This window comes from Micromonospora sp. NPDC005367 (genome assembly GCF_040606825.1).
In the GTDB taxonomy this organism is placed as follows: Bacteria; Actinomycetota; Actinomycetes; order Mycobacteriales; family Micromonosporaceae; genus Micromonospora.
Window position 1 is genome coordinate 1 of the sequence record NZ_JBEXFP010000017.1, and the last position, 57,671, is coordinate 57,671.

The window sequence follows — 57,671 nt, forward strand, 5'->3', positions numbered from 1 at the left end:
TCGACAAAGATCGGCAAACCGAGCCGGTCCGAGCTAGCGCTCACCGGCATGTGCGTATGCCGGCCGAGTCGGCACTTCATGACGCCGCGTAGCGCAGGGATCGCGGCATGTGCGGATGCCTCCGACGGGCAGGCTGCGGTAGCTGCATCAGCGGCTGAGGCGAAGGCGCGATGGTCGTTGGGTGAGTCGCCGAGCGGTGACTCTTCAGAAGCTATTGCCGAGCTCAATTTCCGCACGGATCGCGAACTCTGCACGGTTACGTTCACCAACAAACCTGGGCAACTCGCTGACGGCCGACCTCGACCTGTCCGGATGTCCTCCCACCTAGGCGTGCCAGCTGGGGGACCACCGGGGGGTGACGGACGCTCCGGCGCAGGCGCGCATGATCGGCGGCAGATCCGGACGTGCGCGGCGGCCAGTCCGGCGAGGCGACCAGTAGCATCCCGGACATGTCCGATCTTGCTGCGCGGTTCGCCCAGCTCGCTAGCGAGTACGACTGTCGAAAGAGAGCGGCGACCGCGCTCGTCGGGCGCTGGGACTGGTACAAGTGGCCGGGCCTTGATCTTCGTCCGTTGCACTTCGAACGGGACCTGCTCAAGGCTGGCCGCCGGTTGGACGCCAGGCCGCCGGTGGATCGGGATGTTCTGCGCATCGGGTTCGACGCCGAGGGCCGCGCGGTGGTGATCGAGGAGTACAGCGGCTTTCTTCACGGCCGCCTGTACTACGAGACGTTCGTCGGCCACGACGGCGACGTGGTCGAGGCGGCGCACTTCGATACGGACGGGCCCATCTACCTGCACGAGTACCGCTTCGTGGACGGGTTGATGCGCTCGGCCGACACGGTCGCGCGGGGTGGCTCGGGGCGGGAGTCGTACGCATACACCGATGGGCGGATCAGCCGCGTCGAGATCGAGCACGATGGCCGGGCGCCTTCGGTGCTGACGGCGGAGCACGACGACCGCGGCCTGGTCTGCGTCGTCGAGGTCATGGGCCGTCGGTCCGAGGTGCGCTATGAGCGGCCGCCGGCCGGGTTCGACCTCGAAACGGCGTGCCGGACCATCGAGGACGCATTCCTCACGCTGATCCCGGACGCCGTGGCGCGCCTGGCGATCGACGGCCCCGCCGCCTGCGTCGCGCTGAGCTACGACCGATCGGACGCGCTGTCCTTCGAGCTCAACGGGGCCACTGAGGACGAGCGCGCCGCCCTAGCGACGATCGACGCCCAGGCAGCATGGTCGCCGGCCGACTTCGGGGCCAGTACCGACGTCGACCTCGACGACGCAAGATCGGTGCGGCTGGTACGACAGGAGCTCGCCCTACTCGACGCCGACGACTTCGATGCCGCCGCCGGATCCGAGGTGGGCCGGCGATTGTTGTGCGCGGTGGCGGCTCGGCTCAACCTCCGCGACTGGTCGGACACGCTGCCAGTCACCGACGACTTCGTGGTGTACCCGGTCGACCTTGAGCTGGTCGACCTGGAACGGAACCTGGCCGACTGCCTGCCGCCGGACCGGCTCGCCCGGCTACGCGAACGCGGCCTGCTGTGACTGACCCCGGCCACGCCCGACCTCCGCATCCGCACATCGGCTACGACCGGATGCCGGCGCCACCAGTGCCGGTGAAGGCGTTGGAGGAGGGTCCGCACTTTCGGTATCGACTCGATCTGTGGCAGTGCGCGGATGTAAGCGGCGTCGCGGTCATCCGGCAAGGGAGAGGTTTCTGAGCAAGGACGGTCCGCCGAGGTTCTTCAGCACCGACATCCGTACGGAACGTGACGCACGCTCGGCGGCAGATCCGCGCACCTGACCTTGGTTCAGACGGTGACAGTCTCAAGGGCGGATCTCTGCCGAGGGCCCTCGACCGGGCTCGGGCTGCTTCGCGCAGTGAGCGGTCAGGGTGTGGACGCCCGCCGAACCTGCTCGAAGTGGAACTCGCGAATGAAACAGTCTCGTGGTTGGCCGACCGCGAAAAGCACGCAGTCGATGACCGATCGCGCGGTGAGGTCGCTGTCTACCTGTCGGGGCCCGTCCTGAACGAAGTCCGGCGGAAACAGTGAGATTACCCGGATCCCTTCTGGCCGGAGCCGGTGCGAGAGGATCTCAGCGAGTCCGGCGTGGGCATGCTTAGCCGCGTAGAACGCGGGATGTGCACCGGAGCGGCGGTGCCCCACCTCGCCGCATGCGGAGATCATGTTGACGATGTCGGGCCGCGACGATGCCCGTAGCAGCGGCAGTAGATTTTTGGTCAACAGCATGGTGCCGGTCCCGCCCGCAGCCATCACGCTTTCGATCTTGTCGTCCGAGACGTCTCCCAGGTCGTCACCTTCGATGTATGGGGCACCATTGTTGATCAGCACGTCGAGGTGCTTCGTCCGTTCGGTTACGGCAGCGGCGAACGCGCGCACCGACTCCGGGACGGCGAGGTCGCAGTGAAATGCATCAGCTCGACCTGGCCCCCGCTGGCTGATCGCATCCGCAACATGCTCGGCCGCAGCCAGGTCGCGGGCCGAGAGGAAGATCTGTGCACCGCGCTCGGCGAAGGCTTCGGCCAGTAGTCGTCCGGTGTCACGTGCGGCGCCGGTGATGGCGACGCGTAGGCCGTCAAGATTCATGGCCGAAGTGAAGCATCTGAACTCTGGTTGAGGTCAACAGGAACTTGCCAAGATCGGACATCCGCTCTTCGGCATGTCCGGACGGCAACCGGGCCAGCTGGGCGTGACTCTGCGTAGCGCGGGGATCGCGGCCAGACCAGTGTGCCGCGGGAGGCTTAGGATCCCGAAGATCGCAGTTGGCGGGAGAGGCGGCTCACGTGACAGAAGCCCTGGTCGCTCTCATCCGGTCCAGTGCATGGATGCTGCGTGTACTCGCAACGGTGCGCGATGAGCACATTCCCGATGCTTGGATAGGTGCCGGGGTCCTGCGTGACCTCGTCTGGGGTGAGCGCTATGGAGCCGGCTTCAACCCCGACTTGGTCCGCGATGTGGATGTGGCCTTCTTCGATTTGAACGACCTGAGCCGCACCAACGACGATCGGGTGACCGAACGGCTCCACAGGCGTTTGCCGGAAGTGCCGTGGGAAGCACGTAATCAAGCAGCGGTGCACACCTGGTACGCCGGCAAGTTCGGCGGCAGCCCGGTCGAACCGCTGACATCGATACATGACGTGGTGGCGACGTGGCCGGAGACCGCTACGGCCGTTGCGGTGCGCCTTTGCGTAAACGATGCCATCGAGGTCTGCGCCCCGCTCGGCCTGAGCGATCTACTCGAAGGCGTCTGGCGGCGTAATCCGCGGCGCGTGAGCATCCCATGGTCCTTCACCAGACTTGAGCGTCACCAGCCAGCGGTGCGATGGTCCGGTGTCACGGTCATTCGGCCGAAGTAGGCGCTCCTTGCCTGGGCGGCGCTCAAAGGTTCGCGATCAACGGCTCCTCTCGCGCGTGTGGCCGAGTAGGTGCGCGAGTTTTTCCGTCGCGGACGAGCAGTCCATCCCAACAACGGGGGCGTCGTACATGACACCCCGTAACCGGTCGGGGATGATGGCAGCGGCGTAGGCGAGGCACCGGTCCGCGATGCCGCCGGGGGCGTCGCTTGGTTGTCCGATCGCGACGGCCAGGTCCCATCCATGTGTAATGGTTTCAACGGTGAAGCCCCGTGCTGCGTCCAACGCCGTACAGAGCCCCCACGGTGGCCTGACCTGGTCAGCCTCGGCCAGCGGCGACCAAGCCTCCCGGATTGAGGCCGCCAGGGCCGCGTACGTCGAGGCGAGCTCGCTGTCCGACACGTCAGTGATCACGTGTGGGATGTCCCGCGTCGGGACGCCTTGCCCCGTGGCGAGTCCGCGGTGCGCGGTGCCGATGAGGTGCCCGAGCAGGCTACGGACGTCGAAGTCCTCGCAGGGTGTACGGGCGTCGAGCTGCCGGGGTTGGATTGCTGCCATCAGCTGGGTCACCCAGTCGAGAGCGTCGAAGTAATCCTGTCGTTGCTGCGGGAAGATCACAGCCATGACGATAGGAGCAATGGCGCCGCGTGCGTGTCGGCGAGGCACCTGCCACTCCTCGCCACCCTGACCTCAAACCTCCTGAGACCAGCGAGCCTCCCCGGAGCATCCGCTATTCGGCAAAGCAGGGCGTTCCCATCAGCGCGGGCCGGAGACAGGCGGTGACGCGTTGCCCACGGTCGGCGCGCACGACCGGCGGCAGATGCGTGCACCCGATCTGGGTCAAGGTAGAGCGTCGCGATGATCTGAGCGGTTTGCAACGGACTCTGATCCGCGGGACCGAATCTGGCCTGCCGCACCCGCGCTCAGGAACCGATCGCTGCGGCGCCCAGCAACGCCTTGAGGTCGCCGTAGAGCGCCGGGCCTGATGTTACCCGGCAGGCCTTCAGATCCAGCAGGGTCGTACGCCCGCTGGCGCACGCCAGCCGTACGTGCACCGGCACACTGCCGTGGTGGCGGGTCAGGATCTGCTTGAGCTCGCCGACGAGCCGCGGCGTTACCTGGGTGTCCCGCAGCGCCAGCACGATCGGCGCGTCCTCGCCCGTCATGTCGACCGGCGTCACCTCTTCCACGTGGATGCTCATCGTCTCGTCGCGGACGGTGATCCTTCCCCGGACGCCCACCACTCGGTCTTGCGCAAGTGTCGCTTCGCAGCGTTCGTACGTCTTGGGGAAGGCCAGGCATTCCACGGCCGCGTCCTGGTCCTCCAGGGTGTGCACCGCCCACGCGTGTCCCTGCTTGGTGATCTTGCGTTGCAGGCCTGCGATGATGCCGCTCACCCGGATCGGGCCGTCTGTACGACCCGATGCCAACAGGTCGGCCAGGCCCATGTCGCGGTGCTGCCGGAGCACGTGCTCGGCGCCGTCGAGGGGGTGACCGGAGACGAAGAGGCCGAGCATCTCTCGCTCGTATGCGAGCAGGGTGGACCGGTCCCACTCACCTTCCGGAACGGTGACTGCGACTCCGGCGCCGCCCAGGTCGCCGAAGAGGGAGTCCTGGCCGAGTGCCTGGTTTCGCTTCACGCCGATGACCGCATCGACGGCCTGCTCGTGGACGGCGACGAGGCCCTTGCGGTGATGGCCGAGCCCGTCGAACGCGCCGGCCTTGGCGAGCGACTCGATCGCCCGCTTCTGGCACACCACCGGCGGCACCTTGGCGAGGAAATCAGCGAAGTCGTTGAACTTGCCGCGGGACTTGCGTGCGTCGATGATCGCCTCGACCACGCTGGCACCGACGTTGCGGACCGCGCCCATACCGAAGCGGATACCGGTGCCGACCGCGGCGAAGTCGAGGCCGCTCTCGTTGACGTCCGGTGGCATCACCACGATGCCGAGACGGCGGCAGTCGGCAAGATAGATGGCGAGCTTGTCCTTGTCGTCGCCGACCGAGGTGAGCAGTGCGGCGAGGTATTCGCTGGGGTGGTTGGTCTTGAGATACGCGGTCCAGTACGACACCAGGCCGTACCCTGCGGTGTGTGACTTGTTGAATCCGTAGCCGCTGAACGGGACCAGCACGTCCCAGATCGCTTGGGTCGCCGCCGGTGAGAAGCCGCGCTCGCACATGCCTGCGGCGAACCGGTCCCACTCGGCGTCCAGTATTTCCTTCTTTTTCTTGCCCATCGCCCGGCGCAGGTTGTCGGCGGCGCCCAGCGAGTAGCCGGCTAGCTGCTGCGCGATCGCCATCACCTGCTCTTGGAAGACGACCAGGTGGTACGTGTCGCCGAGGATCGGCTCCAGCGCCTCGGCGAGCTCAGGGTGGATCGGCTCGACCGGTTGCTTGCCGGTCTTGCGCAGCGCGTAGTTGGTGTGCGCGTTCATCTCCATCGGGCCGGGCCGGTAGAGCGCGTTGACCGCGGCGATGTCGGTGAACGTGGTGGGCTGCATCATCCGCAGCAGGACGCGCATACCGCCGCTGTCGAGCTGGAAGACGCCGAGCGTGTCGCCGCGGGCCAGCAGCTCGTACGTCTTCGCGTCGTCCAGCGGCACCTGCAGGATGTCAATCTCGACGCCCTGGTTGGCTCGTACGTTGGCGATGGCGTCGCCGATCACGGTGAGGTTCCGAAGGCCCAGGAAGTCCATTTTGAGCAGGCCCATCTCCTCGGCCTGCGTGAACGGGAACCCGGTGATCACCGGGCCTGCGGCTTTGGGACGGACCAGCGGGATCACGTCCAGCAGCGGCTCCGCCGAGAGGATCACCCCGGCCGCGTGGATACCGGTGCCGCGGGTGAGCCCTTCCAGGCCCGCGGCGTTGTCCAGCACCAGGCGTACGTCCGGCTCCTGCTCGTACATGCGCCGCAGTTCGGCGGCCTCGCCGTGGCGAGGATGGCCGCCGTCGTGGATCGCCGCGAGCGGGATCTCCTTGCCGCCGTCCGCCGGCGGGAACGTCTTGGTGATGCGGTCGCCCAGCGCGTACGGCAGACCCAGCACCCGACACGCGTCCTTCACCGCCGCCTTGGCCTTGATCGTGCCGAACGTGACGATCTGGCAGACCCGGTCGTCGCCGTAGCGCCGGGTGACATACTCAATCATCTCGTCGCGTCGGCGGTCGTCGAAGTCCAGGTCGACGTCGGGCATGGAGATCCGCTCGGGGTTGAGGAACCGCTCGAAGAGCAGCTTGTGCTCGATCGGGTCGAGCTGGGTGATCCCGGTGCAGTAGGCGACGATCGAGCCGGTCGCCGAGCCTCGGCCGGGTCCCAGCCCGATGCCCTGCTTCCGGGCGTACTCGCAGATGTCGGCCACCACCAGGAAGTAGCCGGGAAAGCCCATGGTGTCGATCACTGACAGCTCGTGGTCGATCCGGGCGAGTACCTCGGGCGGCGGCGTCTCGCCGTATCGTTGCCGGGCCCCGCGCAGGGTCTCGGCGCGCAGCCAGCTGGACTCGGTCTCGCCCTCGGGCACGGCGAAGCGGGGCGTCAGGTCGCGGTGGGCGAAGACTTCGTCGTAGGCTTCGATCCGCTCGGCCACCAGCAGCGTGTTGTCGCACGCGCCCGGGACCTCGTCGTCCCAGAGTGCGCGCATCTGCTCGGCGGATTTCAGGTAGTAGCCGCTGCCGCCGAACCGGAACCGGTCGGTGTCGGCCAGCCGCTTGCCGGTGCCGACGCAGAGCAGCGCGTCGTGCGCGGCCGCCTGGTCCTCGGTGACGTAATGCGAGTCGTTGGTGGCCAGCGGTGGAAGACCCAGATGACGGCCGAGGCGGAGCAGGTCGGCACGGACCCGGCGCTCGATCGGTAGCCCATGATCCATCAGCTCGAGGAAGTAGTTGTCCACACCGAGGATGTCTCGGTAGCGCGCCGCCGCCTCGACCGCCCGGTCGTACTGGCCGAGCCGGAGCCGTGTCTGCACCTCACCCGACGGGCACCCGGTGGTGGCGATCAGCCCGGCCCCATGTTCGGTGAGCAGCTCGTCGTCCATCCGCGGGTACTTCTGGACGTGGCCCTCCAGCCAGGCCCGCGATTGCAACCGGAACAGGTTGGCAAGGCCGCGGGCGTCGGCCGCCCACATGGTCAGATGCGTGTAAAGGCCGCGGCCGGAAACGTCACCGCCCGCGCCGGTCGCGTCGTCGGACTTCCGCAACGCCACATTGTCACTGAAGAACACCGGACGACGGTCATGACGGTTGCCGGGTGCAAGGTACGCCTCGATGCCGATGATCGGCTTGACGCCGACCTTGCGGGCGGCGCGGAAGAACTCGTACGCCCCGTGCACGTTGCCGTGGTCGCTCATCGCCACCGCCGGCATCCCCAGCCGCGCCACCTCGGCAGTCAGCGGCACGACTTTGGCGGCGCCGTCCAGCATGCTGTAGTCGGTGTGCACATGGAGATGAACGAAGGAGTCCACCACACCCTCCGGTTGTAGGCTTCCCGAGAGCAGGCATTCGAACAGGTCAGGAGCCAGAGTGTCCAACAACCGACACGCGGACGATCCACAACCAGAGGTTGTCGAAGGTCTCGACTTAGGCTCGGTTCGGGCGTTCCTGGCGGTCACCGACGACCGCTACTTCGGCGAGGCGGCGGCCCGGCTCGGCATCAGCCAACAGGCCGTGTCCAAGCGCGTCGCGACGCTGGAACACGTCCTCGGAGCGCGCCTGTTCACGCGTACGCCGCGGGGCGCCGCACTCACCATCGACGGGCAGGCATTCCTCCCACACGCGCGCGCAATGATTCAGCTGGCCGAGCGCGCGGTGAGCTCCGTCCGGCCGGGCCGCCGGGCGCTGCGCGTGGACGTACTGAACCGCAGGATAGGTCCGGCCGGCCTGTTGCGCGACTTCCACCAGGCGCACCCGGACACCGAGCTCGACGTGGTGACCCTGGTCGAGTCGGACGCGGCCGCCGCGATCGCCGCCGTCGAAGCCGGGATGATCGACGCCACCTTCCGGGCGGTCACCGTGCCGGTGCGGGAACTGCCGGCGGGCATCCGGGCGGCCCGGGTGCTGGATGATCCACACCAACTGCTGACCGGACCAGGGCACCCGCTCGCCGGCGCCAGCCACATCACCATGGCCGACCTGACTGGCCAACGGATCTGGATCCCCGGCATCGCCCCCGGCACCGAATGGGCCGCCTACTACGACGACCTGGGCGCCGAATTCGGACTCACGATCGAGCGAATCGGCCCCAACTTCGGCACCGACCACCTGCTGGACGTACTGGCCGAATCGCCGACGCTGGCCTCCCTGGTCGGCGAGCTCACCCGGATGCTGTGGCCGGCGAACTACGACCTGCGCCGCACCCCTATCCTCAACCCGACCCCGGTCTACCCGCACTTCCTCATCTGGCACCGCGACAACCCACACCCGGGCCTGGCCATGCTGCGCAGCTACATTCGCTCGGTACCGCACCGCCACCGCCCCGATGACGCCTGGGTCCCGAGCTGGGCAGCCCGCCCGTCCACACCATGACGCAGCCCAGAGTCGGCCGGACAGCGGCACCCGGCAACCGCAGCACGTACCGACGCGGGACGAGTCACTGAGACCGCCATGCCAACACACTCATCTCGACAGAAGCGGATACGCCATACGGTCGATGCCGGCTCGCTGGTAACGGGACGTCACGATGGCCGCCCGTGCGTTCCTGTGGGCCTCGCTGAATCCGCTGGCCAGCTCGTGGGCGATTGAAGGCTCGGACGTGCCTCCGCCATCTGCACGACGCTGTGCACGTTCAGCAGTACCTGGCTGTACACGTTGACCCTTACGCATGCACCTCATGACCGCCGAGCAGCGCGCGGCCCACTACGAGGCGTTGTGGATGCTTCCGCCAGCGTGACCGGCGCCGCGATCGGGGGCGGTCGAGGTGATTCGAGCGCTCTGCTGGTAAAGGCGGTGCCGGTGAAGACGCACTGGCCTGGTCTTCGTCGGCCGCTGACTCCGCCAACCGGGCTCCCTCGCGGCGCGCTGATCATGCCGGTTGCGCAGCCGACTTCCACATGAGTTGGTCGACCGAGACCTGCCGGCCACGACGCTCGACGCCGATGTTCGAACAGTCAAGTGGTGCGCATCCTGCTCGGCGCGGCGGCCCTGCGTCTTGTCGGCCGCCGACTCCGCAAGCCGCAGAGATGCGCGAGCAGCTGACCGGACCAAGAGCCCAACCCGCACCGGCATTGACAGCACAAGCTGTCACCGCCGGCGGCTGCTTTGCGCTCAGGACGGCAAACAGCCCGGCAGATGTGCGTACTGAACGATTGAGCGGCCGAAATCCCGCGAAGCAGGCCGACCAAAAGGTTTCACTGCCCAGGTCAGAGGCACCGGACACTGAAAAGCTCAGAGGGAACCGACAGTGGCCAAGACCGTGTCCGGCGCAGCCCTCCGCCCTCGTGGCGTGACCGACGTAACGCCACGCCATGGCCGCCGAGTCGCCCGCCCGAACTGCGGCATCCTGTCGGCGTGAGCACCACGGACGCAGAGTTGACCACCGCGATGGCCGAGGCGGCCGAGGCGGACTTCATGTACGCGTACGAGACGGCGACGCCGCCGGTCGACCGGGAGCGGCTCGGGATCACCACCAGCCGGATCGGTGGCGGCGTGGTGCTGTCGATGCGCAACGACCCGGTCTCCTATTGGAGCAAGGCCCTCGGCTTCGGTTTCGCCGAACCTGTCACTCGTGAGCTGGTGGATCGGATCGTCGCCTTCTACCGCGCCCAGGGCACGCCGGAGGCGGTGATCCAGATCGCCCCGTCGGTGCTGCCGGCCGAGTGGGACGACATCCGCGCCGGGTACGGGATCGAGCCGACGACGTCGTGGGTGAAGCTGGCGGCCCCGATCGCGGAGGTCACACCCGGGGCCGGTACCCGGCTGCGGGTCGGCCCGGTGGGCGAGAGCGACACCGAGGAGTGGGCGGAGGTGCTCCTGCGGGCTTTCGGCATGCCGACCGAGGGGCTCGCCGGGATGGTGGCGGCGAGCGTCGCACATCCCCAGTTCCATCCGTACGGTGTCTGGGACGGCGCCGACCTGGTCGGCGGCGCGAACCTCTTCGTGCGTGGCCCGGTCGGCGCGCTCAATTCCGGGGCGACGCTGCCCAGCCACCGTAACCTCGGGGTGCAGTCGGCTCTGATCGCGGCTCGTGCCGAGGCGGCCCGGGCGGCCGGCTGCCGGTGGCTGATCGCGGAGACGGGACAACCGGCGGAGGGTACGAAGAACCAGTCCCTGGCCAACCTGGAGCGTGCCGGCCTGCGGGTCCGGTACGTCCGGCGGAACTGGCGGTGGCGGGCCGACGCCGACACTCCGCCCGATGCATAACGGTTGTGCTATTTCTCCTTTTCGCCCCGCCACCCCCGGTCGGCCGCGCTCGTTGCAGTCTCCGTAGGACGGGACCAGCCGGTCCCATGCTCGAGGGGGCGCAGCTGAACCGGATCGCAGGAATGATCATCGCCGCGGGCGGCGGCCGCCGGATCGGTGGCCCTGAGGCCCTGCTGCACCAGGGAGAGAAACCTCTGGTCAACCGGATGATCGACACGATGACCGAGGCGGGCTGCGAGCGGATCGTGGTGGTGCTCGGCGCTGCCGCAGACCAGGTACGCGAGACGGCCGACCTGACCGGGGCAACGGTGGTGGTCAACCGGGCGTGGGGGACCGGAGTCGGTTCGTCGATCCGCGCCGGACTCGCCGCGATAGACGACGAGCTGGTCGAGGCGGTGGTGGTCGTACCCGTCGACATGCCGGGGCTGACCCCGGCCGCGGTGCGGCGGGTGGCCGCGCTGCCGTACCCGGACGTGCTGGTCTGCGCCACCTACGACGGGCTGCGCGGCTACCCGATGCTCTTCGGCCGTCGACACTGGGCCGGTATAGCCACCCTGGCCAGCGCGGACGTCGGCGCGCGGCCGTACCTGCTGGCACACAAGGACCAGATCGTCGACATCGCCTGCGACACGGTGGCCGACGGCAGCCGGGTGGACACGCCCGAGTTGATGGCCCTCTACGGGCTTACCGTCCCACCCCAGCGGGTCGGCGTCTGATCCCCCGGTACGTGCCCCCACGGTCACGGGCCGTTGCGATAGCGTCTGTCCACTGACGTGACCGGACGCGTCAGGGGCACGGGGGTGCGCTGTGGGAACGATCGCTCGACACGTCGCCGGTGCGGTGGTCGCCTGGCTCGTCGTCACGTTCGAGGGACTGGTGGGCTACCTCGGTCTGCTCGGATACGCCGTGATCACGGGCACCGATCCGGGCGGGCCGCTCGCGGGGCCGGTCTTCGTGCTGGTCGCCGCGCTGGTGGGCTTCGTCGTGGTGCCGCTGCTGGTGGTCCCGGCCGTCCTGGTCGGTGAGGTGACGGGGCGGCGCCGGGGCCGCTTCATGGGCGCCCTGATCGGCGGGGGAGGGGCGATGCTGCTCGCCGCGCTCGGCGCGGCGGCGGTGGCGCTGGCCACCGACGTGTCCGGGGGAGGGTCCGTCCTGGCCGGTCTGGTCGCCGCGCTCGCCGCCGTCGGGCCGGTTGCGGCGCACGCCGCCACGGCCGAGGCGGTACGCCGTACGGCCCGGCGGATCCGTCGGCGCAAGCCCGCCACGGTCGGCGAGGAACGCTTCGCCGGTCTGTCGTCCCAGGGTCTGTGACCCCGCCACCGCCAGGGAGTTCCCTCGTCAGCTCCTCGCTCGGCGCAGCCAATCCTGGGTCAGTGACCGCAACAGCGCGGGTTGTTCGAACGGCAGGTAGTGCCCGGCCGCGTCAACCGCAGTGAAGGTGCCCCGGGGATAGTGGCGCATGGAGCGGAACTGGTCGGCATAGCCGACTATCCCGTCCTGTCGGCCGGTGATCACGCTGACCGGACCGCTGAAGACGATGTCCGCATCCTCATCGGGGAGCGCGTAGTCAGCGCCCCCTTGCAGCTCTTTCTGGAACTTCTCATCGCCGGGCCCGCCGGATTCCAGAGCCCTGAGCACCGTCGCGACGACAGCCGAGGTGCGATGGCCCAGCGCGGCGTCGAGGTGTGGGCGCAGTTCTGCGGGGGCGTCGTCCAGCCAACCCGTGGGTGCTTCGGGCGGCTCGCACTCAGGCAGGTCCCGGTCTCGTCTTGGCATTTTGACGCCCGGGCAGACGAGAAGCAGGCCACTGACGAGCTCGGGCCGTTGGCGTGCGATTCCGGCGGCGAGGTAGGCGCCGTAGGACGCACCAGCCAGCAGGACCGGCTTGTCGACGTTGCGGTCGAGCCACGCGCACACGGTGTCCAGCACCGCCTGCGAGGTGGCTCGGCAGTTCGCTGGCGAGTCTCCGTGGCCGGGCAGGTCCAGGTAGATCTCTCGCCCGCCGGCACCCGCGAAGGCAGGAGCGAAGGCCGCGGCCATGGCGGCGCGCGTCATGCTGAACATCGGGAGGCATACGATCACCGGTCCGGCTCCCGGTGATTCATCAAACGCCAGGTCCATCCGAAATCCCCACGGGTGTCTTCACGGCCGGGTCACTCGCCGGCCGCCGCCATGAACTCCCGCACCGAGCTACGCGGGTCGCCCGAGCGCACCAGCGCTTCCCCGACCAGTACGACGTCGGCACCCCACTGGCGGTACTCGGCGACGTCCCCGGGCCCGGAGACGCCGGACTCGGCCACCGCGATCGTCCCCGCCGGGATGGCGGGGGCCAGCTGCTTGAAGACCGTACGGTCCACCTCGAGCGTGGTCAGATCACGGGCGTTGATGCCGATCAGCTCGGCGCCCGCGTCGACGGCTCGGGCGAGCTCGTCGGCGGTGTGCGCCTCGACCAGCGCGGTCAGCCCGAGTTCGCGGGCCAGGCCCAGCAGGTCGGCGAGCAGTCCGCCGTCGAGCGAGACCACCATCAGCAGGATCAGATCCGCACCGTGGGCACGGGTCTCCCACACCTGGTACGGCGTGACGATGAAGTCCTTCCGGAGGATCGGGACGTCCACGGCCCGGCGGACGGACTCCAGGTCGGCGAGCGAGCCGCCGAATCGCCGTTGCTCGGTCAGTACGCTGATCGCTGCCGCGCCACCCGCCGCGTACTCCCGCGCGAGGGCCGCGGGGTCCGGGATGTCGGCGAGCGCCCCCTTGCTCGGGCTGCTGCGCTTGACCTCGGCGATGATCGATACACCGGGGGCGCGGAAACGCGGGAGCACCTCCAGGGCCGGGGGTGTGTCGCCGACGCGCGCCTTCAGCTCCGCCAGCGAGACCGCGCTCTGCCGGGTCGCCAGGTCGGCACCGACACCCTCAAGAATTCCATCCAGCACGCTCAACGTTTCTCCCGGATGAGACCGATTTTTCCCAACGATTCCGAACGTACCGCTGCCAGGTCTTCTTCGACCAACGGCGATTCCCGGTAGCGACTTCGACCACCCGTGGCTTCATCCGTGGTCACCTACCGCTGTCGCGGCTGCTCACCCTCTCGGCGGGCGGTGCTGAACCGGCGTTGGTAGGCCGCCGGGCTGATCGACAGCTTCCTGGCGAAGACCCGTCGCATGCTCTCGTAACTGGGGAACCCGGCGACGGTCGCGGCCTGCGTCGCGTTGTGTCCCTGGTCCAGTAGTGCCCGGGCCATGTCGAACCGGATGTTCTCCACGTACCGGGCCGGTGTCGTGGACAGTTCGTCGTGGAAGAGCCGGGTGAGCTGCCGGGTGCTCACGTTGACATGTTTCGCGAGCTCACCGAGCGAGTGGTCCCCCCGGGGATTCGCCGTCACCAGGTCGGTGATCCTGCGCAGGGCCGGCGAGCGAGGCGGTGGTCCCTGCAGCGGTGCCGAGAACTGGGACTGGCCGCCCGCACGCTGCATGTACACCACCAGGGCGCGGGCGACGTCGCGCGCCAGGTCGGGCCCGTGGTCCTCCTCGACGAGGGCGAGCGCCAGGTCGATTCCGGCCGTCACCCCGGCCGAGGTGTACGTGGTGCCATCGCGGACGTAGATCGCATCGGGCTCGACGCGGCACGTCGGGCATCGGGTGGCCAGTTCGTGCGCGACCTTCCAGTGCGTGGTCGCGCGCTTGCCGTCGAGGAGGCCGGCGGCGGCCAGGACGAACGCCCCGGTGCAGATAGACGCGACCCGACCGGCCGCGGCCGCCGGTATCCGTACCGCGTCCGCCAGGACTGCGGAGACTGGGGTGCGCGGGTAGAGGTCGGAGCCGGCCACCAGGAACGTGTTGAACGTCGGCTCCGCGGAGACTGCGCCTTCGACCGCGAGCCGGACCCCGAGGTTCGACACGACGTCCGCTCCGGTCGGCGACAGCAGCACGATCTGGTAGTCCGCGCCGAACCGGTTCGCCTCCTTGAACACCTCGGCGGGACCGGCGACGTCCAGCAACGTCACTCCGTCGTAGACGAGGATCGCGACGCGATGGGCGGGAGGAGGCACCGCCCCCGTCGTTCCGGAGCCGGTTCCGCGCGGTGACCAGCCGGACCCCGGCAGCACTGACCGCCGCCGGGTCGGCGACGTAGGAGGCGTGGACACCGTCCAGTGGTAGCACACAGTGATACGGGGGACGACGGGGATCCTCGTGGGCGGGGACCGGGTGACCGGCGTTATCTCTTGCCGATAACGGGCACAACCTGGCGTGATCAGCGAGGAGTCACGGTGCCGTGCGCACGAACTGCGACGTTCGGTGCCGATGTCCGGTCAGCCTCCACCCGACGAACCCGACGGCAGGCACGGTACGGAACAGGTCGTGACGGACGACGCGAAATGGTGCACCCATCCGGACCTCGACGGCGACCTCGACGTGGTCCGGGTGCTGCGGGACGGCTCCGGGCAGGACCGGCCGGCCACGGTCCGGATGCTTGGCCTGGTGGATGGTCTCATTACCGCGAGCTCGATACCTCAGAGGCATATTGATGACTCTGAGGTATCGGCCTGGTAGGCATATCGGCCTCGCGAAGTGACACGGCGCGCCCGGTGGTGGCGCACTCGGATGTGCCGCGCCGCGTCCGGATATGAGTGATTCCTGGCCTGACGAAGGCGGCGCCGCACCTCCCTCGGTGAGCAGCATGGACGTCGGACACATGGTTCGCGTTCGACACACTTCACAGAGAGTCAGAGGTCATGCCAGAGATCATCGCGGGGTTGGAGATTCCTGAGACAGCGGCGGTCGCCGAGGCGACCCGGTTCGTTCAGGAGGCGACGAGGCCCACCATCTACCACCACTCCCGGCGGGCGTTCCTCTTCAGCCGGATGCACGCCCACCGGCTCGGCGTGGAGCTGGATCCGGAGCTGCTCTACATGTCGAGCATCTTCCACGACGTCGGCCTGCTGACCCCCTTCTCCGACGTCGTGCAGCGCTTCGAAGTCGACGGCGCCGACCACGCACGCAAGTTCCTCCTGGAGCGGGGCTTCTCGACCGCCGCCGCCGAGACCGTCTGGACGGCGATCGCGCTGCACACCACGCTGGGCATTCCGGAGCGGATGGCCCCGGAGATCGCGTTCACGCAGCTCGGCATCGCGACCGACGTGATCGGGATCGCCCTGGACGCGCTGGAGAAGGACCAGGTGGCCGAGGTCCTCGCCGTCCACCCACGAGGTGACTTCACCAACGAGTTCCTGCGCGCCCACGTCGACGGGCTCAAGGACCGCCCCCACACCACGGACGCCACCATGAACTCCGACATACTCGAGCACTTCATCCCGGGCTTCCAGCACACGAACGTGGTCGAAGCCATCCTCAACTCGCCGTGGGAAAGGTGACCCGCCCGGGCCACGCGATGACTGGTGTGAATCGTTTCGACAGTGGAGGACGGCTCGGACGTCGGGCTTCGTTCGTCCTGCTCGCCGGCGCGAACGTGCTGATGATGGCCACCGCCAGCGCGCCCTCCCCGATCTACCCGCTGTACCGGGAGCGTTGGGGCTTCTCGGTGACGATGCTGACGGTGATCTTCGCCGTGTACGTCGCCGGCCTGCTCGGCGCCCTGCTGACGGTCGGGTCGCTCAGCGATCATTTGGGTCGCCGTCCGGTGCTGGTCGCCGCGCTCCTCCTGGCGGCCACCAGCACGGCGATCTTCTGGACCGCCGGTGGGGTGGGGTCGCTGCTGACAGCGCGCGTGGTGCAGGGCCTCGCCACCGGGGCCGCGACGGGTGCGCTCGCGGCCGGGTTGGTCGAGTTCGCACCCGAGGAACGCCCGCACCTGGGGACCACGTTGGCGGCCGTGGGCACCGGCATCGGCATGGCGGTCGGTGCGGGGGCCATCGGGCTGCTCGTCGAGGTGACCAGGTATCCCGACGCGTACGTGTTCCCATTCCTGACGCTGGCGTTCGTGAGCCTCGCGGTGGCGGTCCTCGCCATTCCTGAGCCGCACCCCCGGCGAGCCGGTGCGCTGGCGTCGCTGCGACCGCGGGTCCGCGTTCCCCGGGAAGCTCGGCCGGAGTTCCTCGCCTCGGTCCCCGCCATCGTCGCCGGGTGGGCCCTGGCCGGGCTGTTCCTGGCGCTCACTCCGTCCCTGGTGACCACCGCGCTGCACGTGGGGTTCGGCGCCGCGGGTGGGCTCAGCATCGCGGTGCTGTTCGTCGGCAACAGCGCGGGCGGGTTGTGGTCCGTCCGGCACGCGCCACGGGTCGCCACCTCGCTGGGGGCCGGGGCCCTGGCCCTCGGGTCCGCTGGACTGGCGGCGGCCCTGGCGCTCACCTCCGCGACCGCCTTCGTGATCGGCTCGGTCGTCGCCGGGCTCGGCGCCGGGTTGGCGTTCAACGGAACGCTCCGTACGATCAGTGCGGCGACCAGCGCGAAGGCCCGCGCGGGAGTCTTCTCCGCCGCCTACGTGGTCAGCTATTCGGCACTGAGCGTCCCGTCGCTGGCAGCGGGCCTGCTGGCCCGGTGGTGGGGGCTGGAGACCACCGCCTACCTCTACATCGCGTTCGTCGCGGTGCTGGCGGTGCTCGCCGTGGTCCACGCCGGACGTCAATCGACTCGGCGGCGCTCCGCCGACGGGCGGCCCGCGAACTCCGCGGCCGGGAGCCGTCAGCACGCGCGGACCCCGTGCTGAGCCCTCACAACCATCCATACCGACGAACCTCTCCTGGAAGGATTCGACGTGCGAGCGATCGTCGTGCGGGACCGTGACGCGGGTGTCGACGGCCTCACCCTGACCGACATGCCTTACCCTCACGCCGCCGAGAACGACGTCATCGTGCGCGTGCACGGCGCGGGCTTCACCCCGGGTGAGCTCGACTGGCCCGGGACGTGGACCGATCGCGCGGGCCGCGACCGGACACCCAGCATTCCCGGGCACGAGCTGTCCGGAACCGTGGTCGAACTCGGCTACGGGACCACCGGCCTCACTGTGGGCCAGCGGGTGTTCGGGCTCACCGACTGGGCCCGCAACGGATCTTTGGCCGAGTACACCGCGGTGGAGGCGCGTAACCTCGCCCCCCTCGCGGCCGACATAGACCTCACCGTGGCCGCCGCGCTGCCCATCTCGGGGCTGACCGCGTGGCAGGGACTTTTCGACCACGGCCGTCTCACGGCCGGCCAGAGCGTGCTCATTCACGGCGCCGCTGGCGGCGTCGGCTCGATCGCCGTTCAGCTCGCGCGGGAGGTGGGCGCCCGGGTGATCGGCACCGGCCGAGCCGAGGACCGCGATGTCGCGCTCGGCCTCGGCGCGCAGACCTTCCTCGACCTGGCCGTCGACGATCTGCGGCAGGTCGGCGAGGTGGACGTGGTGTTCGACGTCATCGGCGGCGACATCCTCGAACGATCGACCCAACTGGTACGCCCGGGCGGCACCCTGGTCACCATCGCCACGCCACCCACCGTGCAGCCCACGGACGGGCGTGCGATCTTCTTCGTCGTCGAACCCGATCGCGCCCGGCTGATCGACCTCGCCGAGCGTCTCCGCGCAGGGCGGCTCAAGCCGATCGTGAGCGAGGTGCGACCGCTTGCCGAGACGGCCTCCGCGTTCGCCCGCCACCGCCGTACACCCGGCAAGACGATCATCCAGGTAACGGACGGACAGGGCGCGTGACCCGGGCCTGAATCGCCCACGGCGTGCTGGTCGTCGACGCCGCGCCGGCCCGCGGGTGAGGGGTGCGCGAAGTCCGCGCCGACGGCTCAGGTCCACCTGCGGGATGCCGTACGACTCGCACGGCATCCCGCGTCCGAACCCTCGTGGTCGTCAGCCGACCACGCCCCCGGTCAGGACGTCGCCTGGTCCAGCCGGCCGGTGGCGGCGAGCTGCTTGTACCAGTGCGCGCTCTGCTTCCAGGTACGGACCTGGGTGTCGTAGTCGACCCGGATGATCCCGAACCGGCGGTCGTAGCCGTAGCCCCACTCGAAGTTGTCCAGCAGCGACCAGACGAAGTAGCCACGCACGTCCGCGCCCTGCGCCCGGGCGTCGGCCACCGCCGCGATGTGCCGCCGCAGGTAGTCGATGCGCCGGTCGTCGGAGATCGTGCCGTCGGCCGACACCACGTCGTCGAAGGCCGCGCCGTTCTCGGTGATCATCAGCGGCTGGCTCGGGTACTCGCGGCGCAGGCGCAGCAGCAGCTCGGTGAACGCCTCCGGGTCGATGTTCCAGCCCATCGCCGTGTACGGGCCGGGCTGCGGCAGGAAGTCCACGTCGTCGGCGGCCACCCAGGGCGTCGCCGCCGACTGGCCGTGCCCGTCCGCGTCGGAACGGGGCGACACCCCGTCCCAGGCGCGGACCAGCGTGCTGGAGTAGTAGTTCACCCCGAGCATGTCCAGCGGCACCGCGATGAGCTTCTCGTCGCCGTCGTGCACGAACGACCAGTCGGTGACGGACGCCGTGTCGGCCAGCAGGTCTGCCGGGTAGGCGCCGTCCAGCATCGGGCCGAGGAAGGCGCGGTTCGCCAGGGCGTCGATCCGGCGTACCGCGTCGAGGTCGGCCTCCGAGTCGGACGCCGCGCGGACGACGTGCAGGTTGAGCGTCACCGACAGGTCGGCCGCCGGGGCGGTCTCCCGCACCACGCGCCCGGCCAGGCCGTGCGCCAGGTTCAGGTGGTGCACCGCGGCCAGCGCCGCCGCCGGCTCGGTACGCCCCGGCGCGTGCACGCCGGAGGCGTAGCCCAGGTACGCGGAGCACCACGGCTCGTTCAACGTGGTCCAGGTGTGCACCCGGTCGCCCAACGCCCCGACGATGCCGGCCGCGTACTCCTCGAAGCGCAGCGCCGTCTCCCGCGACGCCCAGCCCCCGGCGTCCTCCAGCTCCTGCGGCAGGTCCCAGTGGTACATGGTCGCCACCGGGCGCACCCCGCGCTCCAGCAGCCCGTCGACGAGACGGGAGTAGAAGTCGATGCCGGCCCGGTTGAACTTGCCGGAGCCGCCCGGCTGCACGCGGGGCCACGCGATGGAGAACCGGTACGCGCCCAGGCCCAGCTCGGCGATGTGCCCCAGGTCCTCCCGCCAGCGGTGATAGTGGTCGGCGGCCACGTCGCCGGTGTCGCCGTTCAACGTCCGGCCGGGGGTGTGACTGTAGGTGTCCCAGATGGACCGGCCCCGGCCGTCCTCGGTGGCCGCCCCCTCGATCTGGTACGAGGCGGTGGCCGAACCCCAGACGAAGCTCTCGGGAAAGACGTACCCCGTCATCGCTGCACTCCCTGGATCTCGCAGTGGTGTCCCGTCGACTCTCCCGCCACCAGTTCGGCGGCGGCTGCGCCGTCCGCGTAGCGCACCTCGAACTCGGCGGCCGGCCCGTTCCCGGGCGACGGCACCCGTACCCGGGTCCGCTGGCCCTGCGTCGGTGCGAAGAGCCGCAGGCGTACTCCGTCGGCCCACTCGTAGTCCGGCCGGTCGGTGCGGTTCCCGAACGGGATCACCGCGCCGGGCCGGGCCAGCACGGGCAGGCTGTCGAACTCGTGCTTCTCGGTGAACCACGCCGGACCGGTGAGCTGCTCGCCGGTCACGAGGTGGGTCCAGGTGCCGGCCGGCACGTAGAACGTCACCTCCCCGTCGGCGCTCATCACCGGCGCCACGAGGACGTCGGGACCGAGCATGTACTGCCGGTCAAGGTACGCCGCGGCCGGGTCGTCCGGGAACTCCAGCACCATCGGCCGCATCATGGGCACGCCGTCGCGGTGTGCCTCCTCGGCGACCGCCGCGAGGTACGGCATCAGGCTCATCTTGAGCCGGGTGAAGTGCCGCAACACGTCGACGGCCTCGTCGTCGAACGCCCACGGCACCCGGTACGAGCCGGAGCCGTGCAGCCGCGAGTGCGAGGAGAGCAGTCCGAACGCGATCCACCGCTTGAACACCGCCGGGTCCGGGGTGCCCTCGAAGCCGCCGATGTCGTGGCTCCAGTAGCCGAACCCGGACGCGGCCAGCGACAGCCCGCCGCGCATTGACTCGGCCATCGCCACAAACGTGGACTCGCAGTCGCCGCCCCAGTGCACCGGGAACTGCTGCCCGCCGGCGGTGGCCGACCGGGCGAAGAGCACCGCCTCGCCCTCCCCGCGTTCGGCCTCCAGCAGCTCGAAGACCGCCTTGTTGTAGAGGTGGGTGTAGTAGTTGTGCATCCGCTGCGGGTCGGAGCCGTCGTGCCAGACCACGTCGGTCGGGATGCGCTCACCGAAGTCGGTCTTGAAGCAGTCGACGCCCATGTCGAGCAGCGCCTTGAGCTTGCCGGTGAACCAGGCGACCGCGTCCGGGTTGGTGAAGTCCACCAACGCCATGCCGGCCTGCCACTTGTCCCACTGCCAGACCGACCCGTCCGCCCGGCGGACCAGGTAGCCGTGGCGGCGACCCTCCTCGAACAGGTACGAGCGCTGCGCGATGTACGGGTTGATCCAGACGCACACCTTCAGGCCACGCTCGTGCAGCCGGCGCAGCATGCCCTCCGGGTCGGGGAAGGTCGCCGGGTCCCAGACGAAGTCGACCCAGTGGAACTGCCGCATCCAGAAGCAGTCGAAGTGGAACACCGACAGCGGCAGGTCCCGTTCGGCCATCCCGTCGATGAACTCGGTGACGGTCTTCTCGTCGTACGAGGTGGTGAACGACGTCGACAGCCACAACCCGTACGACCAGGCCGGCACCCGAGCCGGTCGGCCGGTCAACGCCGTGTAGCGCCGCAGCACGTCCTTCGGTGTGGGGCCGTCGATCAGGTAGTAGGTGAGCGTCTGACCCTCGACGCTGAACTGCGTCTGCGACACCACCTCCGAACCGATCTCGAACGCCACGTGCTCCGGGTGGTCGACGAAGACCCCGTAGCCGCGGTTGCTGAGGTAGAACGGCACGTTCTTGTACGCCTGCTCGCTGGCGGTGCCGCCGTCGGCGTTCCAGATGTCGACGACCTGGCCGTTCTTGACGAACGCGCCGAACCGTTCGCCCAGCCCGTACACGGTCTCGCCCACGTCGAGCCCGAGCCGCTCGTGCACGTACTCGCGGCCGTCGGCGTCGGTGACGACGCCGATGCTGCGCTCGGTGGACGACGTCAGCAGTCGGTCGCCGTGCAGGAAGTCGACCCGCCAGCCGTCGACGAGCGAGATCCGGGCGGTCAGCCGTCCGCTGGCCACCGTTGCGCTGGGCCCGGTGACGTCGACCTCGACCGGGTGCTCGTCACCGGCGGCCACCTCGAACCGGGGCAGCCTCGGTGACTCGCCGAGGTGGTGGGCGATGGTGACGCCGATGACCCCGTCGGCGGGCGAGAAGAACCGTACGGTGACGACCGGGCGGTTGAGGGTGTCGCCGCGACTGGTGATCCGGCCGGTGGGGGCGAAGACGGTGAGACCGCGCTCGTCGGGCTCGACCGACTCCACCGCGCCGGGGCGCAGCACGGTGACCCCCGGTCGCATCTGCCAGTACCCGTCGGTGAACTTCACTTCTCGGCTCCTGCCGTGATGCCGCGCGAGAGAGTGCGCTGGAAGATGAGGAAGAAGAGGATGGCCGGCACCAGGCTGATCAGCGCGCCCGCGTTGGTGGTCGGCGCGTCCATCAGCCGGTCGCCCTGCAACGACGCCAGCGCGACCGGGATGGTCTGCGTGGAGTTGTCGATGAGCATGACCAGCGGGATCAGGAACTCGTTCCAGGTCCAGATGAAGAAGAAGATGAGCAGCACCGCGAGGGTCGGCCGGAGGTTGGGGAAGACCACCCGCCAGAGGATCTTCCACCTGCCCGCACCGTCCAGGGCCGCCGCCTCGAGCAGCGAGCGGGGGAAGGTGCCGAGCACGGAGGCGAGCAGGTAGGTGCCGAACGCGCTCTGGATGACGGTGAAGATGATGATCACCGAGAGCTGGGTGTTGTAGAGGCCGACCTGCTTCGCCACGTAGTAGAGCGGGTAGATCAGCGCCTCCTGCGGCAGCATGTTGGCCAGCAGGAAGAGCCCGACGATCCAGAGCCGGCCGCGGACCCGGCCGATGCCCAGGGCGTACGCGTTGAGCAGCGACACGACGACGCCGAGGACCGCGACGGAGCCGGCGATGAGCGCCGAGTTCCACAGCTTCAGCGGGAAGTTGACCTGGGTCCAGTAGTTCCGCAGACCCTTGGTGTAGAACTCCGAGGGCCAGCTCAGCGGGCCGCCCGACGAGTAGTCACCGGGCGACTTGAACGCGTTGAGCAGCATGAACACGAACGGCACCAGCATGGCGAGCGCGCCGAGGGTGACCAGGACGAGGACGATCCAGCGGCTCGCGCCGCGGTGGTGCCGGTCGCGGGCGGGCTGCGGCCGGCGCGGGGTCACCGCGTTCTCGGCCGGTGTGAGCGTGACGGTCATGTCAGACCCCCCGGTCCTGGCGCTCGCTGCGGTACTGCAACCAGATGAACACCACGGCCACCACGATGATGATCAGGGTGAGCACGGTGGAGATCGCGGAGCCGTAGCCGACCTGGAGCTTCTTGAAGAACGTGTAGTAGGCGAAGTACGACGGCACGTTGGTCGAGTTCTCCGGCCCGCCACGGGTCAGCGCGAACACCGGGCCGAACACCTTCAGCGCCGCGATGGTGCAGGTCAGCGCCACTACGAAGGTCTCGGGCCGGATCTGCGCCAGGGTGATGGCCCGGAACCGGCGGAACCAGTTGGCGCCGTCGACCTCGGCGGCCTCGTACAGCTCGGGATCGACGCGTTGCAGCGCGGCCATGAAGACGACCACCGGGTAGCCGATCTGCACCCAGATCATCACCGCCATCACGCTGGGCATGGCGGTGTTCGGGTCGCCGAGCCAGTCGTGCCGCAGCGCGCCGAGGCCGATCGCGTCGAGCAGGCTGTTGAACGCGCCGTCCGGGCGCAGGATCCAGCCCCAGACGATGCCGGCCACCACGACCGGCAGCACCTGCGGCAGGTAGAAGGCGGCGCGCAGCGCGGCGGCGGTCCGTGGCTTGAACTTCCGCCCGATGACGTCGAAGAGCGCGGCGGCGAGCACCAGCCCGAGCAGGGTCGGCACCACCACCATCGCGACGATCATCGCGAGGGTGTTCTTGAAGGACGTCCAGAACACCTGGTCGTGCAGCAGGTGTTGGTAGTTGTCCAGGCCGATGAAGGTGGGATCGCCGACGCCGGACCACTTGGTCAGCGACAGGTAGAGGGTGCCGACCAGCGGCGCACCGATGACCAGGATGAAGAGCACCGCTCCGGGCAGCAGGTAGAGCCAGTATCCGGCGTTGCCGTTACGACGCTTCCGGCCGGTCGGGGTGGGTTCGGTGGAGGTGGCGGGCCGTTCCGGGCCGGCCACGGTCTCCGGGAATGCCATGGGAGATCCTTCCCGGCGGGGTGGGCGTGCCGGTCGTGCCGGGCGCGCCCACCCCTCGCCGTGTCACTTGCCGGTGATCTCCTTGACGCCGTCGTCGTACGGCTTGGCGATCGCGTCGAGTACCTGGTCGGGCTTCTTGGACCCGTTGATCAGACCCTGGAAGCCGGACACCAGCACGTCGTAGTAGCCAGGCACCGGCCAGTCCGGGTAGAAGGCCAGACCGTCCTGCTGGCTGATCACGTTGAAGTTCTCGATCAGCTTCTTGTTCTTCGGGTCGGTGATCTTCGACGGGTCACCGGCAACCGGAACACCGCCGTTGTTGCCGATCAGCGCCTGGATCTCCGGGCGCATGGTGATGTCGATGAAGTCGTACGCGAGGCTCTTGGCCTTGCTGTTGGTCGGGACCACCCAGAGGTTGCCCGACGAGCCCGCGTGGAACTTGTTGCCGGGGAACAGGAAGGAGTCCCAGTTGAACTTGATCTCGTCCTTGAAGCGGCCGTACCACCAGCTGCCGGAGACGATCATCGGGGCCTTGCCGGAGATGAAGGCGGTGCCCATGTCCTCGGCCTTCAGGCTCGCCGAGTCCTTGGCGACGTAGCCCTTGTTCACCCAGTCGGCGAAGGCCTCCGCGCCGTACTTCAGCGGGTCGGCCTTGAAGTCCACCGGGTTCTTGTAGAGCTGGTAGTCGTCGACGAACTTCCGGTCGGCCTTGGAGAGCGCCAGCTGGTAGAAGAGCTGACCGGCCGGGTACTCGGCGCCGGCCTCGGCCAGCGGGGTGACGCCCTTGCTGACGAAGGTGTCCATCGCCGTGGTCATCTCGTCGAGTGTGGTCGGCACCTTGATGCCGTACTTGTCGAAGAGGTCCTTGTTGTAATAGACCATGACGTACTCGCCGTAGTTCGGCACGCCGTACCAGTTGCCCGAGCCCATCACGCCCTTGTCGCTGTACCGGGCGGTGGTCTGCAGGCTGGGGCTGAGCTCCTTGTCCCAGCCGCGCTTGGTCGCCTCGCCGCTCAGGTCGGTGAGCAGTCCCTGGGAGGAGAGCAGGCCCGCGGTCGCGTTGCCCTTGTTGTACTCCATCAGGTCCGGGCCCTCGGACGAGTTGATGATCATGCCGGCGTTCTGCTGGATCTGCTCGAACGCCTTGCGTTCGAACTGGACCTCGACGCCCGGGTGCTCGTCCTTGAAGATCTGGATCGCGCGGTCCCAGGCGATTCCCATCGCGCTGTTCTCGCTCTCGTAGTGCCAGAGCTTGAGGGTCTTGGCATCGCTGCCGTCGCCGCCCTCGTCGCTGCCGCACGCGGCCACCGTGGTCGCCGCCGTGGCGGCCAGTGCGACCGCAGCGATCACCCTACGGAATCGCCTCATTGCTATCCTCCTGGTGAGTATCGTCCCGGTACTTACCTGGCCCGTCGTCGCGTGGCAGCGCGACGGCGGGCCGACGTGTGTCACGTCCCCGGCGGGCCGGAGCCGGTCGGGTCGCTGTGGTCGCCGTCGATGACGACGACCTTCCGTGCGGCCGGGGAGGTCGATCCCCGTACCTCCAACGCGCACGGCAGCAGTTGCTGGTGCTGGGCGTCCCCGGCGTTCTCGACATGGCGCAGCAGCGCCTCGACTGCGATCCGCCCGAGCGCCGAGCCCGGGGAGGTCATCGCGGTCAGTGCGGGGGTGGCCAGCTCGGCGACCTGAGGTGAGGTCACCATCGAGACCACGGAGACGTCGTGCGGGACCGCGAGGCCCCGGTTGGTCAGTTCGCCGAGGATCCCGAAGATCGCGTTTTCGTTCATGACCAGCACGGCGCTGAGGTCGGGTGCCGCCGCGAGCGCCGCGGCCAGGGCCGCGCGTCCGCCGGCCGCGCTGTCCTGCGTCGGGATCATCAGGGGCTCCAGGCCGTGGCCGGTCATCGCCGTCACGAAGGCGTCCCGGGTACGTACGGCCGGCCCGTAGCCGGTCGCGATGGCGGCCGCCGAGTGGTTCACGTAGACGATGCGCCGGTGCCCGAGGTCGACCAGGTGGTCGACGGCTTCCCGGACGGTCTGGTCGAAGTCGATGTCCACGTACGACAGGCCGGTGGTGTCGCCGGTGCGGCCGATCAGCACCAGCGGCACGGCGGCCTCCTGGAGCGCGGTCACCCGTTCGTCCTCGACCTGTACCTCCATCAGCACGGCGCCGTCGAGCATCCGCTGGCTCGCCAGCCGGCGGAGGTCGTCGAGGTCGCCGACGGGGGAGAGGACCAGGTGGTAGCCGGCGGCGCTCGCCGCGGCCGCCGCGCCGGTGACGAAGGCGGTCTCGGTGGCGCCCAGCCCGCGCTCGTCCATCGGCATCAGCAGCCCGACGATCCGGCTGCGCCGGCTGGCCAGCCCGCGCGCCATGGCGTTGGGCTGGTAGCCGAGTTCGGTCATGGCCGCGAGCACCTTGTCGCGGGTGGCCTGGGAGATGGGGCGCGTGCCGGTCAACACGTACGACACGGTGCTGACCGAGACCCGGGCGAGGCGCGCGACGTCATGCATCGTTGCCATCGCGCACCTCCTTTGGTCGCGCTCCCACCCGGCTGTCGAAGCGTTTCGACTAACCGTTTCGACGGAACCGTAGGACACGTTCACCGCGCCGTCAATAGTTGTTTTCGAGCCGTGGCCTGCCCGGATGCTCGGGCCGCCGGTGGCGGAGGGCGGTCCCGGTGGCCGGTGGGGTTGATCGACTCGACTTCATTGCTGTCGGGCTGTCCCGGACGTCCGGACGGCCCGACAGCATGGATCTCGAGTTGACCATCGCTCCGGCTGGGGTGCGAGCCCCACGAGCCCGAGCCGACCTCGCTCAGCCGCTGGCTCTCGCCGCCGCCAGCGAATCTCGGCCAACGAGGTCCCGGGCAAGCTTGATCTCCTCCACGCCCTCCTCGAAGCGGACGGGGCCGGCCGGCGGCGCGGACGGTGCTGTGTACGGGTGGAAGGCGTCAGCGATGTCATCCGTGTCGTTGATGAAGTCCAGCACGGCCAGGTCGGACTGGCTTCTGCGGTCGCGGTTTAGCCGGCAGAGGGTCTGCACGTCACCGCAAGCAAGGGGTACTGGCGTGTCGCCGGATCGGCTGTCGGTCAGTGGGTCGTGTCCACTGCTCACGGGGCGACCGTGGTTTGGAGCGTCTGTGTTGAAGCTGGTGCCGGCTTGGAGCAACGGTGACGAACCGAGGGATGCGGGACTGTATGTCCGGTGGTGCGAGTAGGGGGACGGGTGACCCGTCCCCCTACTCGGTTGGTTATGTCTGGTGGTGACTGATGCGGTCCGGTCTGACGACGAGGAGGCCGGGCAGGGTCGATTCGAAGCGAAGAGCGTCCGATCGCCGCGCACAGTGCGGGGCCCGTCTCGCTGATCGAGCGCAGGTGCCGCCGCCTGGCGCAGCGGGTAGGGGCGGCTGGGCCTCGCTACCAGTTGCCTCCGTTGAATGACCGCTTGTACCAACCGCGGTGGTCGTTGGAAGCGGTCGCAATCGTATAAATGATGCCGCCGACCGCGATCAGGAAGGGTGCCCACCCGACCGTTAGACTGTCGAAATCCTGAGCCCAACCGGAGGCATGGCCACCCCCTGAGTTGAGTTCCTGATACCAGACGTGGTTATCGGGAGCCCGCCCGGCCATCTGCATGTTGCCGGTGTTGGAGGTGGCATGCGACCACTGCCCGCTCGGTCAGTTGGTGTTGGTCGACCCGGGTGGGTTCGTCGCGGCAGCGGATGGGGCGCTCGTTGTGGAGGTGCCCGGGGCCGCCCCGGTGTCCGCCTTGATGACGTGCCATGTGCCCATCACGCCTTCACCGTTCGTCTGGCCGGGCGCGCTGTCCTGTGTGTAGCGGTACGCCGGGTGCCCGTCGTACGCGGCCTGTGTGGAGCCCTCCGGACGGGTGATCGTGCTCAACGTGCCCGGCAGCGTCGTACCGTTCGCGGCGCTCGGCGTGCCCGCCACCGGCGGCCAGAGTGCGGCGCATTGCCCCGTGCACGCGGACGAGGTCGGGGTGTCCGGGTCGAACCGGTAAAGCGTGAAGCCGCTCGCGTCGGTCAGAACCGTGCCGAGTGCCGTGTCCGCAGTGCCGAACACCGCGCCGGACGTGCCACTGCCGGATGATGCAGAACCCGTCGGCTGCGAATCGTACGATCCCGGTGAGCCGTCGTTCTGACCCCCGCACGCGGCCAATGCGGCGAGCGCCACCACGGTCGCCCCGACGCGGGCAACGCGAATACGCCTGTTCATGACCGTTCTCCCTCGCGACTGCTGGTAGACATCTCTCAGTCACGAGGGTTGGCCGAAATCGGTTCGAGAGGTGTGATTCACCAGACACCCAGCGAGCTTCGCCGAAACGCTTCGTAGCAAGACGCGCACTGTTCAGCTCGGATGCCGCTACGCATCACCGTCCTGCGACCGGGAGGTGGAGACGGGCCTCGTCTCCGGGCATCCGGCTCTCCGCTGATTTCACGTAGGACACCCGGCACCGTTTCGGCGCTCCACGTTGGGCATGCTTTCGATCCCGCTGCTGTCCGATCAGTGAGGATCAGCGCACGAGTTGCGTGCTGTCCACGGTGAGCCACTCGCGTTCGTTGAAGTCGGGGTGATCTGCGGTCCGGGACAGCCCGACATCATGGATCTCGCGTTGAGTATTACCTACGCCGGAATGTCGGCGAAGAACTCGCGCAGGGCGGCCGCGACCAGGTCGGGCGCCGTCATGGTCACGAAGTGCGACTGCCCCTGCCAGATGACTCGGCGGGCCCGCGGCATCGCCTCCGCGAGGGCGTTCATCGTGGTGGGCATCGGCTCCCAGGTGTCGGCGCCCTGCATGAGAAGAGTCGGTACGGCTATCGAGGACCAGCGCCCGACCTCCGTGCCGTCCTCGGCGAGCGCTTCGAGATCGTGCAGCCAGCCGACCGCCGACCGCCGTGCCTCGACCGGGTCTGGGGTCCGGTCACCGGCTGCGGCGGCGAGCGCAGCTACAACCTCGGCCGGGACCCGGGTCACCTCGTTCAGTGTCGCGGCCATCGCGCGACGGTCGTCGCGTTCGAAGGCGGCGCGGTACCGGTCGCGCAGCGGCACGGTCTCCGGGCCGGCGGCGAAGAGCGGCGGCTCGAAGAGCGCGAGCGAACGCAGCGCGCGCGGCACCGACAACGCGGTGTGCAGCGACAGGGTCGCCCCGTAGGAGGCCCCGACGAGGTGCACCGCCTTGCTGGACGGTGCGGACGCCGCCTGGATCACGGCCGCCAGGTCGGCGACCTCGTCCGCGAAGGACTTGCTCCCGGCCGGAACCGCACTCGGTCCGTATCCGCGCCTGGCCGGCATCCACACCTCGTGGTCCTGGGCGAGTCGGTCGGCGACCGCGGTCCAGGAGTGCAACCCGCCGCCCGACCCGTGCACCAGGACGACCGGGTCACCGGTGCCGACGACCCGGACCACCAGGCGTGTGCCGTCCGCCGGCCGGACGTGCTGATCGTGGCTCTCGAAGTTCGTCACTGCCGCTCCTCGGTTCTGGTCGGCCAGTTGCTCAGGGTGGCGTGCATCGCGTCGAGGATGCTGCTCCACGACACGTCGATATCGCGGGGATGCCCGAATCCCTCGACGGTTTCCAGACACGCGAAACCGTGGAAGGTGCTGCGGACGAAACGGATCGCGTCGGTCAGCTCCGGCTCGTCGAGCCCGTACCCGCGCAGCATCGCGTAGCTCAGTTCGATGAGGCGGAGATGGCCCGACGAATTCGTACCGACCTCGGGCGGCAACTGCAATTGAGTGGCGGCGTACTGCCCAGGGTGGGATGTCGCGAAGTTGCGCCAGGCCTCGCCGAATCCGACCAGGGCCTGCCGACCCGAGCGGCCCGCCACGGCCAGCGCGAGCCGGTCGGCGAACGCGGCGGCCGCTCGCACGGCGACCTGCTCGATCAGCGCGTCACGGTTGCGCACGTGCACGTACAGCGCGGCATCCGAAACCCCGAACTGCCGCGCGACCGCCGCGACGGTCAACCGCGACAACCCGACCCTGTCCGCCAGCTCCGCTGCCGCGGCAGCCACCCGGGCACTTGTCAAACCCTGCCGTGGCATGCGGCCCTTTCCCTCACTAAGAAATAACTTAGGAGCCCTAAGGTAACAGACGACCTGCGCCCGCAGCGGTGTGGTGCGGATGAGATCCAACGCCCCGCAGCCGGGGCGATCCACGATCCGGGGACGCCCCGAGAGCGAGGATCTCGAGTCGGTCGCCACGCCCGTCGCCAAATGGCGGTGGCTGATCAGCCTGAGGCGTCGTATGCGTCGGGTCGCTGATTGTGCGAAGAGGTTTCGCCACGGAAGGCGATCAAAAAAAGGGGAGCTCTGCTCCCCGCCACTTCCAACTTATAGCGCACCGGGGGTCTTGCGGCAAGACCCGGGTCGTGCCGCAGAATCGCTGACCGATGCCGGGACCTGCGGAAATGCGCACCGGGGACGCCCTGCGGCGGGTGGTGGCGGCCAGCGACTCAGATCGGATCTGATGAATTGAATTCGCAGAATGACAGCGCGTTCGACCTTCCCGAACGACTCTCGGCCAAGGCCGACCCGACGCTGATCGGGAGCGACGAGCGATACTTCGCCGCCCTCGGGGAAACCCTTGAGCAACTGTTCACCGACCTGTCCGAGCGCCTCGATGACGCGCGCAAGGCGCCCGGCGGCAAGGGACGGCAGGCGTTGGACCGGGACCAGGAGGTCCGTCGACTCACCGCTCGCCTGCGCGCGCTACGCCGCTTCGAACTGGACCTGTGCCTCGGACACATGGTCGGCGCGGACGACCCCGAGCCCGTGTACATCGGACGACGTGGCCTCACGGACAGCTCGGGTCGGCGGCTCCTGCTCGACTGGCGCTCTCCGGCGGCCGAGCCGTTCTTCGGGGCGACCCACGCCAACCCGATGGGCCTGGCGAGCCGCCGCAGGTATCGCTGGACCCAGGGCCGGATCACCGACTACTGGGACGAAGTGTTCACCCCGGACGGCTTCGAGGGGCACGCCGCCGCGCTCGACGACCAGTCAGCCTTCATCGCCAGCCTGGGCGGCAGCCGGTCGGACCGGATGCGGGACGTGCTCGGCACGATCCAGGCCGACCAGGACGCCATCATCCGCGCGGGGTCGAGCGGCACGCTCGTCGTCGACGGCGGTCCGGGTACGGGGAAGACGGTCGTCGCCCTGCACCGCACCGCGTACCTCCGCTACGCCGATCCTCGCCTCGGTCGCCGCCGGGGCGGTGTGCTGTTCGTCGGACCGCACCAGCCCTACCTGGCGTACGTCGCCGACGTCCTGCCCAGCCTCGGCGAGGAGGACGTGCAGATCTGCACCCTGCGGGATCTCGTCCCCGAGGGCGCCACGGCAGTCGTGGAGACCGACCCGGAGGTGGCGCTGCTGAAGTCGTCCGCGGAACTGGTCAAAGCGATCGAGGCGGCCGTCCGGTTCTACGAGGAACCGCCGCCGAAGGGGATGACGGTCACGACGGACGAGGCCGACATCTGGTTGAGCGCCGACGACTGGGCGGAGGCGTTCGAGGCGCCGGGCCCCGGCGCCCCGCACAACGAGGCACGTGACGAGGTCTGGTCGGAGTTGCTCACCATCCTGTCGGACAAGTACGACGGCGACGAGCCGAAGGACCTGGTCCGCGGCTCGCTGCGGAGGAACAGGGAGCTGCGAACCACCTTCAACCGGGCCTGGCCGATGCTCGACCCGGCCGACCTCGTCGGGGACCTGTGGTCGGTCCCCGCCTACCTGCGCAAGTGCGCGCCCTGGCTCACCCCGGAGCAGGTCCGGAAGCTGCGACGCGACGACCCCCAGGCCTGGACGATCTCCGACCTGCCGTTCCTCGACGCGGCCCGGCAACGCCTCGGTGATCCTGACGCGTCGGAGCGCAAGCGCCGGAACGACGCCTCCGTCGCCGTCGAACGCGAGCGCATGGCCACGGTCGTCGACGAGCTGATCGAGGCTCACACCTATGACGACGGTGAAGGTGTGCTGGCGAGCCTGCGCCAACCGGACCTCCAGGATGCCCTGGTCGACGAGACTGTGCTGCCCAGCGTCGAGCCCGACCGGCTGGCCGGCCCGTTCGCGCACATCGTCGTGGACGAGGCGCAGGAGCTGACCGACGCCGAGTGGCAGATGCTGCTGCTGCGCTGCCCGTCCCGGAGCTTCACCATCGTGGGCGACCGTGCCCAGGCCCGGCACGGGTTCACCGAATCGTGGCAGGAACGGCTCGAGCGGGTCGGGCTCGACCGGATCGACCTGGCCTCGCTGAGCGTCAACTACCGGACCCCGAGCGAGGTCATGGCGGAAGCCGAGCCGGTCATCCGGGCCGTGCTCCCGGACGCCAACGTGCCGACCTCCATCCGCGGCAGTGGCCTTCCCGTCGTACACGGGTCCACCGCCGAGCTGGACTCGGTCCTGGACAGTTGGCTCGCCGCGAACGCCGACGGGATCGCCTGCGTCATCGGGGACCCCACGTTCGGGGGCACGTCCCGCATCCGGTCGCTGGCCCCGGAGCTGTCGAAGGGGCTCGAGTTCGACCTGGTCGTACTCGTCGATCCGCAGTCGTTCGGAGACGGCATCGAAGCAGCGGTCGACCGCTACGTCGCGATGACCCGGACGACCCGACAACTCGTCATCCTCACCAGCCGGTGAGGTGGCGCACCGGGACGGGCGACGGCTCAGTCCAGGCCGAAGAGGGTCGCGGCGTTGCCCCAGCAGACGGCGCGCAGCCAGTCGTCGCCGAGATCGAGCCGGGCCAGCCCGGCCAGCTGCTCGGCGTACGGGTACGGGATGTTCGGGAAGTCGCTGCCGAGCAGCACCTTTCCGCCGAGCCCCAGGTCACGAAGCCGGGGCAGCTCCTCGGCCGGGAACGGCACGAACCGGTCGAAGAACGAGGTGAACACCATCGTGGTGTCCAGCCGGACCCGTTCGTACCTGGTGGCGAGCTCGAGGAAGGCCCGATAGTCGGGTGCGCCCAGATGCGCGACCACGGCGGTCAGCATCGGGTGTCGGGCGAGCAGGGCGGCGAACGGCTCCGGCCCGGTGTGCGCGGTGCCCACCGGGGCGTGCCCGACGTGCACCACCACCGGTACGCCGGCCTCGGCGAGCAGCCCCCAGACGCTGTCGAGCGCCGGATCGGCCGGCGCGAACCCCCCGACCTGGACGTGCACCTTGAACACCCGAGCGCCGGCCGCCAACGCCTCCTCTACGTAGCGGAAGGCGTCCGGCTCGGGGAAGAAGGTGGCCGAGGGCAGACAGCCGGGAGTGGCCCGGGCGAAGTCGAGGGTCCACCTGTTGAGGTCGGCAGCCATCCCGGGCCGGTGCGCGTACGCCAGCGCGCTGAACGCCCGCACCCCGAGCCGGCGCAGGTGCGCGACCCGCTCGGCGTCGCTCCACCGGTACCGGATCGGCCACTCGGTGCCGACCAGCGGGCCGGCCGCGTCGAAGTACGCCCAGACCCGGCGCAGCAGCCGAGGCGGCAGGAAATGCACGTGTACGTCGGCGAGGCCGGGCAGGCCCAACGCACGCCAGAACGCGGGAACCGTCTCGTCGGCGGCGACGAGGCCCGCCGCGTCCGGGGTGACAAGGCCGCCGGGCCGCGTTCCACCGCGCGAAGCGGGCGCGGCGGCCGGGTGCGGATCTGACGTCATGGGATCGGCTGGTGCGAAGCCGGGGCCGGTCAGATCTCGATGTCGAATCGCTGCAACACCGGGCGGGCCACCAGCCCGGTCGCGGCGAGCAGCGCCACGACGGTCATCACCATCCGCAGCACCACCGTCTCGCCCTTGCTGCCGGTGCGCAGCGCGATCTTGTTGGGCAACCCGATCATCGTCCACATCCGACGCTTGATCGGGATCGGCCAGAGGATGGGCACACCGGCGCGGGTGATCATGTCGCCGAGGATGTGTACGAAGCAGCCCACGCCCAGGGCCGTGCCGATCAACGGATAGCCCCGGCCACCCGGCAGGTTGGCGTAGGTGAACCAGGCCGCCGCCAACGACACGAGGGTGACGATCACCCAGCCGGCCCGTTCCGCCCACTTGTCGAAGAGCCCGCGCAGGGCCAGCCCGATGGTGAAGAACAGCACCCCGATGACGGCCCACTTGCCGTACGCCGCGCAGAGCGCCGTGGTGCCCCAGCCGATCAGCACCGTGAACGGCACGGTGTGGGTCAGGGTCCGGTGGCCGTTCTTGCGCTTCGGGTCCTTGCTGAGTTTCGTCGCGTAGTAGACGCCGAGCGAGATCTTCTCCATCACCTCGGCCAGGAAGAGGCTGACCACGCCGAAGGTGCGGGCCACGGTGGCGCCGCCCTGGTTGGTGGTCACCTTGCCGGAGAGGTCGAGGTCCGGGAAGAGCGCGCCCCCGGCGCAGACGGCGGTGCCGACGGCGAGCGCGAGCGGCGACTGGTGGTAGTCGGCGAACTGGTCCAGCGCCCAGGACCCGGCCAGCCACACCGTCGCGCCCGACAGCGCGTGCGAGGGACCCATCATGTCGGCTCACCCTCCCCAGGGTTCTTGAGCGCCAGAGCGAGATCACTTTAGTCAACGCCCCGTGCGGCGCGGCAGGCCCCCATTCGTCCACAAAGGAGAGACTTAGATGGTCGGGCTGAAGCTCTGCCGGATCATCGCGAAGTAGGCCGCGTTGACCTGCCAGTCGAACTCTTTGGTCAACCAGGAGACGGTGTACGCGCGGTCGGCCGAGGTGTTCGCCAGCAGCCGTGCGGTGTGCATCCGCTCGCCCGCCGCGTCGAGCCAGGCGCACTCCCAGACCGCACCGCCCTCGAAGATGTCCATGGGGGAGATGTCGACCCGGCGATAGCCCGGGAGGGACCCGCCGTCGGTGAGCCGCCGCTCCTCCACCTGCCACCAGAGGGTCGGGTCGACCCGCGCCGCGCTCGCCTCGACGCTGAGCACCCGCGCGCCGCCGGGCTCCCGAAAGCAGGTGACCGCGTCCTCGGTCCAGAGGAACCAGCCGACGGGTGCGGCGATCCGGAACCCGGCCGGATCGGCGTGCCAGGTCCAGCCGGGCACGAGGCGGAACCGGGCACCGGGAGGCGGCGGCACCGACGGTACGGGGCGGGCCGCCGGCGGCGGGGCGGCGGCGCAGGCGAACGCCGCCGCCGGGGCGGTGGGGCTGGCAGCGGCTCCGCCGCCCGACGGCTCGGCCTGCCGATCCCTCCGGTCGACCAGGGCCAGGCCGACACCGACCGCGGAGAGCAGCACGAGCACCGCCGCCGCCGAGCCGAGTACGACACGTCGTCCACGTCCGGCCCCGGCCGACGATTCGAGCCGGACTGGTGGAGGCGAGGGAGGCGCGTGCACCTCCGCCGAGGCCGGTGCCGGCGGGTCCGTCTCCGTCGACGTCGCGCCGGCTTCTGACGGTTGCGGCGCATCGGCGGCCGGCGCCGCGGCGGCGCGCAGCAAAGGCTCAGCCTCGGCAGCGGTCAACCGTCGCCACGGGTCACGCTGAAGCAGGCCGGTGAGGACCGGGCGCAGCGGACCGGCCCGGCGCATCGGGTCCGGCGGCTCGGTGGCCAGGGCGGTCAGTGTCGCCATCGCGCTGTCCCGCGCGTACGGGGGCCGGCCCTCCACGGCCGCGTAGAGCGTGGCGCCGAGCGACCAGAGATCGGTTCGCGGATCCGACACCCCGTCGCGAGCGCGTTCGGGTGCCACGAAGTGCGGCGAGCCGAGGACCATGCCGGGGCCGGTCATGGCGGCGTCTCCGCCGGTGAACGTGGCCAGGCCGAAGTCGGTCAGCACCACGCGACCGTCCGCGGCGACCAGTACGTTGTGCGGCTTGACATCGCGGTGCAGCACCCCCGCGGCGTGCGCGGCGCGCAGCGCGGCCAGCACGGCGAGCCCGATCCTCGCCGTTCTCACCGGATTGAGTGGACCGTCACCGGCGATCATCTGCTCCACCGAACGCGAGCTGACGTACTCCATCACGATCCAGGGGCTCTCCCGGTCATGTACGACGTCGTAGATCCGGACCACGTTCGGGTGGTTGAGCCGGGCGGCGGTACGCGCCTCGCGCAGCGTACGTCGGCGCAGGTCCTCCCGTTCGGCCTCGGCCAGCCAGGCCGGGGGCACGATCTCCTTGACCGCAACGTCGCGGTGTAGCATCTCGTCGCGGGCCCGCCAGACCCGGCCCATCCCGCCGGTGCCGACCAGGTCGACCAGCCGGTACCGGCCCGCGATCAGCAGCTGGCGCACGCTCGCGTCCCCCTCGGTCACCCCCGGTCACACCATAGCCACCGACATCGGTTTTCCTGAGCCCACCAGGGCGGTCAGCGTGGCGGACGCGCGACCGTGCGCCGCCATCAGCAGGCCGTGCCGTCCGCGTAGAGCAGGTTTCCCTCCGGGATGGTGATGCGTGGCCGTGGGTTGCCGACCCGGGTGGCGGAGCGACGGGCCTGGAGCGGGTCGTGCTCGCGGCGCGCGACGGTGTAGCTGCTCGCGGTGCGCGCGGCGATGGCGGCCCAGCTGTAGCGGCGGCCGACCATGCTCCGGGCCTGCCGCGCGACCCGACGGGCGAAGACCTCGTCGCCGAGGAGGCGGTCGACCGCGCCGGCGAGGGCGTCGGGGTCGCTGTGCGGGAAGGTCACCCCGGTGACGTCCGGTTCGACGATCTCGGCGAGCCCGCCGGTGGCCGCGACCGCGAGCGGCGCCCCGGCGGCGGCCGCCTCGAGGGCCACCATGCCGAACGGCTCGTAGAGGCTGGGCACGACCGTCGCGTCGGTCGCGCCCAACAGCGCGGGCAGCTGCGTGGTGTCCAGGAAGCCGGTGAACCGGACGGTCGATCCGAGCGCGAGCTGCCGGGCCTCCTCCTCCAGTTCGTCCCGGTACGGTCCGTCGCCGGCGATCACCACCCGCAGCCCGGGGTGCCGGGCCCGCAGGAACGGCACGGCGTGCACCAGGTGCTGCACCCCCTTCTCGTAGACCAGCCGGCCCGCGTAGCCGACCAGGGGGCCGTCCGCGGCGAACCGGGCCCGGGCCGAGGCGACTGCCCGCGGCCGGGCCCGCCAGGCGCGGTCGTCGACCCCGTTGGGCACCACGTCGATCTGGCCGGTCGACACCTCGAAGAGGGTGGTCACCTGGTCGCGCATGTAGCCCGAGCAGGCGATGACCCGTGTGGAGGAGTTGCTGAGCCAGTGTTCGACGCCGTGGATGGTGCGGTTCATCTCCTCGGGCAGCCAGCCCTGGTGCCGGCCGGCCTCGGTGGCGTGGATGGTCGTGACCAGGGGCAGGTCCAGGTGTTCGGCGAGGGTGACCGCGGTGTGGGCGACGAGCCAGTCGTGGGCGTGGATGACGTCGTAGTCGTCGGCTTCGGTGGCGCGTAGGGCGGCGCGGGTGAGGGTGTGGTTGAAGGCCATGGTCCAGGCCAGGAGGCTGTTGGTGGCCAGGGGGAAGGTGACGGGGTCTTCGGGTGCGCGGATGATGCGCACGCCGTCGGCGTACTCCTCGAGTGGGGCGCCGTCGCTGTGGCGGGTGACGACGGTGACCTCGTGGCCGGCGACGGCGAGGGCGACGGAGAGGGCGTGGACGTGCCGGCCGAGGCCACCGACGAGCACCGGCGGGTACTCCCAGGACAGCATGAGCACTCTCTGCTGCCGGGCGGGTTGCTGGAGGTCGATCACTTCGGCGTCAGCTGACATGCGGCCCCCTCTGAGTTGTCTCCGGGCACGCGCGAACCGGCACCGCTTCTGGTGCCCGCCGCCGCGTCTGGGATCGACACCCATCCTGCCCGCAACGGGATAACCAGCGGAGACACACTCGTTGCGCTCATGTAAAGCGCTAGCGACCCGGTCGCCTCACCCGCAGCAGCTCAGCCACCGACCACGCCTGGAACGGGCAACCCGTCGCCGCGTGCGGTGGCAGACCGTCGGCCGTCTCGCTGACCGAGCCCAGGCCGTACTCGCTCAGATGGGATTCGATCCCCACGAAAACCTCGTCGACCGACATTCCCGCCCGCCGGCAGGCAGCCACGTAGGGTCCGAGCAGCCACGGCCAGACGGTGCCCTGGTGGTAGGCGCCGTCCCGCTCCGCCGGCCCACCCCGGTGCCGTCCGGAGAACTCGGGCGCTTCCGCGGCCAGACTGCGTGGACCGAGCGGGGTGAGCAGCGCCGCCGCGATCCGCCGCAGGGTCGGCTCGTCCGGCTCCAGCGGCGCGTACGGCAGCGACCAGGCCAGCAGTTGATTGGGGCGCAGCGAATCGTCGTCGTGGTGCGCCGCCCCACCCAGCGGGTACGCCGGCGCCGGCGCGTCCACCACGTCGTGCAGCCAACCCCCCGGCGCGGGATAGCGGTCCCGGAAGGAGGCCACCGCCTGCGCGTGCAGCCGGCGCAGTTCCCCGGCGTCCCCACCGGTCGCCTCGGTCAACTCGGCGAGCCCGGCCAGCCCGTTGGCCCAGAGGGCGTTGACCTCCACCGGCTTGCCCGTGCGAGGCGTCACCGGCACCCCGTAGACGCGGGCGTCCATCCAGGTCAGCGCCGTCTCCGGAGTGCCCTGGGTGAGCAGACCGTCGGCCGGGTCGACGGCGATGCCGTACCGGGTGCCGGCCCGGTGCGCGTCGATCACCCCGCGCAGCGCGGGCAGCAGCTCGGCGGCGAGATCCGTGTCGCCGGTGACGGTCACGTGCCGGTTTACCGCGTGCAGGAACCACAGCGTCGCGTCGACCGTGTTGTGCTCCACCCGACCCGTGTCGGCGGTGTTCGCGAGCATCCCCTCCGACAGCGTCGCCGCGTACGAACGCAGCAGCTCCCGTCCCAGCTCGGCCCGGCCGGTGCGGAGAAGGAGCCCCTCGTACGAGATCATCGTGTCCCGCGACCAGGTGCCGAACCACGGATAACCGGCGACCACGTCCGCGGCCGACTCGTCGGTGCGCACCACGAACGCGTCGGCGGCCAGCACGAGCGTCGCCTCGACGTCGTCGGCGGGTTCCGCCTGCGCCACGATCTGCCGGTTGCGCCGGCGGGCCACGTCGATCACCTCGGTCGCCGGCATCGGTTCGAACTCCAGCGGCGCGGCCCAGGCCAGCACCGACACGGTGTCGCCGGGCCGGTCCAGCGCGCCGGAGAAGCGTCCCGCGTACCAGAGGTCCTCCGTCGAGGACAGCCCACGCGCCGCCTCCTCCCGGTGGTGCACGCCGAGCCACCACTGCCCCTCGGGCGCCCAGTTCGGGCCGGCGAGCCGGTACGCGCCCTCCACCACCGCCCCGCCCGCCACCGGCTCGACCCGCAGCGCGGGGCCGTCGGCCCGGCGCTCGCCGTGCGCGTCGCGCCAGGTGCAGGCGGCGGCCAGTTCGAGTCGTACGGGTCCGCCGGAGACGAGCCGGTGCACCACGGCCACGCAGGAGCGGCCGGGCAGCATCGCCAGCTCCCGCTCGATCACCACGTCGCCGATCCGCCACCGCCACCGCGGCACCCCGTCGGCGAGCTCGAAGCGTTCCAGCAGCTCGAACCCGCGCGGATCCACGGTGCCGGAAGCCCACTCGTGCGCGCCCAGGCGCACCCGCGCGCCGGAGGGGAGCAGCACCGCCGGGTCGAGGCTGACCAGCCCCACCCGCCGGGACGCGGGCCGCTCGCCGGCCACCACCAGCAGGCCGTGGTAGCGGCGGGTACGCAGACCGCTGACCGTGCCCATGGCGTACCCGCCGAGGCCGTCGGGCACCAGCCACTCCCGGGTCGCCCCGCTGGTCAGCTCGGTGCAGACCTGGGGTCCGAAGCGAATGTCGATCAACTTTCCTCCACCGGCAGCGGCGTGCCACACGCCACGACGAAAATGGCTCCTGTGGTCAAGTACCCGGACGGCGTCGAAGATGTGCAGGTGATCTCTGACCGTTCGTCCTCCGATGCGCCTGCCCCCGACGCCGAGCGGATCCGGCTCGCCAGAGCCGACGCCGGCGAGCAGGACTGGCGTGCATGGGGTCCATATCTGTCCGAACGGGCGTGGGGGACGGTGCGGGAGGACTACAGCGAGCACGGTACGGCCTGGGACTACTTCCCGCACGACCACGCGCGGTCCCGGACTTACCGGTGGAACGAGGACGGCATGGCCGGCGTCTGCGACGACCGGCAGACGTTCTGTTTCGCGCTCGCGCTCTGGAACGGCGCGGACCCGATCCTCAAGGAGCGGATGTTCGGCCTCGGCGGCGACGGTGGCAACCACGGCGAGGACGTCAAGGAGTACTGGTGGTACGAGGACTCCACGCCGACGCACTCCTTCATGCGGTGGCGGTACCACTACCCGCAGGCCGCCTTCCCGTACGACGAGCTGGTCGCGGTCAACGCGCTGCGCGGCCGGGACGACACCGAGTACGAGCTGGTCGACACCGGCATCTTCGACGACGACCGGTACTGGGCGGTGACCGTCGACTACGCCAAGGCCTCGCCGACGGACATGTGCCTCGTGGTCACCGTGGCCAACCGGGGTGACCGGGCCGCCACCCTGCACGTGCTGCCCACCCTCTGGTTCCGTAACACGTGGGCCTGGGGGTTGCCCGGTGCCGACCGGGTGCCGAGGCTCACGGGGGAGGGGTCACGGCTGGTCGGCGAGCACTGGGTGCTCGGCCAGCTGCTGCTGGAGGGCGACGGTACGCCGACCCCGCTGCTCTGCGACAACGAGACCAACGCCGAGCGGCTCTGGGGGTTGCCGGCCCGCTCCCGCTACCCGAAGGACGGCATCAACGACCACGTGGTCGACGGGGCGGACACCGTCAACCCGGCTCGGGAGGGCACCAAGGGAGCGCTGCACTACGTGCTCGACGTGCCGGCCGGCGGTCAGCGGCAGATCCGGCTGCGGCTCACCCGTACAACCCCGCCGCCGGTCACCGGCCCGCCGCCGGCGGCCGACCTCGGTGCCGGCTTCGACGCGGTGCTCTGGGCGCGGCGGGCCGAGGCGAACCACTTCTTCGCCGGGGTGATCCCGGCCTCGGCGACGCCGGACGAGGCGCTGGTGGCGCGGCAGGCCATCTCCGGTCTGCTGTGGGGCAAGCAGTTCTACCACTTCGACGTCAAACGGTGGCTGGAGGGCGACCCGGCCTCGCCGGCGCCGCCGCCCGGCCGCCGGCACGGGCGCAACAGCCAGTGGTGGCACATGACCAGCTTCGACGTGATCTCCATGCCGGATCCGTGGGAGTACCCCTGGTACGCGGCGTGGGACCTGGCCTTCCACTGCGTCAGCATCGCCCGGGTCGACCCGGGCTTCGCGAAGGCTCAGCTGCTGCTCCTGCTGCGGGAGTGGTACCTGCACCCGAACGGGCAGATCCCGGCGTACGAGTGGGCGTTCGGCGACGTCAACCCCCCGGTGCACGCCTGGGCGGCGTTGAAGGTGTTCGAGATCGACGGCAGCCGGGACCACGATTTCCTGGCCCGGGTGATGCACAAGCTGCTGCTGAACTTCACCTGGTGGGTCAACCGCAAGGACGTGGGCGGAAACAACGTCTTCGAGGGTGGTTTCCTCGGGCTGGACAACGTCGGGCCGTTCGACCGCTCCGCCGCGCTGCCGGTGGCCGGGGCGCTCGAACAGTCCGACGGCACCGCCTGGATGGCGATGTACGCGCTCAACCTGCTCGACATCGCGATCATCCTCGCCGAGCGCGACCGGACCTGGGTGGACACCGCCACGAAGTTCTTCGAGCACTTCGTCTACATCGCCGCCGCCGCGTACGAGCAGGGACTCTGGGACGACGAGGACGCCTTCTTCTACGACGTGCTGAGGCTGACCGACGGCACCAAGGTGCCGTTGAAGGTCCGGTCCGTCGTCGGGCTGCTTCCGCTGGCGGCCGTCACCCGGCTGACCGCCCCTACGCTGCACCACCTGCCGGAGCTCGGCGCGCGGCTGCGCTGGCTGCTCACCCACCGGCCCGAGTACGCCGGTGTGATCGGTGCCCGGCGGCTCGGCCCGGACGGGCGGCAGCAGCGACTGCTCTCCATGGTCGGCCCGGAGCAACTCGCCCGGCTGCTGGCCCGGATGCTGGACACCGACGAGTTCCTCTCCGAGTACGGCCTGCGTACGCTCTCCCGGGCGCACCTGGCGGAGCCCTTCTCGGTGACCCTCGGCGGTCAGGAGTTCCAGGTCGGCTACGAGCCGGCCGAGTCCACGAGCGGCCTCTTCGGCGGCAACTCCAACTGGCGCGGCCCGATCTGGATGCCGACCAACTTCCTGCTCGTCAGCGCGCTGCGCGACTACGCGGCCTTCTACGGCGACGACCTGCAGATCGAGTACCCGACCCGATCCGGGGTGAAGCGGACGCTGAACGAGATCGCCGACGACCTCTCCGCCCGGCTGATCTCGCTCTTCACCCGGGACGGCTGGGGTCGCCGACCGATCTACGGCGCGGCGCAGCTGTTCCAGACCCATCCGGACTGGCGGGACCTGCTCTGCTTCCCGGAGTACTTCCACGGAGACAACGGCGCGGGGCTCGGCGCGTGGCACCAGACAGGCTGGACGGCGCTGGTCGCGGACCTGATCCTCACCCTGCGCCGCTGACCGGAGGCTCCGCCGCGGAGGCTGGGCCGGCACATGCAGTCACCAATCCGTCACGATCAGGTTGCCCACGGTGCTGCCGGTCTACCGTCGTGGGCGTGCCTGGACCTACCGAGGAAGCTACGGAAGAACACCGCCGGGACCTTGTCGTCACGGTCGCTCGGGAGTTGGCCGAGGTCGAGGGTTGGACCGGAGTGACCCCGCGGCGGCTGGCCGAGCGGGCCGGCATCGACATCGGCGACCTGTACCAGCACTTCCCGGATCAGGACGCGGTGCTGGCCGCCGTGGCGGTGTGCGCCTTCGCCGACCTGGCCGCCGACCTGGCCGAGGCCGGCGCGGCGGCAACCGGTGGTCCCGAACGGATCTGGCCGGCCGTGGCGAGCGCGTACCTCGACTTCGCGTACGCGAATCCGGAGGTCTACGACGCGATGCTCGCACTGACGCCCGACCTGGCCCTCGGTGCGCACGGCGTGCCCGCCGCGCCGCAGGCCGTGCTGATCGAGCTGCGGGCGGCGCTGGCTCCGCTGGCCGAAGGGCGGGATCCGGAGACCCTGGCCGAGGTGGGCTGGAGCCTGCTGCACGGGCTGGTCATGCTCACCCGGGGCGGTCGCCTGCGCCCGGAGTCGCAGGAGCAACGGGAGAAGATGATCACGGAACACCTGCTGCGGTGGCTCCGGCCGCAGGCGGCAAGGGTGGACGGAAACCCCGTTGGGCCCACCGCACACCATGCCCTAAGGTCCGCCGAGGCAAGACGGGATCATGAGGAGGACGGCATGGCGGGGGACCAGGCGGTACGCCGGCAGGCACAGGTGCTGGTGTTCGACGCGGACGACACGCTCTGGGAGAACAACCTCGTCTTCGAGCGGGTGATCGACGACTTCCTCGCCTGGCTCGACCACCCCACCCTCGACCGCGCCGAGATCAGGGCCATCCTGAACGACATCGAGCGGGCCAACACGATGGCACACGGCTACGGCAGCAAGGTCTTCCTGCGCAGCCTGGCCGAGTGCCTGGAACGGCTGCGCGAGCGGCCGGCCACGGAACTCGAGCGACGCGAGATCGACCGGTTGACCGCGGCACTGGTGGAGCACAAGGTCGAGCTGATGCCCGGGGTGGCCGAGGTGCTCGACGAGCTGGCCGGCCGGCACGAGCTGCTGCTGCTGACCAAGGGGGACCGGGCGGAGCAGCAGCGCAAGCTCGACGCGTCCGGACTGCTGCACCACTTCCGAGCCGCACACATCGTGCGGGAGAAGGACGTCGAGACGTACCGGTGGCTGACCGGCGAGCACGGCTTCGACCCGGCCGTCGCGTGGATGATCGGCAACTCGCCGCGCTCGGACATCCTCCCCGCCCGGGCCGCCGGCCTGAACGCGGTCTTCATTCCGAACGAGAACACCTGGGCGCTGGAGGACGAGGAGTTGGATCCGGCCGACCACGGCATCCTGCGCCTGGTCGCCTTCCCCGATCTGCTCCGGCACTTCTGACCCGGCGCTCGGCTCGCGGGGGTGGCGGCTCCATCGGTGCGGGATGATCCGTTCGTGCCCCTGTCATTCCCCTCGCACCTGGCTCCGGTGCTGCCGCTCAAGCTGTGGCGTCCGCGTTGGTTCGACGGTGTCGCGCTCGCCACCGGTACGGTCGCGCCGGACGTGGCGTACCTGGCCACGGGCACCCCGGTGCAGGTCACCGGCACGCACACGGTGCCCGGGCTGCTCTGGTGGTGCCTGCCGGTGGCGCTCGGCTACGCCTGGCTGGTTCGTCGCTGCGCGTCCACCGTCGCGCCGTACCTGCCGGCCGGGTACATCTGGGCCGCCGACCTGCGCGTACGGCAGCACCGCTGGTGGATCACCGTCGGCTCGGCGCTACTCGGCGCCGCGAGTCACCTCGGCTGGGACTGGCTCACACACACCGACGGCTGGCTCCACGCCCTCGGTGTGGACTGGTACGCGGTCACCGGGCTGCACTGGTGGACGGTCTCCGACCTGAGCAGCAGTCTGCTCGGCGCGGTGGCCGTGGTGATCCTGGCACGCCGGTTCGCGCGTGGACCCGCCAACGTGGACCTGCCGGGCCGGCGTGGCAGCCACGGTGCGGCGTCCGCTCGACCGCTGGTGTTCCGGCGGGTGGCCGTCACCGTCGCCGTGGTCGGAGTGGCGGCGCTGCCACTGTTTCCGGCCGCGCGTGAACCGGCGCCGACCGGTGTGCGACTACTGCACCTCGTGGCGCTCGCGGCGCTGCTCGGCGCGCTCACCGCCAACCGCGCCGCGCAGGAGCGGGCGGGCCGCCTCGATCCGGAATAGCGCTGACGGCGGCAGACGCGTTACGTCGACTCGCCACTTTTCGACGTTGACATCAATCACCATCCCGATCGCTGCGGCGTGCCTTGTCGAGCCCGTCGGCAGCTGCCTAACCTGAGCCGACGTTCGCGGCCCTTCGGGGTGAGCCGCAGGCGTACGAAGTCCGGTGTGGGGCACATGGAGCTGAGTGCATGCGGGTCGGCTCGTCATGGTGAGTCGGTGTGGACGACGTGCCACGTCCACGCCTGCACACCACGGCGATGCCCGCTACCACATCGGATGGTTGGGTCAGGGCCGGGTAGTTGCGGACCCGGCTCTGACCCGCACGGCGGTCCCGGCCTCTGCCGGACGAGAAATCCGGCTTAAAGAGACACGCGACATTCGTCGTATGTCAATATGTTCGGCATGAAGCGGAGGACATTCGTGCTCGGCGCCGCCGCCGGCGTGGCGGCACCGGCCCTCGCCGGTTCGACAGCCGCAGCCGCCGCGGCGACGCGGGACAGCACCCGGTTGACGGCGACCGGCGTGACGTCCCCGAGGAACAAGCGGGGCGACGTGGCACCGGGCAACCGGGCCGCGCGGCTGAAGACCCTGCCGACGCAGACCCAACAGGTCGTCATCGTCGGCGGCAGCGGCTACTCGGCCACCTACGCGACGCTCGAGACGTACGCGAAGCAGCGGGGTCGCTGGTGGCCGGTCTCCGGGCCGATGCCGGCTCGCATCGGGTCGAAGGGATTCAGCGACAACCACACGGAGGGCGTGCCCACCACGCCGACCGGGGTCTACTCGATCGGGCCCACCATGTACGGCAACGCTCCCGACCCCGGAGTGCGGTACCCGTACCACCGGCTGGTCAGCGGCGACTGGTGGAACGAGAACCCGGCGTCCCCGCTCTACAACTCCTTCCAGCACAACGCCACCGACCCCGGCGGATACAGCGAGGCGCTGTGGCGTGAGGTGCCCGCTTACACGCACTTCGCCGTGATCACGTACAACATGGCGCCCAACGTGCCCGCGCCGGTGCCGAATGCGGGCAGCGGGATCTTCCTGCACGAGTTCAGCACCGGCGGCGGCAACGCCACCGCCGGGTGCGTGGCCGTCTCGCACAGCAACCTGGTGGCGATCCTGCGCTGGCTGGACCCGGCGCTGTCGCCGCGCATCGTGATCAGCCCGTACGCGAACCTCGACCGCTACTGACGTTCGCCATCCTCATCCGGGGCCGTCCCGCTCATCGCGAGCGGGGCGGCCCCGTTCCGTCCCCACCCCGCCGTCGGCGCTCGGTCCGCGCCCGCGCTATCGCGCCGCGATAGCCGGACGATAGCTCCGCGTGTATGTCGTTCTCCTAGCTTCTACCCGACGTATCAGCCCTTGACCGGAGGGTGACGGGTGAGAAGGAACCTGAGGGGGCCGCTGATCGCGGCCCTGGTGGTGGCGTTGGCCGCCACCGTGGGCGGGACGGCTGTCCTGTCCGACCAGAGATTAGAGGGCAGCGCGAGCGCCCAGGACGACGGAGAGGGTCTGTTCGACCGGCTGGGCGACGCTGCCCGGGGCATGGTCGGTGACGGGCCGAGCCGGCCGCGACCGGAGGTGATCAGCGCCGGCCTGTCGGTGCAGGAGAAGGCTCCGGCGGCGAAGGTGTGGCCTCCGCAGAAGCGGGTCAAGGAGCTGCCGGAGAAGCGGACGGCGAACAGCAAGACGTACCAGCTGTCCGATGGGCGCACGCAGGCGGAGATCTCCGCGGCGCCGGTGCACTACAAGGACTCCGAGGGTCGTTATCAGCCGATCGACACGACGGTGCGGCCGACGAACGAGAAGGGTTACGTCCAGGGCAACTCGACGAACTCGTTCACCAGCCTGTTCGGTGACAGCTCCGACGAGCTGGCACGGTTCGAGCGGGACGGGCGCAGCATCGAGTTGGGTCTGTCGGGTGCCGCGAAGGCGGTCACGCCGAAGGTGTCGGGCTCGACGGTGACCTACGCCGGCGTGGCTGGCGGCGCGGACGTGGTCTACGACGTCACGTCGACCGCGCTGAAGGAGAAGATCGTCCTGCGTAAGGCACCGGCTGGGCCGGTGTCGTGGACGTTCACGCTGGACACTGCGGGGCTGACGGCGCAGCAGCGCGAGGACGGGTCGATCGCGTTCGTGCGCGCGGGCGGCGGTGAGCCGGTGTTCGTGATGCCGGCGCCGTTCATGTACGACGACAAGGACGACAAGGACTCGCCGCACGGGAAGGTGTGGTCGGAGAAGGTCACCCAGAAGGTGGCTCAGTCCGGTGGCCGGTCGACGATCACGGTGACTCCGGACGCGGGCTGGCTGGCCGACCCGGCGCGCGCGTATCCGGTGGTGGTCGACCCGACCATCAAGATCCAGCCGGTTCCGGACGATGCCCAGGACGTGCAGATCTACAAGGGTGACCCGCTGCACCAGTACGGGAAGGACCTGGTCACCTGGCAGCTGAAGGTGGGCACCGACAGCTCGGTGTGGCGGTCGCTGGTCAAGTTCAAGACGTCCTCGATTCCGGTGAACACGCCGATCGATGACGCGCGTCTGGAGATGTACTACTCGCAGACGCACGGCTCGTGGGAGTACGACGTCGCGTTGGAGGCGCGGAAGATCACCTCCGGGTGGACCGAGGGTGAGGCCACCTGGGACGGCATGAAGGACGCCATGGCGGCGCAGCCGTCGGGCAACATGGTCTCCGTCGATGAGGGCGCCGCCGGCACGTCGGTGACCGGGACGTGGCCGTACTCGGGCAACACCGAGTTGACGCCGTTGGCGATCAACGCGGACTACCGCTACAACAACGACACCACCGCGGGCAACACGCACACGTGGGTGCCGACGCTGACTGAGGCGGGCGACTACCAGGTCGAGGTGCACTTCGTCTCACACACCGACGACCGGTACACCAAGACGCCGTACACGGTCTACTACAAGGGCGGCAGCAAGACCTACGAGGTGGACCAGACCGAGCCGTCGGGCAAGGGCCAGTGGAAGACCCTCGGTGTGCACAGCTTCGACGCCGGCACGACCGGCCGGGTGGTGCTGGGCGATCACGTCGGTAACTCGGTGATCGCTGATGCGGTTCGGTTCACCCGCTGGGGTGTGGCGACGAAGAAGCGTGCTGTCTCCAGCGCGTGGATGTCGTTCCCGGTGCGTAACACGGTGCAGGAGTGGGTGAACGCCCCGAGCACCAACAACGGGTTCATGATCAAGGCGGTCGACGAGGACAAGCTCGGCCGCGGTGGGCCGATCTTCGAGGCGTCGGAGTACGCGTACCAGAACGCGCGGCGCGACTACAACCTGCCGAAGCTGGTCGTCACCTACGGCCGGCCGGGCGTGGCGGTGAACCCGCCGACCACCATCACCTCGACGGGTGCCGTGCTGACCTGGCCCCAGTACAACGACCCGTCGAGCAGCACGAGCGACGACGCGGTCGAGTACCAGGTGCACCGCAGCATCTACCAGAACTTCACCCCGTCGGCCGCGACGCTGATCGCGCCGGTCTCCACCGGGACGCTGACGTACCAGGACACGACGGCCGTGCCGACGGCGGCGGACAACACTAATCCGCTGGACCGGAAGTTCTACTACTACATGGTCGCGGTGAAGACCCGCGACGGCGAGGTGATCGCGGGGCCGACGCAGCCGGCGATGCTGCCGAAGGCTGGGCAGATCACTCGGATCTACCGCACGGGGCAGACCGACACGACGTTGTCGGCGGGCCAGCCGACGGAGAACGTCGACGTCTACGACGGTGACCCGTACGTCAGCCCGGGCAACAACTCGCCCTACTACGGCGACACCCGGGGTCTGATCAAGTTCGGGAGCCTCACCGGTGTCCCGGATGGCGCGAAGATCGTCGACGCCGAGCTGCGGATGTACAACACGTACCTGTATCCGGGCGAGAACCAAGACGAGTACGTCGACGTCTACAAGCTGACTAAGAATTTCACCGAGACGAAGGCGACCTGGAAGACCTACGACGGGGTCAACGCCTGGGCCACCGCTGGTGGTGACTACGACACGTCGTGGAAGGCCAGCTTCAACGGGTTCACCAACGACCCCGAGTGGGAGACTTGGGATGTCACCTCGGCGGTGGACGGCTGGGTGAAGCAGCCGGCCAGCAACTATGGTCTGCTGCTGCGGCAACGCGACGAGGTCAACCAGACCGCACGGGCGATGCTGCTCTCCTCCGAGGGCGCTGAGCCGATGTTGCGGCCGACGCTGGAGGTGACCTACCTCGAGCAGACCGCGGAGTCGACCTATTACGCGGCGTCGACACCGGAGTTGGCGACGCCGAACGCCACGTACACGGTGCCGGTGACGCTGTCGAACCCGACCCTCGCCGACTGGAACCCCACCGACTGGGAACTCACGTACGACTGGAAACGCGTCGACGGACAGGACGTCACCGACGGCGCCGATGGCAGCTTCGAGCTGAAGACGGCGTTGCCGAAGAGCGTCCCCGCGGGTGGCACGGTCGACGTAGCCGCGCAGGTGAAGACCCCGCCGTCGTCGACGGACGGGAACAAGCGCACCGACTACGTACTGAACTGGGACCTGCACAACAAGCTGACCGGCAAGAAGCTGTCGGACACGGTCCCAGCGATCCAGCCACTGCCGCAGAACGTGGCCGTGGAGGAGCCGACCTCCGACCAGCTGGGTCTGGAGAAGTTCTACTCGTACGCGGGGAAGAACACCGGCGCGGGCGGCTCGGTCATGAACAACCTGTACTCCGGCAACACGGTCTGGTCGTACAACGCGTTCAACAACCCCTCGCGGGGTCTGTCGACGTTCGTACGGCTGGCCTACAACTCGTTGGACACCAGCGACACCGTGGCCGGCTACGGCTGGTCGGTCCAGGCGTCCTCGATGATGCGCCTCGGGGCGCCGCTGGACTTCCACCCGAACCCGAACCCCACCAAGGTCACGCTGACCGACGGTGACGGCACCAGCCACTGGTTCACCTGGGACGCGGCGGCCAACGAGTGGAAGAGCCCGAAGGGCGTGCACCTCTACCTGCAGAGGTACACCGCCGTGGACTGCAAGCCCAACACGCAGGAGCCGAAGGCGTGGGTGCTCACGAAGCCCGACCGGACGCAGTTTTTCTACGACTGCGAAGGCTTTCTCACCAGCGTGGTGGACAACAACCAGAACGAGATGCGCTTCGTGTACGAGGAGCGCAAGTCGAACAACAAGCCGACGAAGTTCCTCAAGTACATCCTTGACCCGACGGGCCGTCAGACCCTCAAAATCGACTACTACGTCAAGGGTCAGACCTTCGACTACATCGACGACACCACCTGGGCACGGGTTTCGAACGTGTCGAGCCTGACCAACCCGAAGATCATCGATCACATCTCGCAGATCACCGACATCTCGGGCCGGAAGCTCACCTTCACCTACACCGACAAGGGCCTGCTGGGTGAGCTGATCGACGGGCAGGGCTCCACCGGGACGATGGGCGAGCAGAAGGTGTTCCGCTTCGCCTACGACATGACCCAGGGCAACAAGAACGTCAAGCTGGTCAAGACCACCGACCCGCGGGGCAACGCCACGGAGCTGGCCTACAACTACCCGCAGGACGGCGACGACCCGAAGTGGCACTGGACCACCAAGTCGTACGACGACCGGCATCCCGACGAGCGGCTGACCGCCTTCGCGTACACCGATCCGGACGGGCCGCAGGGCAACAACATCAACACCACGGTCACGGACGCGGAGAACCACACCACCGCCTATCAGCAGGACGGCTACGGCCGACCCACGCAGACCACCAACGCGAAGAACCAGAAAACCACGCTCGAGTGGGACGACGACCACAACGTCACCAAGCTCATCGAGAACAACGGCGCCACGTCCACCTGGGTCTACGACCAGAACACCGGCTACCCGACCGAGATCAAGGACGCCGAGGCGGTCGCCAACGGCACCCCGGGCACGCTCCTCGGCTACCAGCGGCAGCTCAACGGCTACGTCGCCGACCTGACCGAGAAGACCAGCCCCGAGGGCCGCAAGTGGACCTTCGGCTACGAGCCGGATGGTGACCTGTCGTGGGTGGTGGATCCGATGGGCGCCACCACCGCCGACGCCAACGACTACACAACCCGGTACACCTACGACCCGTGGGGTCAGATGCTGACCGCCACGGATGCCAACGGCAACACCACCGTCAACAAGGACTTCGACCCCAACGGCTACCCGAAAACCATCACCGACCCGTACACCAAGGCGACCACGTTCATCTATGACGAGCGGGGCCAGGTCAAAACGGTCACCGACGCCTACGGCAAGGTCACCTCGCAGGAGTACGACACGTTCGGCCGGCCGCTGGAGAACAAGGTCCCCAAGGACCAGAACGCCGGTGACTTCATCATCACCCCGGCCCCGAAGTACGACCAGAACGACAATGTCGTCGAGTCGTACGCCCCGAACGGCGCCGTCACCACCGCCACCTACGACGAGACCGACCAGCTCGATTACACGCTGGCGCCGGTCGACGTCGAGGGGGACCCGCAGCGGAAGACCTCGTTCACCTACGACAAGGTCGGCAACCTGAAGACCACGACCGAGCCGAAGGGCAACCTGACGCCGGACGACGGTGACTTCGTCACGACCAACGACTACGACGAGATTTACCAGCCGATCAGCGTCACCAACGCCGACGGCAACAAGATCACCTACGAGTACGACGATGTCGGCAACGTCCGTAAAGTGATCGACCCGCGGAAGAGCAAGTCGGCCGACACGAACGACTACACCACCGTGCTCGAGTACGACAAGGCACACCGGGTCACCAAGACCATCGACGCGCTGGGCAAGTTCACCACCGGCACCTACGACCGCGACGGTCTCGTCACGGCCACCACCGACCAGCTCGGCAACACCACCACGGTCACCCTCGACCCGCGAGGCAAGCCGAGCGAGGTGAAGGTGCCACACAAGAACGACGCCGGCGTCATCACCTACCGCACCACGAAGTACGAGTACGACCAGGTCGGCAACCAGGTCAAGGTGATCAGCCCGCGCGGTGTGGCCACCACGGACGACCCGGACGACTTCGCCACCGTCACCGTCTACGACAAGCTGAACCGGGTCAAGGAAACCCGCACCGCGTACGACAAGGACGACGCCAGCTACACCACCGCGGACGTCACCACCTACACCTACGACGACGTGGGCCGGCTGAAGACCCTCAGCGCGCCGCCGTCGGCCGGCGAGTCCGTCCGCAACGACTCCACCTACAGCTACTTCGACAACGGCTGGACGAAGACCAGCAGCGACCCGTGGGACATTGTCACCACCTACGGCTACGACAAGCTCGGCGCCCAAACCGAGCGGACGGTCACCTCAGCCGGTGGCTCGTCAAACCGGACCATGACCTGGTCCTACTTCCCCGACGGCAAACTGAAGTCCCGCACGGACGACGGTGTGCCGGTCGGTAAGCAGGTCGTGCTCGTCGACAACTCAGACTTCAACAACACGACCGCCACCGGCACCTGGACCGCCGAAACGCAAGCGACGGACAAGTACGGCCACAACTACGCCACCCGACCGGCGGGCACCGGCACGAACACCTTCACCTGGCAGTTGAACGTGCCGCAGTCCGGCACGTACGAGGTGTTCACCCGCTACCCGAAGGTCACCGGCGCCGCCACCGACGCCACGTTCACGGTCAACCACGACGACGGCGACACGCCGAAGACGCTCAACCAGACCGCCAACACCGGCACCTGGGTCAGCCTCGGCTCCTACAGCTTCACCGAAGGCAACACCCACAATGTGACCCTGACCGACCAAGCCGGCGGCACCGTCGTCGCCGACGCGGTGAAGCTGGTCCGGGACAACGCCGGAGAGACCGACAACGAAAAGCACGCCTACTCCTACCGCTACGACCCGAACGGCAACCTCAAGACCATCACCGACTCCTCACCCGGCGTCCGCATCGACACCTACCAGGTCACCTACACGGGCCTGAACCAGGTGGAGAAAGTCACCGAGAGCAAAGCCGAGACGGTCACCAACACCACGACCTTCACCTACAACGAGAACAGCGCTCCGCTGACCACTGAGCACGACAGGCAGTACGCCAGCTACACCTACGACCCGCGTGACCTCGTCGAGACAGTGGCCAACGCCAAGTCTGCGGACGACACCGACAAGAAGACCACCACGTTCGCCTACACCGACCGGGGCGAGAAGAGGACGGAGACAAAGGGCAACGGCAACGTTGTCGAGTACAGCTACTACCTCGACGGGCTGCTGAAGACCCAGGTCGAGAAGAAATCCAACGGGACGCTGGTGTCGGAACACACCTACACCTACGACCTCAACGGCAACCGCACCCAGGACACCGCCAAGAAGATGAACGCCGACAACCACTCGGCGTACCTCAACACCACCAGCGACTACACCTACGACCCCCGCGACCGCCTCGCCAAACTCATCAAGACCGGCGACGGCGCCGGCACCGAAACCTACATCCACGACGCCAACAACAACGTCATCAACCAGACCATCAAGGGCGCCACAACCACCTACAACTACGATCGCAACCGGCTGCTGAGCGCATCGACTGACGGCGTCCCGGCCATGTACAACTACGACCCGTTCGGCCGACTCGACACCGTGACGGCTGCCGGGGACGTGATCGAGCGCAACGTCTACGACGGCTTCGACCACATCAACGAGAACCGGAAGAAGACCGCCAGCGGCACGTCGACGACCAAGTACACCTACGACCCGCTGGACCGCACGACGACCAAGACGACCGACGCCGGCAGCACCAAGGCGAAGACCACCAGCTTCGGGTACCTCGGCCTCTCCGGCGAAGTGTTGGACGAGGAGGTAGCCGGCAAGATCACCAAGTCGTATCAGTACTCACCATGGGGTCAGCGGCTGTCGCAGGTCACGCACAACGACGACGGCGCCGAGGAAGACGCCTACTACGGCTACAACCCGCACACCGACGTGGAGCAACTGACGGACGAGGCCGGAGACACCGAGGCCACCTACGGCTACACCGCGTACGGCAACAACGATGACGCCCAGTTCACCGGCATTGACAAGCCGGATACGGCGGATCCCACCAAGGAGCCGTACAACGCCTACCGGTTCAACGCCAAGAGGTGGGACCAGTCCTCCGGTAACTACGATATGGGCTTCCGCGACTACAGCCCAGGTCTAAACAGGTTCCTGTCCAGGGACAGCTACAACGGTGCCCTGGCCGACATGAACCTTGGCGCCAGCCCCTTCACCGGCAACCGGTACGCCTTCGGTGGCGGCAACCCCATCAGCGCCGTCGAGATCGATGGGCACGTGTCCTGCGGGGATGACAGGTGTCAGCTGTATGAATCGGCCAGTGGCGAGATTGTCGACAACCGGGAACCTCTCCCGTCGTGCACCAGCAACTGCGTGCAACAGCCTTCTACGGGCTTGGTTGCACCGCCGGTAGGGGTTCCACCAATTCCATTCGCGCCGCCGGCCGCACCCCCAGTCGCTCCACCAGCAACGCCATGGCTCCGCGCTGCGGGTGTTATTGGTATGGTTCTGGCGCTCGGAGGCGATTCGGCACCTAGCCCAGAATATGTTACGAAGGATGAAATTGAAGATAAGGAGCGGGGGTGTGCAGGTCAGACGAATTCACTGTCAAACATCCAGTACCTCCCGCTCGATGACAACGGCCGGGCACGTGGTGCCTTCGCTTGTCTCGCGCCGGGTGCGTCCGCCATCGATAGTCGCAAGCCCGCCACGCCTCCGGGATGGGTTTCTGGCACTCATCACCGAGGCCATCTCATTGCTCGGGAATTCGGTGGCAGCAGCAATCGTGATAATATGGTGGCAATGTATCCACATGCAAACGGATGGGACGGGATGGAGGGCGTTGAGAAGCAGGTGAGAGATCGTCTCAATGCCAATGAGCGCGTCTTTTATGCGGTCATTCCGCGCTATTATCACGATGACGGAGAACTTGCCGGGAGCGATCCTGTTCCCTACTCGATCGACGTCTACATAACCAGCGCTAGCGGAAGCATGTACATCCCGGTCTATAATAGACCGTAGGGCTTCTTGGGTGCCCCGTCTTCGCGTCGTGGAGGCGGGGCACGCCTATGCCAGCTGTCCAGTCTGCTGCGAGTATGTATAAGGAGTTGAACGCCGATGACGTTCCCGGGATGCATTGATAGACTCGTCAGTGCTGCGGAATTGCCGGAGGATCAGTCTGGCGGATCTTTTGACTGGGCGCTGATCGAGCGGTCCCTGGGAAATCTGGCTTTGCCTAGGGATTACAAGGCTTTGGTAGAACGTTTCCCGGACGGAAAATTCGCCGAAGCGATAACCGTCGTTCGTCCCGGTGCCAAGAAGGGTGATCCTGAGGACTTCTTAGGCTACTACAGGCATCGACTGAATGACATGCGCGCCTGGAGGGCGGACGGTGATGGGGTCTTCCCTTATCCTATCTTCCCGGAGCCGAATGGACTCCTGCCGTGGGGGGAGGGCCCGCGAGGTGAGCTATTCTTCTGGCTTACAGATTCGGCGGACTCCGACTCGTGGACTGTCGTCTGGGCTGACGTTGACTTTACCGAATGGCACTCCTTTTCGGGCGGCGTCTGTCAGTTCCTTCTTGAGGTTGTGCTAGGAGAAGTGGCCCCGCTTGCCACTGCGGAGGCCACTACGGCTCCTTCGGCAAAAGGCTTCAGGGTCTTTCGGTCTAAAGTCCGGCAAGAACTTCCGCGCGGCGTTGTGCAAGATGCATATAGGTGGGGCAGTCGGATGCCAAGCAACGAATTTCCTGAGCTAGCCAATGCCTTAGGTTCGCCAGCCGTAAAACCAGAGGCGCGCAACTGGGAGGACTTGGAAAGGCAGTTGGGCATCCCCTTCCCTGGCGATTACAAGTCCTTCATTGACAAATTTGGCGTCGGAATATTCTGTGACGTACGAATTTATGCCCCCGCGGCTCCGAGTGGGTTTGACATGGTCGAACTTATGCGGCGTCAAGGCGCGCGAGCGGCCGGCCTGCCTTCGGCTGTCAGGTCGGCGCTGTATCCGGAGCCGGTTGCGCTCATAGCCTGGGGTGAAACCGCCGACGGTTGGACTATTAACTGGAAGGCTGGCGGCACAGACCCCAACCAGTGGGGGGTGGCGATGATCGCACCCAATTTTCAGCCGGTGTTCTTTGACGATTTTTCATTCAGCGCCTTCCTCCTTAAATACAGCGGTCAACAAAGCCAGCTCGGGGTTTCCTTCGCGCGCTCTCCCTGGACTGGAGGTGTAACGTTCGTTCCCGGCGTTGCTGCCGGCTGAAGAAATCAGTCCCGTTCCCGACATGCACGCCTTCAAAGGCCGGAAACCGCCCGCGAACGCCGACTCCGCGCCCGGCTTCGGGAGGCCAATCGCCAGGAACTCGTCGATCACCACAGTCAAATAAGCGCAGGTTAGCGGTGCGATCACCGACGCGAAGTGCACAGTCGGCCTCGGTGGCGGAGACGCGGTGAAGGCCCCGCCGTCGTCGGCGGAGGAGCGGTCGGGGCCGACGGGGTGACGATCGAACAGTTCGGGACGAGGTTGGGCGACAACGAGCCCTTTTCATCGTGATTGGCCTGGTCACGGTGGTCGCGGCGGAGAGGGCGTGTCGACATAGGACGAGGCTCCCGGTAAGACAGCAGTCGACCAAGATCCGATGCCCCAACCAGGAGCCTCGCTGTGCTGTCTTACCCGTCGACGGTCGCGCTGTCCAGCCGCACCCTGAACCACCTGGCCGACCTCACCCGCACCGAACGCGCCCGGCGCCGGAGCCGGTGGCGGCGTCTCGACGCCGGCGGGCAGGCCCTACTTGCCCTGGCTCACCTGCGTAACGGTGACACCATCACCCGTCTGGGCTACGGCTTCGCGGTCAGCGTCACGACGGCTTGGCGGTACGTCCCGACCTGCTCGCGGCGCACGCCGAGGACCTGAAGACGGCCATACGGCGCGTCGGCCGGCTCGCGTACGCGATTCTCGATGGCACCTTGATTCCGATCGACCGGGTCGCGGACCAGAGGCCGTACTACTCCGGGAAGCACAAGCGCCACGGGGTAAACGTGCAGCTCATCGCGGACTGTAAGGGGCGCCTCATCTGGGCCTCGCCTGCCCTGCCCGGTGCTGTGCATGACCTGACCGCCGCCCGCAGCCACGGCCTGATCGACGCGTTGACCAGCACGAACGTCATGACATTCGCCGACAAGGCGTACCAGGGCGCTGGCGGCAGCGTTCGCACGCCGTTCAAGCGGCACCGTCACCGACCGCGACTGTCCCGCTGGCAGAAGACCGTCAACCGCCACCACGCCAAGATTCGGGCCGTCGGCGAGCGCGCCGTCGCCACCCTCAAGGGCTGGAAAGTCCTGACCAAGCTCCGTTGCTGCCTCCGGCGCGCCACCACGATCGTCCAGGTCATCCTCGTTCTACATCACGTCCAGACCAGCCGAACCCCACGATGAAAGGGCTCATAGTTGATCTCCGATGATGTGCGCGGTGTGTGCTCTCCACCGGATGCCAACCCGGGCGAACCGGTGCCAACACAGGTCACCGTGGCCGACCACCGGTCGCAAACCGGGGTTCGTGTGCTCGGGGTGTGGTCCTGGGCTGGGAGAACAGGGGTCCGGGTGACGTGGGTGAACGTGGGCCAGTCCCTGCCACCCCAGGTGAACCCTCAGGTCGCTAGACTAGGCCGTCGCGCCCTCGTAGCTCAGGGGATAGAGCAACGGTTTCCTAAACTGATGTCGCTCGCAGGCCCGGACTCTGCCGGGGCCGAGCTCGGACCCATAAGTTGGCCTTATGTGCGCCGATGGCGGCCAGTGGCGTGAGATGAAGGCCGATGCGGCG

Annotated in this window: 38 protein-coding genes and 2 pseudogenes; 19 read left to right on the plus strand and 21 right to left on the minus strand. The window is 68.7% G+C overall.

Features of this window, described 5'->3' with window-relative positions; translation table 11 throughout:
- The first annotated feature begins 449 nt into the window (after positions 1 to 449).
- Positions 450 to 1,547: a hypothetical protein gene (locus ABZS42_RS14405; protein WP_355145240.1), complete on the plus strand. Its 1,098-nt coding sequence runs from the start codon at positions 450 to 452 to the stop codon at positions 1,545 to 1,547.
- 344 nt (positions 1,548 to 1,891) lie between these two features.
- Here ABZS42_RS14405 and ABZS42_RS14410 read toward each other — a convergent pair whose 3' ends face one another.
- On the minus strand, positions 1,892 to 2,611 hold the full coding sequence (locus ABZS42_RS14410; RefSeq protein WP_355145242.1) for an SDR family oxidoreductase: 720 nt from the start codon (positions 2,609 to 2,611) through the stop codon (positions 1,892 to 1,894).
- Between the two features lie 239 nt (positions 2,612 to 2,850).
- Here ABZS42_RS14410 and ABZS42_RS14415 point away from each other — a divergent pair, with 239 nt between their 5' ends.
- Positions 2,851 to 3,381 carry a nucleotidyltransferase family protein gene (locus ABZS42_RS14415; RefSeq protein ID WP_355145244.1) on the plus strand — a complete coding sequence of 177 codons (531 nt, stop codon included), beginning with the start codon at positions 2,851 to 2,853 and terminating at the stop codon, positions 3,379 to 3,381.
- 36 nt (positions 3,382 to 3,417) lie between these two features.
- Here the strand turns inward: ABZS42_RS14415 and ABZS42_RS14420 are convergent, their stop codons facing one another.
- Complete coding sequence (locus tag ABZS42_RS14420; protein ID WP_355145246.1) at positions 3,418 to 3,996, minus strand: TIGR03086 family metal-binding protein; 579 nt, start codon at positions 3,994 to 3,996, stop codon at positions 3,418 to 3,420.
- Positions 3,997 to 4,301: 305 nt separating this feature from the next.
- Complete coding sequence (gene dnaE, locus ABZS42_RS14425; protein WP_355145248.1) at positions 4,302 to 7,835, minus strand: DNA polymerase III subunit alpha; 3,534 nt, start codon at positions 7,833 to 7,835, stop codon at positions 4,302 to 4,304.
- Positions 7,836 to 7,890: 55 nt separating this feature from the next.
- Between dnaE and ABZS42_RS14430 the strand changes: the two genes are divergently transcribed.
- From ABZS42_RS14430 to ABZS42_RS14445, 4 genes are all read left to right on the plus strand, one after another.
- On the plus strand, positions 7,891 to 8,892 hold the full coding sequence (locus tag ABZS42_RS14430) for a LysR family transcriptional regulator (RefSeq protein WP_355145250.1): 1,002 nt from the start codon (positions 7,891 to 7,893) through the stop codon (positions 8,890 to 8,892).
- A 981-nt stretch (positions 8,893 to 9,873) separates the two neighbouring features.
- On the plus strand, positions 9,874 to 10,725 hold the full coding sequence (locus ABZS42_RS14435) for a GNAT family N-acetyltransferase (protein WP_355145252.1): 852 nt from the start codon (positions 9,874 to 9,876) through the stop codon (positions 10,723 to 10,725).
- Positions 10,726 to 10,847: 122 nt separating this feature from the next.
- The gene (locus ABZS42_RS14440; RefSeq protein WP_350792770.1) at positions 10,848 to 11,441 is read left to right on the plus strand and encodes an NTP transferase domain-containing protein; all 594 of its coding nucleotides are present in this window, start codon (positions 10,848 to 10,850) and stop codon (positions 11,439 to 11,441) included.
- Positions 11,442 to 11,532: 91 nt separating this feature from the next.
- Positions 11,533 to 12,036: a hypothetical protein gene (locus ABZS42_RS14445; protein WP_355145254.1), complete on the plus strand. Its 504-nt coding sequence runs from the start codon at positions 11,533 to 11,535 to the stop codon at positions 12,034 to 12,036.
- Positions 12,037 to 12,063: 27 nt separating this feature from the next.
- Here the strand turns inward: ABZS42_RS14445 and ABZS42_RS14450 are convergent, their stop codons facing one another.
- From ABZS42_RS14450 to ABZS42_RS14460, 3 genes are all read right to left on the minus strand, one after another.
- A complete protein-coding gene (locus ABZS42_RS14450) occupies positions 12,064 to 12,846 on the minus strand; it encodes an alpha/beta hydrolase (RefSeq protein WP_355145256.1) in 783 nt (260 codons plus the stop codon).
- A gap of 32 nt (positions 12,847 to 12,878) precedes the next feature.
- A complete protein-coding gene (trpC, locus tag ABZS42_RS14455; protein WP_355145445.1) occupies positions 12,879 to 13,658 on the minus strand; it encodes an indole-3-glycerol phosphate synthase TrpC in 780 nt (259 codons plus the stop codon).
- A gap of 128 nt (positions 13,659 to 13,786) precedes the next feature.
- Positions 13,787 to 14,773 (minus strand): GlxA family transcriptional regulator, encoded by a 987-nt coding sequence (locus tag ABZS42_RS14460; protein WP_355145258.1) that lies wholly within the window; start codon positions 14,771 to 14,773, stop codon positions 13,787 to 13,789.
- Positions 14,774 to 15,083: 310 nt separating this feature from the next.
- Here ABZS42_RS14460 and ABZS42_RS14465 point away from each other — a divergent pair, with 310 nt between their 5' ends.
- The 4 genes from ABZS42_RS14465 (at position 15,084) to ABZS42_RS14480 (ending at position 18,366) form a co-directional block, all read left to right on the plus strand.
- Positions 15,084 to 15,275: a hypothetical protein gene (locus ABZS42_RS14465; protein ID WP_355145260.1), complete on the plus strand. Its 192-nt coding sequence runs from the start codon at positions 15,084 to 15,086 to the stop codon at positions 15,273 to 15,275.
- 182 nt (positions 15,276 to 15,457) lie between these two features.
- Positions 15,458 to 16,096 (plus strand): HD domain-containing protein, encoded by a 639-nt coding sequence (locus ABZS42_RS14470; RefSeq protein ID WP_355145262.1) that lies wholly within the window; start codon positions 15,458 to 15,460, stop codon positions 16,094 to 16,096.
- 26 nt (positions 16,097 to 16,122) lie between these two features.
- Positions 16,123 to 17,388: an MFS transporter gene (locus ABZS42_RS14475; protein WP_355145264.1), complete on the plus strand. Its 1,266-nt coding sequence runs from the start codon at positions 16,123 to 16,125 to the stop codon at positions 17,386 to 17,388.
- A gap of 48 nt (positions 17,389 to 17,436) precedes the next feature.
- Entirely contained in the window at positions 17,437 to 18,366 is a 930-nt protein-coding gene (locus tag ABZS42_RS14480; protein ID WP_355145266.1) for an NADP-dependent oxidoreductase, read from the plus strand.
- 170 nt (positions 18,367 to 18,536) lie between these two features.
- Here ABZS42_RS14480 and ABZS42_RS14485 read toward each other — a convergent pair whose 3' ends face one another.
- From ABZS42_RS14485 to ABZS42_RS14530, 10 genes are all read right to left on the minus strand, one after another.
- On the minus strand, positions 18,537 to 19,946 hold the full coding sequence (locus ABZS42_RS14485) for a GH1 family beta-glucosidase (RefSeq protein WP_355145268.1): 1,410 nt from the start codon (positions 19,944 to 19,946) through the stop codon (positions 18,537 to 18,539).
- Complete coding sequence (gene yicI / locus ABZS42_RS14490) at positions 19,943 to 22,174, minus strand: alpha-xylosidase (RefSeq protein WP_355145270.1); 2,232 nt, start codon at positions 22,172 to 22,174, stop codon at positions 19,943 to 19,945. The genes ABZS42_RS14485 and yicI overlap by 4 nt, the downstream gene beginning before the upstream one ends.
- Positions 22,171 to 23,064: a carbohydrate ABC transporter permease gene (locus ABZS42_RS14495; RefSeq protein WP_355145272.1), complete on the minus strand. Its 894-nt coding sequence runs from the start codon at positions 23,062 to 23,064 to the stop codon at positions 22,171 to 22,173. Before ABZS42_RS14495 ends, yicI begins: the two co-directional genes overlap by 4 nt.
- A 1-nt stretch (position 23,065) precedes the next feature.
- A complete protein-coding gene (locus ABZS42_RS14500) occupies positions 23,066 to 24,037 on the minus strand; it encodes a sugar ABC transporter permease (RefSeq protein ID WP_355145274.1) in 972 nt (323 codons plus the stop codon).
- Between the two features lie 63 nt (positions 24,038 to 24,100).
- Positions 24,101 to 25,405: an extracellular solute-binding protein gene (locus ABZS42_RS14505; protein ID WP_355145276.1), complete on the minus strand. Its 1,305-nt coding sequence runs from the start codon at positions 25,403 to 25,405 to the stop codon at positions 24,101 to 24,103.
- 80 nt (positions 25,406 to 25,485) lie between these two features.
- Positions 25,486 to 26,556 (minus strand): LacI family DNA-binding transcriptional regulator, encoded by a 1,071-nt coding sequence (locus tag ABZS42_RS14510; RefSeq protein WP_355145278.1) that lies wholly within the window; start codon positions 26,554 to 26,556, stop codon positions 25,486 to 25,488.
- A 295-nt stretch (positions 26,557 to 26,851) separates the two neighbouring features.
- Positions 26,852 to 27,151, minus strand: a complete 300-nt coding sequence (locus tag ABZS42_RS14515) for a hypothetical protein (RefSeq protein WP_355145280.1) — start codon at positions 27,149 to 27,151, stop codon at positions 26,852 to 26,854.
- Between the two features lie 563 nt (positions 27,152 to 27,714).
- Entirely contained in the window at positions 27,715 to 28,230 is a 516-nt protein-coding gene (locus ABZS42_RS14520) for a hypothetical protein (RefSeq protein WP_355145282.1), read from the minus strand.
- Positions 28,231 to 28,680: 450 nt separating this feature from the next.
- Positions 28,681 to 29,520 carry an alpha/beta hydrolase gene (locus tag ABZS42_RS14525; RefSeq protein WP_355145284.1) on the minus strand — a complete coding sequence of 280 codons (840 nt, stop codon included), beginning with the start codon at positions 29,518 to 29,520 and terminating at the stop codon, positions 28,681 to 28,683.
- Positions 29,517 to 30,101: a WHG domain-containing protein gene (locus tag ABZS42_RS14530; RefSeq protein ID WP_355145447.1), complete on the minus strand. Its 585-nt coding sequence runs from the start codon at positions 30,099 to 30,101 to the stop codon at positions 29,517 to 29,519. Before ABZS42_RS14530 ends, ABZS42_RS14525 begins: the two co-directional genes overlap by 4 nt.
- Positions 30,102 to 30,530: 429 nt before the next feature.
- On the opposite strand from ABZS42_RS14530, the gene helR reads away from it, so the two are divergent.
- Complete coding sequence (gene helR / locus ABZS42_RS14535) at positions 30,531 to 32,687, plus strand: RNA polymerase recycling motor ATPase HelR (RefSeq protein WP_355145286.1); 2,157 nt, start codon at positions 30,531 to 30,533, stop codon at positions 32,685 to 32,687.
- 26 nt (positions 32,688 to 32,713) lie between these two features.
- On the opposite strand, the gene ABZS42_RS14540 is transcribed toward helR, so the two are convergent.
- From ABZS42_RS14540 to ABZS42_RS14560, 5 genes are all read right to left on the minus strand, one after another.
- Complete coding sequence (locus tag ABZS42_RS14540) at positions 32,714 to 33,685, minus strand: amidohydrolase family protein (RefSeq protein ID WP_355145288.1); 972 nt, start codon at positions 33,683 to 33,685, stop codon at positions 32,714 to 32,716.
- Positions 33,686 to 33,714: 29 nt separating this feature from the next.
- Positions 33,715 to 34,524 carry a metal-dependent hydrolase gene (locus tag ABZS42_RS14545; RefSeq protein WP_355145290.1) on the minus strand — a complete coding sequence of 270 codons (810 nt, stop codon included), beginning with the start codon at positions 34,522 to 34,524 and terminating at the stop codon, positions 33,715 to 33,717.
- Positions 34,525 to 34,626: 102 nt separating this feature from the next.
- Positions 34,627 to 36,267: a protein kinase gene (locus ABZS42_RS14550; protein WP_355145292.1), complete on the minus strand. Its 1,641-nt coding sequence runs from the start codon at positions 36,265 to 36,267 to the stop codon at positions 34,627 to 34,629.
- Positions 36,268 to 36,353: 86 nt separating this feature from the next.
- Entirely contained in the window at positions 36,354 to 37,688 is a 1,335-nt protein-coding gene (locus ABZS42_RS14555; RefSeq protein WP_355145293.1) for a glycosyltransferase family 4 protein, read from the minus strand.
- A 139-nt stretch (positions 37,689 to 37,827) separates the two neighbouring features.
- Positions 37,828 to 39,771 (minus strand): amylo-alpha-1,6-glucosidase, encoded by a 1,944-nt coding sequence (locus ABZS42_RS14560; protein WP_355145295.1) that lies wholly within the window; start codon positions 39,769 to 39,771, stop codon positions 37,828 to 37,830.
- A gap of 42 nt (positions 39,772 to 39,813) precedes the next feature.
- On the opposite strand from ABZS42_RS14560, the gene ABZS42_RS14565 reads away from it, so the two are divergent.
- The 8 genes and pseudogenes from ABZS42_RS14565 (at position 39,814) to ABZS42_RS14600 (ending at position 57,286) form a co-directional block, all read left to right on the plus strand.
- On the plus strand, positions 39,814 to 42,522 hold the full coding sequence (locus tag ABZS42_RS14565) for a glucosidase (protein ID WP_355145297.1): 2,709 nt from the start codon (positions 39,814 to 39,816) through the stop codon (positions 42,520 to 42,522).
- Positions 42,523 to 42,617: 95 nt separating this feature from the next.
- Positions 42,618 to 43,142, plus strand: a pseudogene (locus tag ABZS42_RS14570) (TetR/AcrR family transcriptional regulator); the annotation flags it as partial.
- A 150-nt stretch (positions 43,143 to 43,292) separates the two neighbouring features.
- Entirely contained in the window at positions 43,293 to 44,003 is a 711-nt protein-coding gene (locus tag ABZS42_RS14575; protein WP_355145449.1) for an HAD family hydrolase, read from the plus strand.
- 54 nt (positions 44,004 to 44,057) lie between these two features.
- Positions 44,058 to 44,813 carry a DUF4184 family protein gene (locus ABZS42_RS14580; RefSeq protein WP_355145299.1) on the plus strand — a complete coding sequence of 252 codons (756 nt, stop codon included), beginning with the start codon at positions 44,058 to 44,060 and terminating at the stop codon, positions 44,811 to 44,813.
- A gap of 402 nt (positions 44,814 to 45,215) precedes the next feature.
- On the plus strand, positions 45,216 to 46,007 hold the full coding sequence (locus tag ABZS42_RS14585; protein WP_355145301.1) for a L,D-transpeptidase family protein: 792 nt from the start codon (positions 45,216 to 45,218) through the stop codon (positions 46,005 to 46,007).
- Between the two features lie 189 nt (positions 46,008 to 46,196).
- Positions 46,197 to 54,875: a DNRLRE domain-containing protein gene (locus tag ABZS42_RS14590; protein ID WP_355145303.1), complete on the plus strand. Its 8,679-nt coding sequence runs from the start codon at positions 46,197 to 46,199 to the stop codon at positions 54,873 to 54,875.
- Between the two features lie 96 nt (positions 54,876 to 54,971).
- Entirely contained in the window at positions 54,972 to 56,114 is a 1,143-nt protein-coding gene (locus ABZS42_RS14595) for an SMI1/KNR4 family protein (RefSeq protein ID WP_355145305.1), read from the plus strand.
- Between the two features lie 399 nt (positions 56,115 to 56,513).
- Positions 56,514 to 57,286: pseudogene (locus ABZS42_RS14600) on the plus strand (transposase family protein).
- The last annotated feature ends 385 nt before the right edge of the window (positions 57,287 to 57,671 follow it).

What these genes read in the sequence shown, in the direction of transcription:
- ABZS42_RS14545 (WP_355145290.1), bottom strand. Translation starts at nt 34,524, where the DNA reads ATGATGGGTCCCTCGCACGCGCTGTCGGGCGCGACGGTGTGGCTGGCC.
- ABZS42_RS14565 (WP_355145297.1), top strand. Translation starts at nt 39,814, where the DNA reads ATGGCTCCTGTGGTCAAGTACCCGGACGGCGTCGAAGATGTGCAGGTG.
- ABZS42_RS14505 (WP_355145276.1), bottom strand. Translation starts at nt 25,405, where the DNA reads ATGAGGCGATTCCGTAGGGTGATCGCTGCGGTCGCACTGGCCGCCACG.
- ABZS42_RS14555 (WP_355145293.1), bottom strand. Translation starts at nt 37,688, where the DNA reads ATGTCAGCTGACGCCGAAGTGATCGACCTCCAGCAACCCGCCCGGCAG.
- ABZS42_RS14595 (WP_355145305.1), top strand. Translation starts at nt 54,972, where the DNA reads ATGACGTTCCCGGGATGCATTGATAGACTCGTCAGTGCTGCGGAATTG.
- ABZS42_RS14530 (WP_355145447.1), bottom strand. Translation starts at nt 30,101, where the DNA reads ATGCCACGGCAGGGTTTGACAAGTGCCCGGGTGGCTGCCGCGGCAGCG.
- ABZS42_RS14410 (WP_355145242.1), bottom strand. Translation starts at nt 2,611, where the DNA reads ATGAATCTTGACGGCCTACGCGTCGCCATCACCGGCGCCGCACGTGAC.
- ABZS42_RS14585 (WP_355145301.1), top strand. Translation starts at nt 45,216, where the DNA reads ATGAAGCGGAGGACATTCGTGCTCGGCGCCGCCGCCGGCGTGGCGGCA.
- ABZS42_RS14495 (WP_355145272.1), bottom strand. Translation starts at nt 23,064, where the DNA reads ATGACCGTCACGCTCACACCGGCCGAGAACGCGGTGACCCCGCGCCGG.
- ABZS42_RS14415 (WP_355145244.1), top strand. Translation starts at nt 2,851, where the DNA reads ATGCTGCGTGTACTCGCAACGGTGCGCGATGAGCACATTCCCGATGCT.
- ABZS42_RS14405 (WP_355145240.1), top strand. Translation starts at nt 450, where the DNA reads ATGTCCGATCTTGCTGCGCGGTTCGCCCAGCTCGCTAGCGAGTACGAC.
- ABZS42_RS14450 (WP_355145256.1), bottom strand. Translation starts at nt 12,846, where the DNA reads ATGGACCTGGCGTTTGATGAATCACCGGGAGCCGGACCGGTGATCGTA.
- ABZS42_RS14485 (WP_355145268.1), bottom strand. Translation starts at nt 19,946, where the DNA reads ATGACGGGGTACGTCTTTCCCGAGAGCTTCGTCTGGGGTTCGGCCACC.
- ABZS42_RS14500 (WP_355145274.1), bottom strand. Translation starts at nt 24,037, where the DNA reads ATGGCATTCCCGGAGACCGTGGCCGGCCCGGAACGGCCCGCCACCTCC.
- ABZS42_RS14540 (WP_355145288.1), bottom strand. Translation starts at nt 33,685, where the DNA reads ATGACGTCAGATCCGCACCCGGCCGCCGCGCCCGCTTCGCGCGGTGGA.
- ABZS42_RS14575 (WP_355145449.1), top strand. Translation starts at nt 43,293, where the DNA reads ATGGCGGGGGACCAGGCGGTACGCCGGCAGGCACAGGTGCTGGTGTTC.
- ABZS42_RS14440 (WP_350792770.1), top strand. Translation starts at nt 10,848, where the DNA reads ATGATCATCGCCGCGGGCGGCGGCCGCCGGATCGGTGGCCCTGAGGCC.
- ABZS42_RS14470 (WP_355145262.1), top strand. Translation starts at nt 15,458, where the DNA reads ATGCCAGAGATCATCGCGGGGTTGGAGATTCCTGAGACAGCGGCGGTC.
- ABZS42_RS14510 (WP_355145278.1), bottom strand. Translation starts at nt 26,556, where the DNA reads ATGGCAACGATGCATGACGTCGCGCGCCTCGCCCGGGTCTCGGTCAGC.